Here is a 57,671-nt window from a genome sequence, read left to right on the forward strand (position 1 = left end):
GAGTATCTCATTCCCACTTTAGCATTTATCGCAGGACCCGGAGAAGTGAATTACTGGGGAGAGCTCAAACAGGCATTCGGTTTAATGGATTTTAAAATGCCGCCGGTTGTGCCGAGGCTGAATATTACGATAGTTGAGCGCCATATTGAGAAAAAGCTGTCTGAACGGAACATTTCTTTGAAAGAAGCGATTGAAGGCGGCACAAAGAGCCAAAAAGACGCTTACTTTGAGAGTCAGATACCAGAGCAGTTTACCGAGCTTATCAATAACGCGAAAGCGGAAATAGAAACCATCCATAAGAATATCAGACAGGAAGCGCTAAAGGTGGATTCGAGCATGGCGCCTTTACTGCAAAAGAACGCCGCTTTCATCCAAGACCAGCTCCGATTTTTGGAACGGACGGTCACCAAACGGATTGAAGAAAAAGAAGGCTATGTGCTGAGGGACTATGAAAAAATACAAAACAGCATCAAACCGCTTCTTGCTCCGCAAGAACGAATATGGAATATTATGTATTATTTAAACAGGTATGGTCCAAAATTCTTCACAACATTCAAACATCTGCCATTTTCTTTTCAAAACCAACATCAAGTTGTCAAACTTTGAAATAAAGTTTTAATAAACCCTGACTAGTTCAGGGTTTTTTTTTATACATAAACAGTGTAAAATAAATGTGTGGAGAGAAGTGGTGAATAGTGGTGAGTTAAGGGGAGAAAGTGGGGCTAGAGATCATGTTTATGGGTGAATACCTGCATACTATTGATGCAAAAGGCCGCATGATCGTACCTGCTAAATTCAGAGAAGGCTTAGGTGAGCAGTTTGTGCTTACCAGAGGGCTTGACCAATGCCTCTTCGGCTACCCTATGCACGAATGGAAGCTGATTGAAGAAAAGCTTAAAGCTCTTCCTCTTACAAAGAAAGACGCCCGCGCGTTTACCCGCTTCTTTTTTTCAGGCGCGACTGAATGCGAACTGGACAAGCAAGGCCGGGTAAATATTGCATCATCACTATTGAATTACGCCAAACTGGAAAAAGAATGTGTTGTCATCGGGGTTTCGAATCGAATTGAATTGTGGAGTAAGGTAATTTGGGAACAATACACAGAAGAGCAAGAAGATTCATTTGCTGAAATTGCTGAAAACATGATTGGGTTTGATATATAATGAATCTTCGTGCATAACACTCTAACACAATTTCAATTCATCCTGATAAAAGGTGGGACCAATACACTATGTTTCAACACAAGACAGTACTTCTTCGTGAAACCGTTGACGGTTTAGACATCAAACCGGACGGTACCTATGTAGACTGCACCCTTGGAGGAGCGGGGCACAGTACATATTTATTACAGCAGTTATCCGAAAAAGGGCGTTTAATCGCTTTTGACCAAGACGACACAGCATTACAGCATGCAAAAGAAAAACTGTCCGGATATAAGGGACAGCTCATACTTATTAAAAGCAACTTCCGTTATTTAAAAGACTGTTTGAACGAACAGGGGATTACAGAGATTGACGGTGTTTTATTTGATCTGGGGGTATCTTCCCCGCAGCTGGATACGCCAGAACGCGGCTTCAGCTATCATCATGACGCGCCATTGGACATGAGGATGGACCAGTCGGCCCCGCTTACGGCAAAAGAAGTCGTAAATGAGTGGCGCTATGAGGATCTTGTGCGGATTTTCTTCAGATACGGAGAAGAGAAATTCAGCAAACAGATAGCGAGAAAAATTGAAGAGGCAAGAAGCAAGTCGCCTATTCAAACAACGGGCCAACTGGTCGATCTAATAAAAGACGCAATTCCCGCTCCGGCCAGACGAAGCGGAGGGCATCCGGCGAAACGGGTGTTCCAGGCCATTAGAATTGCAGTAAACGATGAGCTGAAGGTTTTTGAAGAGGCGCTTCTTCAAGCAATTGAAGTGCTGAAGCCAGGGGGAAGGGTATCTGTTATTACCTTCCATTCTCTTGAAGACAGAATATGTAAAGCGACGTTTAAGGAAATGTCGTCGCTTCCGGAACTCCCGCCGGGACTGCCTGTCATACCGGAAGAATTTGAGCCTGAATTAAAGCTTATAACACGAAAACCGATTACAGCTTCAGAAGAAGAGCTTGAAGAAAACAACCGAGCTCGATCAGCCAAGCTTCGCATCGCGGAAAAACGAAAATAACGAACTGCGAACGCAAACTTAAAAGGAGGTCATCAGCCTATGAGTAATTTAGCTTACCAGCAAGAAAAACAGCAGCGGCATACGTTAAGCCCGGAAAAAAAGGTTATTGTCAAAAGAAGGGCTTCCATTACACTCGGAGAAAAAGTTTTGCTCGTCCTATTCGTTATCGCCGTACTCAGCGTTTCACTCTTTATTGTATCGAAAGCGTACGCGGCATATCAGACGAATATCGAGGTGCAAAAACTTGAAGAGAAAATTTCTTCTGAGAACAAGCGGATTGGTGACCTCGAAAAAAATGTTGCTGATTTAAGCACACCCGAACGCATTATGGACATAGCCGAAAAGAATGGCTTGAAGCTGAAAAACAAAAAAGTGAAAAACATACAGGAATGATTGAAATGCCAAAAAAGAATAAATTTATGAACAGAGGAGCAGCGATACTCAGTATTTGTTTCGCTCTCTTTTTCTTTGTTATTTTAGGGAGAATGGCATATTTACAAATAACAGGAAAAGCAAACGGAGAAGCACTGGCGACAAAAGCGACCGAGCAGCATGAAAAGAAACGGACCATTGAAGCAAGCCGCGGCTCTATATTAGACCGAAACGGCAAAGTCATCGCTGAAGATACGGCCACATATAAATTGGTTGCTGTCCTTGACAAGAAAATGACAACTGACATTAAACATCCGCAGCACGTCACTAATAAAGAAAAAACAGCGGAGGAACTTTCGAAAGTCATTGACATGGACAAGGGTGACATTCTTGATATTTTAAATAAGGGTGTGAAACAAGTCGAATTCGGATCTGCGGGCCGGGATATATCATTTTCGCAAAAAGAAAAAATCGAAAAGCTAAAGCTTCCGGGAATTTCATTTTTGCGTGACACGAAACGCTACTATCCAAACGGCGTATTTGCATCCAATTTAATAGGCTATGCCGAGGTCAATGAACAAACAAGCGAAATTCAAGGTGCTATGGGGCTTGAAAAGGTGCTGAACAAGTACTTAAAGGAGCAAGACGGATATGTGACTTACGAAAGTGACAAATCCGGCTGGAAACTCCCGAACAGCAAAGAGAATATCACTGCACCAAAAAATGGTGACAATGTATATTTAACCATTGATCAGAAAATTCAAACCTTTTTAGAAGACAGTATGACAAAAGTGGCGAAAAAATATAACCCGAAGAAAATCATGGCGGCAGCCGTTGACCCGAAAACGGGCAAAGTGCTTGCGATGGGACAGCGGCCGAGCTTTGACCCGAATACCCGGGATGTGACGAATTATTACAATGACTTAATTTCATATTCGTTTGAGCCCGGCTCTACGATGAAGATTTTTACGCTTGCAGCTGCTATGCAGGAAAATGTGTTTAATGCCAATGAAAAGTATAAATCTGGAACGTATGAAGTAGGGGGAGAACTTGTAAGAGACCATAACTATGGTGTAGGTTGGGGGAAAACAACATACCATGATGGCGTATTAAGGTCATCTAATGTTGCTTTTGCAAAACTGGCCAATGAAAAGTTAGGTTATTCACGGCTAAATGAATATCTCCATAAGTTCAATTTCTATCAAAAAACAGGCATTGACTTGCCAGGAGAAGCATCGAGTAAAATTAACTTCAAATATGAATTTGACAAAGCGTCAACTGCATATGGACAAGCTTCTGCCGTCACGCCGATTCAGCAGCTGGAGGCTGCAACAGCGATCGCCAATGACGGTAAAATGATGAAGCCTTACGTTATCGATCATATCGTTGATCCTGACACGAAGAAAACCGTTTATCAAAATAAGCCTGAATCAGCAGGAACTCCAATTTCAGCGAATACGGCTAAAAAGGTCCGCAATATATTAGGTGAGGTCGTTTCATCTGATATCGGGACTGGAAAACCTTATCAAATTGAAGGCTTTGATGTAGCGGTAAAAACAGGCACAGCGCAGATTGCCGGACAAAACGGTTATTTATCAGGGCGTGATAATTACATTTTCTCTGTAATGGGGATGGCGCCAAAAGATGACCCTGAACTGCTTATCTATGTTGCAGTGCAGCAGCCGCAATTAGAAAATGACGAAACTGGTTCCAATCCGGTATCCGAAATTTTTAATCCGACGATGAAGAACAGTCTGCACTACCTGAATATTGAACCGACTGAAACGTCTGATTCAGAACAGGAAAAAACAAAGGCTCAAACCATGCCTGATTTGACTGATCAAAGAGTGACGACCGCTCAGCAGAAAGCAAAAAGTGAAAATCTCACACCGGTGGTCATCGGCAGCGATGTTGCGGTGAAAGAGCAATACCCGAAAGCGGGCGAGGAAGTCCTGACAAATCAGAAGGTCTTTTTGAAAACAGACGGAAAGATGAAAATGCCTGATATGTCGGGCTGGTCGAGAAGAGAGGTTCTTCAATTCGGCAAGGCTTCCGGTATTCATATTGAGGTGAACGGGCAGGGATACGCCGTAAGCCAAAGTGTGAAAAAGAACAAAGAAATAAAAGAAAACACTGTGATCAAGGTGAAGTTCGAAAATCCAGAATAACTGAGAAAGAAAGCTTGCTAACGGCATTATCCGCTGTTGCAGGCTTTCTTTTTTTTATCCCTCTGTGAGAGCGCCGTTCTACCTGTCCAAGCTAAGGCATAAAATGAAACAAGCCTAAATAAGGAGTGAACGGTCTCTTGCGCGTCTCGAATGTAACGGTTAGAAAACGTTTATTATTTGTTTTGCTTTTTGGAGTGATCGTGTTTCTGATCATTGATACAAGGCTCGGCTATGTTCAGTTCGTTCTGGGCGACAAGCTGACCTCGCTGGCAAAGGATTCCTGGAGCCGAAATCTTCCGTTTGAACCTGAACGGGGAGAGATTCTAGACCGAAACGGCGTAAAGCTGGCCACGAATAAAAGCGCGCCGACCGTGTTTGTCGTGCCGCGCCAAGTTCAAAATCCGGTCAGCACAAGCAAACAGCTGGCGGCAGTCTTAAATATGTCCGAAGAAAAAGTATACAAGCATCTGACAAAGAAAGCCTCAATCGAAAAAATTACCCCTGAAGGCCGGAAAATTTCAAATAAAAAGGCAAAAGAAATCAAAGCGCTTGATTTAAAAGGCGTTTACGTGGCGGAAGACAGCATCAGGCATTATCCGTTCGGAAGCTTTTTATCTCATGTGCTCGGCTTTGCGGGCATAGATAACCAGGGGCTGCTCGGCCTTGAAGCTTATTATGATGATGATCTAAAAGGGGAAAAGGGCTCAGTAAAGTTTTATACCGATGCTAAAGGGAAAAAAATGCCTGATGAAGCAGATGACTATACCCCGCCAAAAGACGGGTTGGACATGAAGCTGACGGTGGATTCAAAGGTTCAGACCATTATGGAAAGAGAGCTTGATAATGCGGAGGCGAAATACAATCCCGACGGTATGATCGCTGTTGCCATGAATCCGAAAAACGGTGAAATCCTTGCGATGTCAAGCCGGCCTGATTTCGATCCGGCTGACTATCAATCGGTTGATTCGTCAGTGTATAACCGCAATTTGCCGGTATGGAGCACGTATGAGCCGGGTTCAACCTTTAAAATCATAACGCTCGCTGCCGCTCTTGAAGAGCAAAAGGTCAATTTAAAAAGAGATCAATATTATGATAAAGGCCACACTGAGGTTGACGGAGCCCGTCTCAGGTGCTGGAAAAAAGGCGGTCACGGCCTGCAGACCTTTCTTGAGGTTGTTCAAAATTCCTGCAACCCAGGTTTTGTCGAGCTAGGCGAGCGGCTTGGAAAGGAAAAGTTGTTTAAATATATCAAGAGCTTCGGCTTCGGCCAAAAAACCGGGATTGATTTACAAGGAGAAGGAACCGGGATTTTATTTCCTCTAGATAAAGTAGGTCCTGTTGAACAAGCTACAACAGCTTTCGGACAGGGGGTATCCGTTACGCCGATTCAGCAGGTAGCGGCTGTATCTGCCGCTGTAAACGGAGGTACGCTTTATACCCCTTATATTGCGAAAGAATGGATAGATCCGGTAACAAAGAAAACCGTAAAAAAACAATCGCCGGTGGCAAAGAAACAAGTTATTTCTGAGGAGACATCTAAACAAATCAGATATGCGTTAGAAAGCGTAGTAGCCGAAGGAACCGGGCGCAACGCCTTTGTTGAAGGCTATCGTGTCGGAGGAAAGACGGGAACGGCGCAAAAGGTAAAGGACGGAAAGTATCTTGAAAACAACCACATCGTTTCATTTATCGGTTTTGCGCCTGCTGATGATCCGAGTCTTGTCGTATATGTTGCAGTAGATAATCCGAAAGGCACCATTCAGTTCGGGGGTACCGTCGCTGCCCCAATTGTTGGGAATATCATGAGAGACAGTCTCCCTGAGATCGGCGTAAAGCCGAGAAAAAATCAAATTGAGAAAAAATATCAATGGTCCGACACAAAATCAATAGAAGTTCCGAATGTTGTAGGGATGTCTGTCTCGGATCTTGAATCGCTGCTTGTCAACTTGCAAATTGATTCCTCAGGTAAAGGAAGCAAAATTGTGAAACAATCACCGGCAGCCGGAACGAAAGTAAAAGAAGGCTCAAAGATTCGTGTTTATTTGAGTGAAGAATGAGTGAAATTCGAGGCAGCCGATTGAATCCGGCTGCCTTTTGGTTTGGATAAGAAAAAAAGCTTATAAGTTTCAAGATTAGCTGGATGTATCCTTTTTTTTACGCTAAAATATGAACTGTATGTTTAAAAGTATAAACATGGCTTTCATGATAGAAGAACGAATAGAATTTTGAGAGGTTTGATACGATGAAACTAACAAAGCTGCTTACATACTTAACAACCGAACCTTCTGTAAATGACTTTCATGACCCTGACATTACGTCAATTGAGATGGACTCCAGGGAAGTAAAGACAGGGAGTCTTTTTGTGTGTGTAAAAGGTTATACGGTGGACGGGCATGATTTTGCGCAAAAGGCTGTTGAAAACGGAGCGTCTGCCATTGTGGCTGAAAGAGAACTTGATGTCAGCGTTCCCGTGACCATTGTCCGGAACTCACAGCGCGCGCTCAGTGTATTGTCGGATGCGTTTTACGGCCAGCCGACGAAACAGCTTCAGCTGATTGGAATTACCGGGACAAACGGAAAAACATCTACGTCACATATGGTGGATGAAATTTTGAAAAAGGCGGGGAAACGCACAGGCCTGATCGGAACGATGTATATCAAGATCGACGAAGAAACGTTTCCCGTGAAAAACACAACACCGGAAAGTGTCACGCTGCAGAAGACATTTAAAAAAATGAATGATAACCATGTGGACACTGCGATTATGGAAGTATCCTCTCATGCTTTGTCCATGGGAAGAGTTCACGGCTGTGATTACGACATTGCGGTATTCACAAATTTAACGCAGGATCATCTGGACTATCATAAAACGATGGATGAGTACAGGCAGGCAAAGAGCCTTCTGTTTTCACAGCTGGGCGGCGCGTTTAACCATGAAAAGCCGAAGCGGGCCATCCTGAATGCTGACGATGAGGCAAGCGCGTATTATGAAAAGGTGACTGCAGCACACATCTCTACATACGGAATTAAAAATGACGCTGATGTAATGGCAAAACACATCAAAACAACCGCACAGGGCACGAGCTTTGAACTGGTTACAAACAAAGGCACAAAGCCCATCACGATTTCACTCGTCGGACAGTTCAACGTGTACAACGTGCTGGCTGCCGTTGCGACATGTATTGCCGCCGGTATCCCATTTGAAACGGTTGCTGAGGCTGTCGAAGAATTGCACGGCGTAAGAGGACGTTTTGAATTAGTCAATAAAAATCAGGAATTCCCTGTCATTGTTGATTACGCCCATACCCCTGACAGTCTTGAAAACGTTTTGAAGACGTGCAAAGACATGACAGAAGGTAAGGTCTTTGTTGTTGTAGGCTGCGGAGGAGACAGAGATAAAACGAAACGCCCGAAAATGGCAAAAATCGCTGTTCAGCTTGCGGATGAACCGATTTTTACATCAGATAATCCGAGAAGTGAAGACCCGCTCGCGATTTTAAGAGATATGGAGGCAGGGGTTGAGAACGAATACTATCACAGCATCGCAAACCGCGAGCAAGCGATCTTTTTTGCGATTGCCAATGCCAGAAAAGGCGATGTCGTACTGATTGCGGGAAAAGGGCATGAAACCTATCAGCAAATCGGTGCAGAGACCTTCGATTTTGATGACGCCGAAGTAGCAGCAAGAGCGATTGCCGAACTGAATAAAAATTAGATCAATCATAGGAAAGAGATGTTAATGAATGATGGAATTAAAAAGATTTTCACATATGGAAAAAAAACGTGAATATGATAACTACGTATGCCGTTTGAAAGAAACAGGAGGAGACAAGAACAATGCTTGAGCAAGTTATTCTATTTACAATTATAATGGGGTTTTTAATCAGCGTTCTTCTCTCTCCGATTCTTATCCCGTTTTTAAGAAGACTGAAATTCGGCCAGAGCATTAGGGAAGAAGGACCGAAATCACATCAAAAAAAATCAGGGACGCCGACGATGGGCGGTGTCATGATTATATTATCTATTATTGTTACTACGATTGTTATGACGCAAAAATTCTCAGAGATCAGCCCTGAGATGTTTCTTTTGCTGTTTGTTACACTCGGCTACGGGCTGCTCGGATTCTTAGATGACTATATTAAAGTTGTCATGAAACGCAACCTTGGCTTAACGTCAAAACAAAAGCTAATCGGGCAGATCATTATCGCCGTTGTGTTTTATGCAGTCTATCATTACTGCAATTTCTCAACAGACATTCGTCTTCCGGGAACAGATCTGTCATTTGATCCTGGCTGGGCTTACTTTATCCTTGTCCTCTTTATGCTTGTGGGAGGATCAAATGCGGTCAATCTGACTGACGGTCTTGACGGCCTGTTATCAGGGACAGCTGCCATTGCGTTTGGAGCTTTCGCTATTTTAGCGTGGAACCAATCACAATATGATGTTGCGATTTTCTCGGTTGCCGTTGTAGGAGCGGTATTAGGCTTCCTCGTATTTAACGCGCACCCTGCTAAAGTGTTTATGGGAGATACAGGCTCACTTGCATTAGGAGGGGCGATTGTCACTATTGCGATCTTAACGAAGCTTGAAATTCTGCTCGTTATTATCGGCGGCGTATTCGTCATTGAAACATTATCGGTTATTTTACAAGTCATCAGCTTCAAAACGACAGGAAAACGTATTTTTAAAATGAGTCCGCTTCACCACCATTATGAGCTTGTCGGGTGGTCTGAATGGAGAGTTGTTGTCACATTTTGGACTGCGGGACTTTTGCTTGCCGTTTTAGGAATTTACATCGAGGTGTGGTTATAAGTGGAAAAAGAACAAGTGTTACAGAATCAGCATTTTTTAGTCCTCGGACTGGCGAAAAGCGGATATGCGGCTGCTTCTATTCTTCATGAAAAAGGGGCTTACGTTGTTGTGAACGATCAAAAGCCATTTGAAGAAAACGAGCCCGCCCAGAAGCTTTCGAATAAAGGAATTGACGTGATTTGCGGCGAGCATCCGACGTCCCTTTTTGACCAGCACCATATTACGGTACTGATTAAAAACCCGGGCATTCCATATGAAAATGTCATGGTGCAGGAAGCGGAAAAAAGAGGTATTCCGGTCTGGACGGAAATAGAACTTGCCTATTATGTAACGGATGCAAAATTTATCGGAATCACAGGTTCGAACGGAAAAACAACAACAACAACGCTTATTTATGAAATGCTGAAGGCTGATTCTCAAAAAGCGCTGATCGCTGGAAATATCGGGACAGTCGCAAGCGAGGTCGCTTATCATGCTGACGGAGATGAATGGATCGTCACGGAGCTTTCTTCTTTTCAGCTTATGGGGACTCATGCGTTCAGACCGCACATCAGTCTTATTCTAAACGTATTTGACGCCCATCTTGATTATCACCATTCGAGAGAAAACTATGAAAAAGCGAAGCAGAACGTATATTTGCACCAGCTGGAATCAGACACGGCCGTTGTCAATCAAGATGATGAAACTGTTGTACGTCTGGCGGAAGCAGGAAAAGCAGCCTCTCTTGCGTTTTCAGCAACAAAGCCGCTTGAGCGAGGCGCATGCGTAAAAGACGGAATGATCTTGTTTGATAACGAAGCCATACTTTCTTTGGAAGATGTCGTACTGCCCGGCGCGCACAATCTTGAGAATATTTTGGCCGCCGTTGCGGTTGTAAAAACGGCGGGAGCGTCTAACGAAGCGATCAAAAAGGTCCTTACAAGCTTTACAGGTGTAAAGCACCGCCTTCAATACGTGACAACGATTCAGGACCGTAAATTTTATAACGACAGCAAAGCAACGAACGTATTAGCGACCAGCAAGGCGCTTTCCGCCTTTGAAAAACCGGTTCTTCTCCTTGCCGGCGGGCTTGACCGCGGTAACGGTTTTGACGAACTAAAACCTTTTATGCAAAATGTAAAAGCGATTCTTACTTTCGGCCAGACGGCTCCTAAACTCGAAAAACTCGGGGCTGAACTGGGAATACAACATGTCAAACGTGTCGATAATGTTGAACAAGCAGTATCGGCGGCGTTTGCGCTCTCAAATGAAGGGGATGTCATCCTGTTGTCACCGGCTTGCGCAAGCTGGGACCAGTTCAAAACATTTGAAGAACGCGGTGACATGTTTATAGACGCCGTGCATATGCTTAAATAAGGGCTTGTCTGGCAGGATACGGCAGCCCTAATGACTTTATGCTTGGGGTGTCGATCGCTTTGACAACAAAAAAAACAGCGCCTGATTTATTATTGGTCATCATTACGTTATTGCTATTAACAATAGGTTTAATTATGGTGTACAGTGCGAGTGCAGTGTGGGCGGATTATAAATTTGACGATTCATTTTTCTTTGCGAAACGGCAGCTGCTGTTTGCCGGAATCGGAGTTATCGCTATGTTTTTTATTATGAATGTTGATTATTGGACATGGCGGACTTGGTCTAAAATGTTAATGATTATCTGTTTTTTTCTGCTGCTGCTTGTGCTTATACCAGGCATAGGCATGGAGCGGAACGGATCGAGAAGCTGGATCGGCGTCGGCGCGTTCAGTATTCAGCCTTCTGAGTTTATGAAACTTGCGATGATTGCGTTTCTTGCTAAGTTTCTGTCAGAAAAACAAAAAAACATTACATCGTTCAGACGCGGGTTTGTGCCGGCGCTTGGAATTGTTTTTTCGGCATTTCTTATCATTATGTGCCAGCCTGACCTTGGAACGGGGACAGTAATGGTCGGGACTTGTATCGTTATGATTTTTGTCTCAGGAGCACGCATCGCCCACTTTGTCTTTCTCGGGCTGATCGGTCTCAGCGGATTTGCAGCGCTGGTTCTGTCGGCACCGTACCGGATTAAGCGGATTACCTCATATTTAAATCCTTGGGAAGATCCGCTTGGCAGCGGCTTTCAAATCATTCAGTCGCTATATGCTGTCGGACCTGGGGGATTGTTTGGAATGGGTCTCGGCCAAAGCAGGCAAAAGTTCTTTTACCTGCCGGAGCCGCAGACAGACTTTATCTTTGCGATACTGTCAGAAGAACTGGGCTTTATCGGAGGGTCACTCATTCTGTTATTGTTCAGCGTGCTTTTGTGGAGAGGAATCAGAATCGCACTCGGGGCGCCCGACTTGTACGGCAGCTTTGTTGCTGTCGGCATTATTTCCATGATCGCCATCCAAGTCATGATCAATATCGGCGTTGTCACCGGTCTTATTCCGGTAACCGGCATCACATTGCCATTTCTAAGCTATGGGGGCTCATCTTTGACTTTGATGCTGATGGCTGTAGGCGTGCTGCTGAATGTGAGCCGGTATTCGAGATATTAATAAAAATCTTTAACAAGCGCAAAAAATAATTATATAATCATGCTGTGAGTGAGAAAACAAAAAGCCAATAACCCTGTCCACAAAACAGGGTTATCGCTATGTTATAGAGAAATAGGGGGAAGAGGTTTATGCGTATTGCAGTTAGCGGAGGCGGCACAGGAGGACATATTTATCCTGCGCTTGCTTTTATTAAAGAGGTGCAGCGACGCCATCCTGATGTGGAATTTTTATATATCGGTACGGAGAACGGCCTTGAGAAAAAAATCGTTGAGCGGGAAAACATTCCGTTTCAATCAATTGAAATTACCGGCTTTAAACGGAAGCTTTCATTTGAAAATGTGAAAACTGTTATGCGCTTCTTCAAAGGTGTTAAAAAAAGCAAATCGTATTTAGCGGATTTTAAGCCCGACGCAGTGATCGGGACGGGCGGCTATGTGTGCGGACCTGTAGTATACGCCGCTTCTAAAATGGGGATTCCGACAATTATTCATGAGCAAAACAGCCTGCCGGGCATCACCAATAAGTTTCTTTCTAAATATGTTAATAAAGTAGCGATTTGTTTTGATGAAGCGAAATCGCATTTTCCAAGTGAGAAAGTTGTATTTACGGGAAACCCGAGAGCTTCTGAAGTCGTCTCAATAAAGACGGGCCGGTCATTAGCTGAATTCGGGCTTACAGAAGATAAAAAAACCGTTTTAATCTTCGGCGGAAGCAGAGGCGCCGCGGCGATTAACCGCGCGGTAGTTGAGATGCAGGAAGCGCTGAAAACGAGAGAATACCAAGTGCTGTATATTACGGGAGAGGTCCATTACGAGAAAGTCATGGGCGAGTTGCAAAGCGCGGGCGGCGCAGCAGGCAATATGGTGACAAAGCCATTTTTACATCAAATGCCTGAATACTTAAAGGCGATTGATGTGATTGTGGCAAGAGCCGGAGCAACGACGATTGCCGAAATTACGGCGCTCGGCATTCCGAGCGTGCTCATCCCGAGCCCGTACGTCACGGCGAATCATCAAGAGGTCAACGCACAAGCGCTCAGTCAGCATGATGCAGCCATTGTGCTGAAAGAAACAGAACTCAGCGGTGATAAGCTGATCAATGCGCTTGACCGGATTGTACTGGATGAGGACACCCTTAAGGATATGAGTGAGCGGACGAAATCACTCGGTGTACCGGATGCGGCTGCCCGTCTTTACAGCGTGTTGGAAGAACTAAAAAAATAAGAGAAGAGCAAACGGAAATGCGGAGGTTTACGATGGAGAAAGTGATACAAGAATTAAAAGACCGCGAAGTCGGCAAAGTTCTGGAAAACGAACCGCTCGCGAATCATACAACAATGAAAATAGGCGGACCTGCCGACATTTTGGTCATCCCGAATCGTGTGGAAGCCGTAAAAGACATTATGGACATTATTAAAAAGCACGACATAAAATGGACGGTCATCGGCAGAGGATCGAACCTTCTCGTTTTGGATGAAGGGATCAGAGGAGTCGTCATTAAACTGGGCGCAGGTCTTGACCATTTAGAACTGAATGAGGATCAGGTCACTGTCGGCGGGGGCTATTCAGTTGTCCGCCTTGCAACATCAATGAGTAAAAAAGGTTTGTCAGGACTGGAATTTGCGGCTGGCATTCCAGGGTCAATCGGCGGGGCTGTGTATATGAACGCCGGAGCGCACGGTTCTGATATGAGTGAGATTCTTGTGAAAGCCCATATTTTATTTGAGGATGGCACAATTAAGTGGCTGACCAAAGAAGAGATGGAGTTTAGCTACAGGACTTCTGTTTTGCAAAAGAAACGTCCCGGCGTTTGCCTTGAGGCGGTTCTGCAGCTTGAGCAAAAGGACCGTGAAGGCATCGTGCAGCAAATGCAAAACAATAAAGACTACAGAAAGAATACGCAGCCGTATTCAAGTCCTTGTGCCGGAAGCATCTTCAGAAATCCGCTTCCGAACCACGCCGGAAACCTTGTGGAAAAGGCGGGGCTAAAAGGGTATCAAATCGGCGGAGCAAAAATATCGGAAATGCACGGGAATTTCATTGTCAACGCCGGAGGTGCATCTGCAAAAGACGTGCTTGACCTTATTGACTATGTGAAGAAGACCATACGTGAACAATACGAGATTGATATGCATACAGAGGTTGAAATCGTCGGCGAAAATCGCTGACTCATTCTCTGACTCAAGCAGTTCATGTGATATACTTTAAGCAAATGACAAACGGCATCATAGTATGCCGTTTGTTTTGGATAAGACAGACTTAACAGCTGTTTCATTTGAATGAGGTGAACAGACAATGAGACCGGATCATGAAAGAGAAAAAATCGTAAATATTGAAGAACGGATTCCCAAAATAAAAGAGCAGCGAAAGCAGAAGGCAAATCGCCGCCTCATTTCGTTTATTCTGCTTTTTTTTGTCATGACACTTATTATTGTGTATTTGCAAACGCCTATCAGCAAAATCTCATCAGTCGCCATTTCCGGCAATGAAAATGTAACGAAACAGGAGATTCTCTCGCTATCGGATATTAAAAACGGTGATACTGAATTCTGGAGTTTGGACAAGAAAAAAACAGAAAAAAAGATCCAGCAAAATAAATTAATAAAAAAAGCGCAAATAAGCAAATCTCTTCCCAACAAAATCAACATCTCTATCGAAGAATATAAAGCAATTGCTTATTTACAAAAAGACAATGTATATTATGAAGTGCTGGAAAACGGCTCTGTACTGCCGAATGAAGTGACGCCGGACGATGCCGGCCCTATTTTGGTGAACTGGAAGAATACCAAAAAAAGAATTCAGATGGCTAAGCAGCTGGATGCTTTGTCAGAATCTCTTAAACAGTCGATTTCTGAAATTTACTATACGCCTACGAAAATGGATAATAATCGTATTAAGATGTTTATGAATGATGGATATGTGGTCACAGCGTCTCTTAAAACCTTTGCAGACCGTATGAAAACCTATCCTTCTATCATTTCTCAGCTGAAAGGCGATAAAAAAGGGATTATTCATTTAGAAGTTGCTACTTATTTTGAAGAATTTGGCAAAAACAACTCTGATGATAAAAAGGAAGATTAGAATTGAAAGGCAAATCAGCCGTCATCATATCTCTTGTCATGCTCATCGTAGGTTTTCTCATTTCTTTTTCATATCAGCTTACAAAAGATAATAAGAGTACGAATGCTGAGTCAGAAGAGTGGAAAAAAGAATACGCTTTGCGGGACGAGCTGTTAAAACAGGAGAAACAAAATAAAGAACTGAAAAAAGAGCTGTATGAAAAACAGTCAAAGGTCCGGCAGACAGAGAATAAGCTTAAAAAAGAAAAAACAGAATACTACAATGTGCTGGAAGATGTAGAAAAGTACAGAATGTACGTTGGTGAGGTCGGCGTGAAAGGGGAAGGGGTCCAAGTAACGCTGGAAGATGCCTCTTACATACCTGAAGGGGAAAATGTTAACAGCTACATCGTTCATGAGAGCCACATTTTCCAAGTGATGAATGAACTGTTTATCTCAGGAGCGTCAGCCGTTTCGATCAATGGACAGCGGCTGACGCATGATTCTTATATCAAATGCAACGGACCGGTCGTGACAGTCGACGGCGTGCAGCACCCGGCTCCATTTGTCATTTCCGCGATTGGAGATCCTGACGTGCTGATTCCTGCATTAAACATTGCCGGAGGGCTGATAGATCAGCTCAGCATGGACCATATCTCTGTAACGGCCGAGAAAGAAAAAGACATTCAAATGGAGGCACTTCTGAAAAACAAAGAGTGACCGAAAAAGCGGGTGAATATGCTTGAAAACAAAGCCCTCCTTCATAAGTATTACAGTGCTGATGGTGATATTCGGCTTAATGCTGTCAGTGCAGTTTAATTCATTGAAAAAACCCCAAGTACGTGACACAAGAGACATTTGGGAAATCAGGGAAGAACTTACGGCGGAGCAGAAAAAACAAGAAAGCCTTCTGGCGGAAATAAACAAATATGATAAGCTGCTGAATACGTATGACCAGCAGGAAGAAATGTCAAAAAAAACAGCGGTGAATAATACCCTTCAGAGCTTAAAAAAAACAGCGGGATTAACCGATATAACAGGTAGCGGAATTGCCATCAGCATCAGTCCGCTTTTTTCTGAAAGCCTGACAGGTGAGCCGGCCGGAAATCCGCCGCCGGATTTGCTGAAAAAGCTGATCAATGAACTGAATTCCTTTGGTGCTGAACATATTTCAATAAATGACAGAAGAGTCGTCAACAATACCGTGATTCGGGATATTAACGGCACAACAAAAATTGACGGATACAGCCTTGACCATTACCCTCTGACAGTGAAAGTGATCGGCACCGATGCTGACAAGCTGTACAGCAGGGTAAAGGCGTCTGCCCTTGAGGATATATTTGCCGGTGAAAATTTGGAATTGAAGACAGGCCGAGCAGAGCAAAACATAAAGGTGAAGGCCTATGACAGTGCGATTGAGGTGCAGCAGCTGAAACCGCTTAAAGATTAAAAAAGGAGGAGAGTCGTTATGTGGCTGCCGGTTCTTGGACTGTTGCTCGGAATTACAATCGGTCTGATGACAAATTTTACGATACCAAGTGAATACTCAAATTATCTGTCGCTCGCAGTGCTTGCAGCACTCGATACACTGGTAGGCGGAATAAGAGCTCATTTACAAGGTGTCTACGATGAATTGGTATTTGTTTCCGGTTTCTTCTTTAATATTATTCTGGCAATAAGTTTAGCTTTTCTAGGAGTCCATCTTGGTGTAGACTTGTATTTAGCAGGTATTTTCGCATTTGGGGTTAGATTATTTCAGAATATAGCCGTTATCAGAAGAAATCTACTAACAAAATGGACTGTTTCTAAAAAAAATAAAAAAAATGTGATATAAAAGAGGATATACATAGGATATAACGAATATTTTGAGTAAACATAAATGATGAAAAGTCAGATAGAAAGAATATTCGGATGTTATTTTTTGTTACACACTTGTAAAGCCACATTCATTGTATTGTTGTTCCGCAAATAATAGAATAGAAATGATCGAAATGTGAGGAGGTGCCATAGAATGAACAACAATGAACTTTACGTCAGTCTTGACATCGGTACGTCCAATATAAAAGTGATCGTCGGAGAAATGACAGATGATTCCCTTAACATTATCGGTGTGGGAAATGTACCGTCTGAAGGGATAAAAAAAGGCTCAATCGTTGATATAGATGAGACCGTTCATTCTATAAGAAAAGCGTTTGACCAAGCTGAAAGAATGGTAGGTTTTCCGCTTAGAAAAGCCATTGTCGGCGTTAATGGAAATTATATCAATATTCAAGATACGAACGGTGTTGTAGCAGTTTCAAGCGAAAATAAAGAGATCCATACAGAAGACGTTCGCCGCGTAATGGAAGCGGCTCAGGTTGTGTCGATACCGCATGAACAGCTGATTGTTGACGTTATTCCCAGACAGTTTATCGTTGACGGAAGAGATGAAATTACCGATCCGAAAAAAATGCTTGGTGTCCGCTTAGAAGTAGAAGGCACGTTGATTACCGGATCAAAAACCATTTTACATAATTTGCTCCGCTGTGTTGAACGCGCCGGTATTGAGATTACAGACATTTGTCTTCAGCCGCTTGCAGCAGGTTCGGCAGCCTTGTCAAAAGACGAGAAGAACCTTGGTGTCGCTCTTATTGATATAGGAGGGGGATCAACGACAGTTGCGGTGTTCGAGCAAGGGCATCTCACTGCCACCCATGTGATTCCTCTCGGGGGCGAAAACATCACAAAGGATGTCTCAATCGGTTTGAGAACATCTACTGAAGAAGCCGAAAGAGTAAAAAAACAATTTGGACATGCCTACTATGACGAAGCCTCTGAAGACGAAGTGTTCGAGGTCTCTGTCATCGGGACAAACCAAAAACAAACTTTTACTCAGATGGAAGTGGCAGATATCATTGAGGCGAGAGTCGAAGAGATCCTGCAGATCGTTTCCTCCGAGCTTCGCGGGATGGGAATTAACGATCTGCCCGGCGGCTTTGTACTCACAGGAGGCCAAAGCGGAATGCCGGGGGTTCTGTCACTGGCTCAGGACGTTCTGCAAAACAACGTCAGAGTGGCAAGCCCTAATTATATCGGTGTAAGAGACCCCCAATATATGACGGGAGTGGGCCTGATCCAATTCGCTTGCCGGAATGCTAGAATTCAGGGCAGAAGAGTCGGATTCAAAATGCCGGAAGAAGCTGTACAGGAAATCGCAGTCTCAACAGAGGAACAGCATCATCGAAAAGAAGTGCAGCAGCGGCCAAAAGGAAAACAAAAAACACAAGCCGAAAACAACAACAAACAGAGCAAAATGAAAAAATTATTAAGCATGTTTTGGGAATAGATTTATAGTCATTCGGCAGATTAGGAGGATTTAGCATGTTGGAGTTCGAAACAAACATAGACGGCTTAGCATCAATTAAAGTAATCGGAGTAGGAGGCGGCGGAAACAACGCGGTCAACCGAATGATTGAAAATGAAGTGCAAGGAGTAGAGTACATCGCGGTAAATACGGACGCACAAGCTCTTAACCTGTCAAAAGCAGAAGTGAAAATGCAAATCGGCGCAAAGCTGACTCGGGGACTTGGTGCGGGCGCCAATCCTGAAGTCGGAAAAAAAGCCGCAGAAGAAAGCAAGGAACAGATTGAAGAAGCGTTAAAAGGCGCTGACATGGTGTTCGTAACGGCCGGAATGGGCGGCGGAACCGGAACAGGAGCCGCACCGGTTATCGCTCAAATCGCGAAGGATTTAGGCGCGTTAACGGTTGGTGTTGTCACAAGACCGTTTACATTCGAAGGACGGAAAAGACAGCTGCAGGCAGCAGGCGGCATCACATCAATGAAAGAAGCAGTTGACACGCTGATTGTCATTCCTAATGACCGTATCTTAGAGATCGTCGACAAAAACACACCAATGCTGGAAGCGTTCCGTGAAGCGGATAATGTTCTCCGTCAAGGTGTCCAAGGTATATCTGATTTGATCGCCACTCCGGGATTGATCAACCTTGACTTCGCCGATGTGAAAACGATTATGTCCAACAAAGGTTCGGCCCTCATGGGAATCGGTATTGCTACAGGGGAAAGCCGTGCCGCAGAGGCAGCGAAAAAAGCGATTTCCAGCCCTCTTCTTGAAGCAGCAATTGACGGTGCTCAAGGTGTGCTTATGAACATTACAGGCGGAACAAATCTCAGTCTTTATGAAGTACAGGAAGCAGCGGACATTGTCGCTTCTGCATCTGATCAAGATGTAAACATGATTTTCGGTTCTGTTATTAATGAGAACCTAAAAGATGAAATTGTCGTTACGGTAATCGCAACTGGTTTTATTGAGCAAGAGAAGGACGTTACAAAACAGCAGCGCCCTTCATTAAACCAAAGTATAAAACCACAGAACCAAAGCGTTCCGAAACGCGAGCCGAAACGTGAAGAGCAGCAGCAGCAAAACACAGGCCGCCACACTTCACAGCCGGCAGATGATGCGCTTGATATTCCTACATTTTTAAGAAACCGCAATAAACGCGGATAAATCAAAAAGACAAAACCATTAGGTTTTGTCTTTTTTTTTGTACTTTTTTATTATCTCATTTGTAACACCTTCATTTGATCTCCATTTTTAAGGTCTTTATTATTACGTCTTCAGTTGCAATAAAACCAAACAGATCAATTTACCTACAGGTAATTTATGACAATATATTCATTTTCACTTATATGGAAATGCCGTGACAGAAAACGACAATATCTGTATATGGATTTGTCTACAGTTAACATACAGCAATGATTAGACAAGCTATCTCACATTTAAAGGAGGGTCGACATTTTTTTAGACAGGTATTGCAGAAGAAGGGGGATAAAATATTGAGGAAAAAAACGAAAAACAGGCTGGTTAGTACTGTCTTAAGCACTGTAGTAGTGAGTTCGCTTTTGTTTCCGGGGACAGCCGGAGCACAAGGCAGTAAAGAGGCAGCAACTGTAAAGCAAAAGGTCAATTCTGCTGAGTCGATCCAAAATAAAATCTCTAAATCGCTAAAAAGCAGCTTTAAAAAGGATGACAAAGTAACGTTTTTGATCAAACTCAAGGACAAAGCCGATACAAAAAAAGCCGCTAAGGCGGCTGAAAAAAATGCGAAATTAAAGGCGATGTCCAATGCAAAAACAGAGTATCAAAAACGCTCCGCCGTTGTATCTTCACTAAGAATGACAGCTGATGAATCCCAAGCAGATGTAAAGAAATACCTAGAAGAGCAAAAAAGCAAAGGAAACGCAGATGATATCCATTCTTACTATGTTGTAAATGGAATCGCTGTACATGCTTCAAAAGATGTCATGGAAAAAGTGGCGCAATTTCCTGAGGTGGAGAAAGTGCTGCCAAACGAAAAAAGACAGCTGTATAAGTCCTCTTCTGCCCCTTTCAACATGAAAAAAACACAAAAAGCAGTGAAAGCCAATGATGGTGTCGAATGGAACATAGATCAAATCGATGCGCCAAAAGCATGGGATCTTGGCTATGACGGCACGGGAACAGTCGTTGGGTCTATTGATACGGGCGTCGAATGGGATCATCCAGCCCTAAAAGAAAAATACCGAGGTTATAATCCAGAAAATCCTGATCAGCCTGATCATGAGATGAACTGGTTTGACGCTGTATCGGAAGAAGGGGCTCCTTTTGACGATCTTCAGCATGGAACCCATGTGACAGGCACGATGGTCGGTTCCGAACCGGATGGCTCAAATCAAATCGGTGTGGCGCCTGGCGCTAAATGGATAGCAGCGAAAGCATTTTCAGAAGATGGCGGAACAGACGCTGACATCTTGGAGGCGGGTGAATGGATGCTGGCTCCTAAAGATGCAGACGGTAATCCGCATCCGGAAATGGCTCCTGATGTCGTCAACAACTCCTGGGGAGGCGGTCCCGGTCTTGACGAGTGGTACAGGGACATGGTGAATGCATGGATAGCTGCTGATATTTTCCCGGAATTTTCAGCGGGAAATACAGATCTATTTAACCCGGGCGGTCCCGAATCAATCGCCAATCCTGCTAATTATCCGGAGGCCTTTGCGACAGGTGCGACCGATATTAATAAAAAGCTCGCTGAATTCTCGCTGCAAGGTCCTTCTCCTTATGATGAAGTCAAGCCGGAAATTTCAGCACCGGGAGTGAACATCCGATCTTCTGTGCCGGGCCAAACATATGAAGGCGGATGGAACGGTACATCAATGGCGGGACCGCACGTTTCAGCTGTAGTCGCCCTGTTAAGGCAGGCGGATGCTTCGATTTCAGTCGATGAAATAGAGGAAGTACTGACAAGCACGGCAGAAACGCTGACGGATTCCGCATTCCCTGACTCACCGAATAACGGCTACGGCCACGGGCTTGTGAATGCATTTGATGCCATCTCAGCCGTGACAGATGGATTAGGGAAAGCAGAAGGCCAAGTATCTGTTGAGGGAGACGATCAAGAGCCTCCCGCATTTCAGCATGAAGCAGCGGATGAAGCCTATGAAGGAGCCAATCTTCCTCTCTCTGTGACAGCGGAAGACAATGTGAGCGTGATATCTGTTAAGCTTTCCTACAAGTTTGATAAAGGAGAATGGACGACGCTTACTGCCAAACGCACCAGCGGAGACCATAAGAAAGGAACTTACCAAGCTGACATCCCAAAAATAAAAGGGTCATCTTTAAACTATAAATGGACAATTCAAGATTTCGGCGGAAATACCGTTGAATCAGATATATATGAAGTGGCTGTCAAACAAAGCATATCAGCTGGCTACAAGCAAGATTTTGAATCGAAGCCGGGCGGATGGTCAAGCTACGGAACCAATAACAACTGGGAATGGGGAGTGCCGGCATCAGGTCCTGATGCAGCAGCTTCCGGAGAAAACGTCTACGGTACCAATTTGGCCGGGAAATATGCAAATTCAGCTAATATGAATTTGACAATGCCGCCAATCCAAGTGCCGGACTCGGGAAAATTGTTTCTTCAATTTAAAAGCTGGCACAACATTGAAGAAGATTTTGATTACGGCTATGTGTTCGTTCTTCCTGAAGGGCAAACCGAATGGGTTCAGGCCGGAATATACAATGGACAAACATCAGGCTGGACCGATGAGCAAATTGACTTATCAGCTTACAGCGGACAAAACATCAAAGTAATGTTCAACCTTCAAAGCGATGAAAGCATCGCAAAGGACGGCTGGTACATTGATGATGTTCAGCTGGCAGATGCGTCTTCAGGCAAAACAGCTAAAAAGAATAAACTGGGCGTCCAAAAGCCGACAGAAAAACAAAAGAAAAAAGCGGTAGATCCTAAAAAAGCTGAGCCGGCGGCTAAAACAGCGGTGCAAAGCGGGAAAAAAAGAGATAAGTCGCCAAACCTTCTGCCGCTCAGAGCGCAAGTCAGTGTATTAGAAACCGGAAAATCTACTTACTCTAATGAAACAACAGGGCAATACACGCTTTCACATAAGGCTGGAGACTATACACTTAAGGCGGAAGCATACGGTTATCAATCAAAAACGCAAAACATTATCATCAAGGCAGACCAAACCGCGCAGGCAAACTTTACATTAGAAAAATTAAAAACGGGAACCTTAAAAGGCACTGTTGTTAATCATGCAACGGGAGAGCCGGTAAAAGGGGCATCTGTTTATGTTGTGGAGGATGCAGCCATTGAACCGGCTGTGACCAACGAACAAGGTGAATATTCATTAGAAGCTTATGAAGGCTCATATACGATAAAGATTGCGGCTAAGGGTTATTACAGCAATGAATTTTCTGTAGATTTGAAAGGGAATGTCACAAAGGAGACAGAGCTTAAACCGTTTGTCGGCTATCCTGGAGAAATCGGCTATGATGACGGAACGGCGGAAAACGCGAATGCCTTTTTAAATGCAGGTAATGGCTGGGCCGTTAAAATGACATTAGCCGATGGGAAAGAGAAAGGCATACTCACTGGCGGTTTATTCAAATTTTGGGATACGGAATGGCCTGATCCAGGAGGAACAGAATTTAAAGTAGAGGTATTTGATGCGAGCGGAAAAGATGGAGCGCCCGGAAAGAAAATTGCCGGACCGTTTAACGCTGATGCGCTTCGCAACGGAGAGTGGACAAAAGTTGACCTAAGTTCCAAAGGGATTATGGTAGATAAGGAATTCTACCTTGTCTATATCCAAGCAAAACAGAATCCTTATGTGCCGGGACTGGCGAGTGATGAGAACGGTCCGTATTCAGACCGGAACTGGGAGTATTCGGACGGCAGCTGGACAAAATCGACTAAGGAAGGTGGAAACTTTATGATCCGCGCCTTGGTTGATTACGAGCTTCAAGTGCCTGAAATCACATCTCCGGCTGATAAATCATTTACAAATAAAGAGAACGTAACTGTAAAGGGGAAGGCTTCACCCGGCACAACCGTTCATCTCTACAATGGAGACCAAGAAGCAGGAGAAACGAAAGCTGACACGGATGGTACATTCCAAGCAGACATTACTCTCCGAGAGGGAGCAAATACTTTAACCGCGACGGGATCAACGGACAGCGGAACGACAGAACCATCCAGTGCGGTAACAGTCACCCTTGATCAGCAAAAGCCTGAAGTAACAATTGATAATCCAAAGAACGGCGACAAAATCAATAAAGAAGCTTTGACTGTAAAAGGAAAGGCTGAAGATGACAATCTGGAATGGGTAAAAGTTAACGGCAAAAAAGCAACGATCTCAGACGGAACGTATTCAGCCCGCATTCTATTAGAAAATGGCAGCAACGAAGTGAAAGTCACCGCTTCTGATGCAGCAGGCAATAAAACAACCAAAAAAGTTGTTGTTGACGTGAACTATGATCAGCCGGTCATTACTGGCTTAGTGCCTGGGCAGGATAAAATGTTAAAAGCCGGTGAATCGGTGAAAATCGCATTTTCGAGTGCAAAGGATTTAGATGCGACATTTGTTATTAGAATGCCGCTGACGAATGCAAGAGCAAGTGTCCAAAACGCGACAGAACTGCCATTAAGAGAAATTTCTCCGGGGCAATATGAAGGATACTGGACGGCGACTTCTTCTATTAAAGCAAATGGCGCCAAAGTTGAAGTGATTGTAAGAGACGATTATGGCAATGAAACGAGACAAGTTGCCAAAGGTAAACTTTATATTAATGAAGAAAAATAATCATGAAACGCTGCCGTGATAGGCAGCGTTTTTTATTTGGATAGCTATCCTCCGCAATTAAACATTCCAATTCCGCATTCTCGACAAATTAAGCAGATATCCCTTAAAAATTGTATTTCTCTCTCAACATTAATTGACAGACTTTCCCACAGAGCTTGCTTTATACTTATGAAACAAGAGAAGAAAACAGCGTTGTGAAAGATAAGAGAAGAAAGGGGTCAGATGTGAAAATCTATTTAGATGTCATTTGGCTGTTGAACTTTTGTTTTGATTCTCTTTTGCTTTTGCTGACGGCGTTTATCTTAAAACGCCACGTAAAAAAAAGAAGAGTGATATTCGGGGCCTTTATCGGTTCCAGTATCGTGCTTTTCATGTTTACTCCAATTTCGCCGTTTGTAGAGCATCCTGCAGGTAAATTGGCTTTTTCGGTTGTGATTGTGCTTGTTACTTTTGGATTTAAACGATTTCGATTTTTCTTTCAGAATTTGTTTTCCTTTTATTTCGCGACATTTCTAATGGGAGGAGGAATTATCGGCGCCCACTCTTTATTACAGACAAGGTCGGTTATGCAGCACGGTGTTATGATTACAAATCAAACCGGTTTTGGCGATCCTGTCAGCTGGATGTTTATAGTGGCCGGATTTCCCGCGATATGGTTTTTTTCTAAGAAAAGAATCGAGGATATTGAGACAAAGACGATTCAATATGAGGAGCGTGTCAGACTTCAAGCGGATATAGGAGGACAGACGCTTCACGCTAAAGGGCTTGTTGATTCAGGAAACCAGCTGTACGATCCGCTGACGAAAACACCTGTCATGATTATTCATATTGATAAGCTGGAACCTATACTTGGAGAGAAAGAGACACATTTGATCCGAAGCTTCAGCCCGCTTGAAGTCATTGATCAGTTTGATGATTCATTCCGCTATTTAGATAAAATCAGGCTCATTCCTTATCGGGGCGTGGGGCAGGATAATCAATTTTTATTATGCCTGAAGCCTGATCATGTCACCATCTATACGAAAGATGAAATGATCGCTGCGGACAAATGCTTAATCGGCATCAGCACCGCCGCTCTGTCGGCTGAAGGAGAATTCGACGCGATCATTCATCCGAAAATGCTGTCCGGCAAAGCTGTTAAGCATGTGTCGTGATGTTCTTAAATGTCCGTTATTTATCATACTCAAAAAGCGAGGCATTTAGAAGGGAGAGGAAGATGAAAAAACTAAAATTAAGGTTGACGTATCTTTGGTATAAATGGCTGATGAAACTTGGTTTAAAAAGCGATGAAGTGTACTATATCGGAGGAAGTGAAGCACTGCCGCCGCCTTTGTCTAAGGATGAAGAACAAGTTCTTCTGCTGAAGCTGCCGAGCGGTGATCAGGCAGCTCGCGCAATTTTAATTGAACGCAATTTGCGTCTGGTGGTTTATATTGCCCGGAAATTTGAAAATACCGGAATCAATATTGAAGATTTGATCAGTATCGGAACCATTGGTTTAATCAAAGCCGTTAACACCTTTAATCCAGAAAAAAAGATCAAGCTGGCTACATATGCCTCAAGATGTATAGAAAATGAAATTTTAATGTATTTAAGAAGAAATAACAAAATCCGTTCAGAAGTGTCTTTTGATGAACCGCTTAACATTGATTGGGACGGCAATGAGCTTTTGCTTTCAGACGTACTCGGAACGGATGATGATATCATCACAAAGGATATTGAAGCGAATGTTGATAAGAAGCTTCTGAAAAAAGCGCTTGAACAGTTAAACGACAGAGAAAAACAAATTATGGAACTCCGTTTCGGCCTTGTCGGAGAGGAAGAAAAAACGCAAAAGGATGTAGCGGATATGATGGGAATATCCCAATCCTACATTTCGCGCTTAGAAAAAAGAATCATCAAAAGGCTGAGGAAAGAGTTTAACAAAATGGTGTAAAAAAATTTTAAAACGCAACCCTTGATTTTACAGGGTTTTCCTAATCGACTGTATTTTTCTGCCTGATCATCGTGCATATTTTTCCCACCCAAGGAGATACTTAACTTTGTACAGCAGCTCCTGTAGGGAGGGAAAAAAGTGTCGAGAAATAAAGTCGAAATCTGCGGGGTGGATACCTCCAAATTACCCGTACTCAAGAATGAAGAAATGAGAAAGCTGTTCAGGCAATTACAGGATGAGGGCGACGATTCAGCGAGAGAAAAGCTTGTTAACGGCAACCTGCGCCTTGTCTTAAGCGTCATTCAAAGATTTAACAACAGAGGAGAATATGTTGATGACTTATTTCAGGTCGGCTGCATCGGACTAATGAAATCCATTGATAATTTTGATCTAAGCCATAATGTTAAGTTTTCAACATATGCTGTACCGATGATTATCGGAGAAATCCGCAGGTATTTACGCGATAACAACCCGATACGCGTCTCTCGGTCGCTGCGGGATATCGCATACAAGGCGCTTCAGGTAAGAGAACGGTTGATCAGTGAGACAAGCAAGGAGCCGACAGCAGAGGATATCGCCAAAGTCCTTGAAGTACCGCATGAAGAAATTGTGTTTGCGCTGGATGCCATCCAAGATCCGGTTTCTCTCTTTGAACCGATATATAATGACGGCGGGGATCCTATTTATGTCATGGACCAAATCAGTGACGAGCGCAATAAAGATACACAATGGATTGAAGAACTCGCTTTAAAAGAAGGCATGAGAAGACTGAACGACAGGGAAAAAATGATTTTAAGAAAACGTTTCTTCCAAGGGAAAACACAAATGGAAGTGGCAGAAGAAATCGGCATTTCCCAAGCGCAGGTTTCGAGGCTTGAAAAGGCGGCAATCAAACAAATGAATAAGAACATTCATCAATAATGGGCATGATGAAGCCTTTAAAGCAAACCCTTGCTTTAAAGGCTTTTTATATTGGGGAGCGCAGGCAGTTTACGTTTCGGAAAAAGTAAGGTATCCTAGTTCGTACAAAGTTTTATGAAAATTGAAACAGTTCAGCGGATTTATGAAAAGGAGGGCCATAATGATTTTACAGCTTGACCGCGTGTCGTTAAAACGAAGCGGGAAATGGATTCTAAAAGATATAGACTGGAAAGTGCAGCAAAACGAAAATTGGGTGCTTTACGGCTTAAACGGCGCGGGGAAAACGGCGCTCTTAAATATGCTTTGTTCTTATTATTTTCCCACTTCTGGAGATATGCAGGTGCTAGGGCATGAGTTTGGGAAAACTGAGCTTGGTGATAAGCTCAGACGGAAAATCGGACTGGTGTCTGCCGGCCTTCAGCAAAAATTGTACCCTGCAGATTCAGCATTTGAAATTGCGCTTAGCGGGGCGTATGCTTCAATTGGCTTATATGAAACACCGAGTAAAGAAATCAGAGAAAAAGCTATCAATCTTTTAAAAGATTTGGGAGCCATCAGCTATGCGGACCGCCGTTACGAAACGCTCTCTCAAGGAGAAAAACAAAGGGCGCTGATCGCGAGAGCGCTCATGGCGGACCCTGAACTGTTAATATTGGACGAACCGGTTACAGGCCTTGATTTTATGGCGCGGGAAAACCTGTTAGACACGATTACATACATCGCAGGAAAAGAAAATGCTCCGTCGATTCTGTATGTGACTCATCATGCTGAAGAAATTTTGCCTGTATTCGATAAAGCCCTTCTATTAAAAGAAGGAGAGGTATTTGCAGCAGGCGATATAAAGGAAATGCTTTCTGACGATTTACTTTCATCATTTTTCGATATGCCGATCGACGTATTATGGAATAATGGCCGTCCGTTTTTAACAAGAGCCAAACAAACCACAAATGCCTGATAATTAAATATGTTCATCCTAGGGGTGCTTATCTTTGAGCTGAGAGAGACGTGTGTCTCAACCCTGATTGACCTGATCTGGATCATGCCAGCGGAGGGAAGCGGTGAAAAAAAGCGGAGTACGCAGCACGTCTGCGCTCCGCTGCTTTCATGAGCCGTTTCATATACAATGAAGCGGTTTTTTATATGACAAAAAAGGAGCGAATGACATTGAATAAACAAATAGATGCTTTATTGCAAAAGGCTGAGGAACAAAAGAATGAACTGATTAAGCTTGCGAAAACATTAATTTCTTTTCAAACACCGGCGCCGCCGGCCAGAAACACAGACAAAATTCAATCATGGATTGCCGGGTTCTTGAGAGAAATGGGCTTTTCAATTGACAAGTGGGAGGTTTATCCGGGAGACCCCAATGTAGTGGGAGTTTTAAAAGGAACAGATTCAGACAGCCATCAAAGCTTAATTATTAACGGGCATGTGGATGTGGCTGAGGTGGATGAAGAAGGCTGGGAGCATGACCCGTTTCATTTTGTTGAAAAAAACGGCTGTTTGATCGGCAGAGGTGCAGCTGATATGAAAGGCGGGATGGCGAGTGTGCTTTTCGCTTTGAAATTGATTCGTGAAGCGGGGATTGATCTGCCGGGAGATGTGATTTTACAATCTGTCATCGGTGAAGAAGTAGGAGAGGCCGGAACTCTGGAGTGCTGCAAACGAGGTTACCGCGCCGACTTTGCCGTTGTTGCTGATACAAGCGATCTGCATATTCAAGGACAAGGCGGCGTCATCACGGGCTGGATCGAATTGAAAAGCCGCCAGACCTTCCATGACGGCACAAGGCGGAACATGATTCATGCGGGCGGAGGAACCTTTGGGGCAAGCGCGATCGAAAAAATGGCTAAAATCATACACGGGCTTGGCGAGCTGGAGCGCCACTGGGCGATTATGAAAAGCTATCCCGGCTTTAAGGCCGGCACGAACACGATCAATCCGGCTGTAATAGAAGGCGGAAGACACGCTGCTTTTATCGCGGATGAATGCCGTTTATGGATTACCGTGCATTTTTATCCGAATGAAACACATGAGGAAGTAGCTGCGGAGATAGAGGATCATATTAATCGATTGAGTGATAGTGATGTGTGGCTGAGAGAAAATCGACCTGTCTTTACGTGGGGCGGCTCTTCTATGATAGAAGACAGAGGAGAAATTTTTCCCGCTCTTGAAGTTGACCCGCACCATCCTGCTGTTTCAGAGCTTACAGCTTCACACCGTCATATTAAACAAACAAATCCGGTTATAGATGTTTCCCAGTCAGTAACAGACGGCGGCTGGCTTTACAACGCAGGAATTCCGAGTGTCATTTACGGTCCCGGAGATTTGCACAATGCCCATGCCGTAAATGAAGAAGTCTCAATTGAGCAGCTCGTTGATTATACGAAGATTATGCTCAGCTTTATTATCAAATGGTGCAGCACCCGCAAAGAACAATGAAATTTACACATGCTTGACAAGGTTCAGCCATCCCGTTCATATAATAAGAAAAAGAACGGACAAAGGACGTGATGGAATGATCAGCATTTCTGAATTTCAAGTAAAGGATGTTGTGAATGTATCTAACGGCAAAAAATTAGGAAGCATCGGTGACATCGACATAAACGTCACCACTGGAAAAATTCAAGCCATCATTCTCGGCGGAAATGGAAAAGTTCTTGGTTTTTTCGGAAAAGAAGAGGAAATGATCATTCCTTGGCGAAATATAGTTAAAATCGGGGAAGATGTCATCCTGGTTCGTTTGAGTGAACCGAAAGACTGAACGCTTTTGCGGCGCTTTTTCTGTTAAATGCCGGAAAACCCGCTTCCTTCCGGCACATTTATTCATTAAATTTGAAAAACGCCGCTAAACGAATGCATAAAGATGTGGTAAAATAAGTGGGAAATTACACATTTCAATAATGTTTGTCGAAAGGTTGGATCATCATGAATACATACCACCCATTCAGTCTCACCACCCCCTCGACACTCATGATACAAGACTGGAATCAAACGAATCAAAAAAACGCAAAGATCATTGCCGGATTTACTACGAAAAACGGCGGTGTCAGCAAGCCGCCTTTTGAATCGTTAAATACAGGATTGCATGTTCATGACAAAGATGCAGATGTTGTTGAAAACCGAAAAAAAATCGCCGGGTTGTTTGATACTGATTTACAATCATGGGTATTTGCCGATCAGACACATGAACATCATGTCCGAAAAGTGACGCATGAAGACGGCGGAAAAGGGGCTCGCGAGTACTCATCCGCTTTTAAAGCAACGGACGGGCTCTATACATGCGAAAAGAATGTATTTATGGCCTTATGCTTTGCCGATTGTGTGCCTCTGTTTTTTTATGACCCGGTCAGATTGCTTGTCGGGATCGCCCATGCCGGGTGGAAAGGGACTGTGAAACAGATCGGCCGGGAAATGGTCAAACGCTGGACAGATGAGGAAGGCTCCCGGTTATCGGATATACAGGCTGTCATCGGCCCGTCTATCAGCGCCGGCTGTTATACGGTTGATGACCGTGTCATCACTGAAGTCAACGCGCTCCCTTTTTCCGCGGAACACGCCGTGAATGAGACGGGACCGGGGCAGTACCAACTCGATTTGAAGGAATTAAACAGACTGATTCTTATAGAAAGCGGCATCAGTAATGAAAATATTTCAGTGAGCGGGTTATGCACCGAAAAAGAACACCCGCTGTTCTTTTCTCACCGCCGGGATCAGGGAAAAACGGGACGGATGATGTCCTTTATCGGAATGAAGGAGGCATAAAAGATCTTGCGTGTAATCGACAATTTACGACATATAAACGAACGAATAAACGAAGCATGTAACAGATCGGGCCGCTGCTCCGATGAAGTTACAATTATCGCAGTCACTAAATATGTGTCAGCTGAAAGAGCGCAGGAAGCGGTGGATGCAGGCATTTCAAGCCTGGGCGAAAACCGTGATGCCGAACTGCTTCGCAAGCAGGATATTGTAAAAGGTAATCCGGATTGGCATTTTATCGGCAGCCTTCAGTCAAGGAAGGTGAAAGCTGTCGTCAATAACGTGTCACATATTCATTCCTTAGACAGACTGTCATTAGCTAATGAAATTGAAAAACGCGCAACAGGGCCTGTACGCTGTTTTGTGCAGGTCAATACGTCGCTTGAACCGTCCAAGCACGGAATGAAACAAGAAGAAGTCATCCCTCTGGTTCAGGAGCTGGCCGGCTTTGAACATATCATCGTGGACGGTTTGATGACAATGGCTCCGCTGACTGAGGATACAGAAAAGATTAGAAGCTGCTTTCGGGGGCTTCGCGAACTCCGCGACCAAGTTCAAAAGCTTAAACAGCCGAATGCTCCGTGTACGGAACTGTCGATGGGCATGTCAAATGATTTTGAAATTGCCATAGAAGAAGGCGCGACTTATATTAGAATCGGCTCATCGTTAGTCGGAAATGAAACAGGGGGTGTACAGCAATGAGCATGAAAAATAAATTTAAAAGCTTTTTCTCAATGGATGATGAAGAATACGAATATGAATATATTGATACAGAGCATGATACACATGAAGAACAAGACCAAAAAGAAAAGCCGGCTTATCCTAATAAGACTGCCGGCAAACAAAATGTGGTAAGCTTGCAAAGTGTCCAGAAATCCTCTAAAGTAGTGTTGAGTGAGCCCCGTGTCTACGCGGAGGCGCAGGAAATAGCTGATCATTTAAAAAACAGACGCGCAGTTGTCGTCAACCTGCAGCGAATTCAGCATGACCAGGCGAAAAGGATTGTTGATTTTTTAAGCGGGACGGTTTATGCCATCGGCGGCGATATTCAAAGAATCGGATCGGATATTTTCCTTTGCACGCCTGACAATGTAGATGTATCAGGGACGATTTCTGAGCTTATGTCTGAAGACGAACATCAGAGGTGGTAAAGCGCAGATGATCCTTTATCAAATTTTTTCAGTTTTAAGCTTATTAATATCTGTTTATTCATGGGCTCTGATCATTTATATTTTCATGTCCTGGGTTCCGAATGCGAGGGAATCTTCAATCGGACGATTTTTAGCGAATATTTGCGAGCCGTATCTTGAACCATTCAGAAAAATCATTCCCCCGATTGCTATGCTGGATATCTCTCCGATCGTGGCGATTATCGTGCTGCGATTTGCGACCGGCGGCTTATGGGGTCTTTACCGAATGATTGCAATGTATACGTAAGCGACAGTTTGATAGAGGCTTGGCAGCAGCCAAGCCTCTTTACATAGAAGGGAAAGACGATGAGCGATATTTATCAGCATTTCAGAAAAGAGGAGCAGCCTTTTATTGATCAGGCGCTTGAATGGAAAAGAATCGTCCAGGAGCAGTACAGGATGAAACTGACCGATTTTTTGGATCCGCGTGAGCAGGTAATCGCTGCCTCTGTTATAGGACAAGCAGATTCTGTAGGGCTCGCCTTGTTCGGCGGCTATGACGGAGCTGAACGGAAAAGGGCTCTTTTATACCCTGATTATGCCAATCCGGAGGAAGCGGATTTTGGCCTGCAAGCGTTTGAGGTCCACTATCCTGAGAAATTTGTCAGCATTGATCATAGATCCTTGCTGGGCTCTTTAATGGGAATTGGCTTAAAGCGGCAAAAGTTTGGGGATTTGGTGTTTGCAGAGTCGGCTGTGCAATTGATCGTCACGGCTGAAACGGCGGATTTTGTCGCAGGTCAGCTCACCCAGGCGGGCAAGGCCAAAGTCAATCTTGAGAAAATTAGTTTGTCAGACCTTCAAATCCCCGCTCGTGATGTCGAAATAAGGGATGACACAGTTTCTTCTTTAAGGCTCGATGCCGTTTGCGCTTCAATGAGCAGGCAGTCACGGCAAAAAGCGCTGGCACTTGTGAAAAACGGCCTGGTCAAGGTGAATTGGAAGGTAGTAGAAGACCCATCCTATCAGCTTGCGGAGGGAGATATGCTTTCCATCAGAGGATTCGGCCGATCCAGTTTAACCAAAATTGAAGGAAAAACGAAAAAAGACAAATGGAGAGTCACATTTGAAAAACAAAAATGAGTCGATTTTTCAGTTTTTTTCTCCATCTGTGCGAAATTTGCTTTATAATGTGAACTAGATAACTGTACTGAAATGTAAAAATGGAGGTGGCATTATGCCATTAACGCCAAATGATATCCACAACAAGACTTTTACAAAAAGCTTTCGCGGATATGACGAAGATGAAGTAAATGAATTCCTCATGCAAGTCAGAAAAGATTATGAAATTGTTCTCCGTAAAAAAACGGAACTTGAAGCAAAAGTAAACGAGCTTGATGAACGAATCGGGCACTTTGCGAATATTGAAGAAACGCTTAATAAATCAATCCTGGTTGCTCAAGAAGCTGCGGAAGATGTAAAGCGCAATTCACAAAAAGAAGCAAAGCTGATCGTTCGGGAAGCAGAAAAGAACGCAGATCGCATTATCAACGAATCTTTGTCAAAATCAAGAAAAATCGCTATGGAAATCGAAGAGCTGAAAAAGCAGTCTAAAGTGTTCAGAACACGTTTCCAAATGCTGATCGAAGCCCAGCTTGACCTTCTGAAGAACGATGATTGGGATCATCTTCTTGAATACGAAGTGGACGCGGTGTTTGAGGAAAAGGAATAATTCTCTGATTTTCTTGACATTTTCTCAGCTTGTCGAATATAATACGTTCATAAATTCAGATGAAAAGACGATTGAAAGGGACAGTCATGTTTCACTTTGGCTTTTGAAGCGACTCGGGGATGGTGTAAGCCTGAGACAGCCGGAGACATGTAGATCAGCCCTTAAGTTTCCTTTCTGAACTGACAGTAAGAAAGGACGTTCCATCACGTTACGATGCTCGAGAGGAAGAAGCGTGTGTTTCCCGTTTCTTCTAAAAGGGTGGTACCGCGAGATAAGCTTTCTCGTCCCTTATGGGATGAGAGGGCTTTTTTTTATTTTCTGAAAAAATTTGTTTGATGGAGGAATGGAAATGGATTACAAAGATACGCTCTTGATGCCAAAGACAGATTTCCCGATGAGAGGGAATTTGCCAAACCGCGAACCTGAGATGCAAAAACAATGGGAAGAACAGGACATTTACCGTCTTGTACAAGAACGGACAAAGGATCGCCCGAAATTTGTTCTGCATGACGGACCTCCGTACGCAAACGGCGATATTCATATGGGCCACGCCCTCAATAAAATCTTGAAAGATTTTATCGTCCGTTATAAATCAATGAGCGGCTACAATGCGCCTTACGTACCCGGGTGGGATACACACGGTCTGCCGATCGAAACGGCGTTAACGAAAAACAAAAAAGTAAAGCGTAAGGAAATGTCAGTTGCTGAATTCCGAAAGCTGTGTGAAGAATATGCTTGGCAGCAAATTGAAGGCCAGCGTGAGCAATTCAAACGTCTCGGTGTCCGCGGCGACTGGGAAAACCCATATGTAACGTTAAAACCGGAATACGAAGCACAGCAGATCCGTGTTTTTGGCGAGATGGCGAAACGCGGCTACATTTATAAAGGACTGAAACCGGTTAACTGGTCACCTTCAAGTGAATCGGCTTTGGCTGAAGCGGAGATCGAATATCAAGATAAACGCTCTGCATCCATTTACGTTGCTTTTGCTGTAAAAGACGGAAAAGGCGTGCTTGAAAACGGAGAACGCATCATCATTTGGACAACAACGCCTTGGACGATCCCGGCAAACCTTGGGATTTCGGTGCATCCTGATCTTGAATACAGCGTGATTTCAGTCGGTGGCGACCGTTTTGTCGCAGCAAGTGCGTTGGTTGAAAATGTAGCTTCAGCTTGCGGGTTTGAACAGTATGAAGTCTTAAAGACGTTGAAAGGTAAAGAACTCGAGAATATTGTTGCGGAACACCCGCTTTATGGCAGAGATTCTCTCGTTATGCTTGGCGACCACGTGACGACAGATGCCGGAACAGGCTGTGTTCATACAGCGCCGGGTCACGGGGAAGATGACTTTATCGTTGGCCAAAAATACGGCTTAGACGTGCTTTGCCCGGTTGATGAAAAAGGTGTTATGACAAGCGAAGCGCCTGGTTTTGAAGGTATGTTCTATGATGATGCAAACAAAGCAATCACTCAGCAGCTTGAAGAAAAAGGCGCGTTAATGAATCTTGAATTCATTACGCACTCTTATCCGCATGATTGGAGAACGAAAAAGCCGACAATCTTCAGAGCGACCGCGCAATGGTTTGCATCCATTAAAGATTTCAGAACAGACCTGCTTGACGCGATTAAAGAAACAAAATGGGTTCCTGAATGGGGCGAACAGCGCTTGCACAATATGGTGCGTGACCGCGGAGACTGGTGTATTTCCAGACAGCGCGCATGGGGCGTTCCGATCCCGGTATTCTATGCTGAAAATGGCGAGCCGATCATTACAGATGAAACAATCGAGCATGTATCCGCACTATTCAGAGAGCACGGTTCTAACATTTGGTTTGAAAAAGAAGCGAAAGATCTTCTTCCAGAAGGGTTTACACACGCTGGCAGCCCGAACGGCAAGTTTACCAAAGAACAGGATATTATGGATGTTTGGTTTGATTCAGGTTCCTCCCATCAGGCGGTGCTTGAAGAACGCGACGATCTTGTCCGTCCGGCTGACCTTTACCTTGAAGGCTCAGACCAATATCGCGGCTGGTTCAACTCATCGCTTTCAACCGCAGTTGCCGTAACAGGCCAAGCGCCTTACAAAGGTGTTTTAAGCCATGGATTTGCTCTTGACGGAGAAGGCCGCAAGATGAGTAAATCAATCGGAAACGTCGTAGTTCCTGCTAAAGTAATGAAGCAGCTTGGAGCCGATATTTTAAGATTATGGGTATCTTCTGTCGATTATCAGGCTGACGTTCGTGTATCTGACGCGATTTTAAAGCAAGTCGCCGAAGTATACAGAAAAATCCGCAACACGTTCCGTTTCCTGCATGGCAACCTGTTTGATTTTGACCCGAAAGCCAATGCCGTTGCTGTAGAAGATCTTCGTGAAGTGGATCAATATATCTTGGTGAAACTGAACAAACTGATTGATAAAGTGAAAAAAGCGTACGATGTATATGAATTTGCGGTTGTTTACCACAGTATCCATAATTTCTGTACCGTAGAATTAAGCTCATTCTACCTAGACTTTGCAAAAGATGTCGTGTACATTGAGCATGCAGATCATCCGGACAGACGGAGCATGCAGACGGTTTTCTATGAAACCCTTCTTGCATTAGCGAAGCTGACTGCGCCGATTTTGCCGCATACGACAGACGAATTATGGGCGCACCTCACATTTGTCGAGGAACAGAGCGTTCAGCTGACTGATATGCCGGAAGCTGTCGCAATTCCTAATGGTGAAGCGGTAGAAGAAAAATTTGACCGTTTTATGGAACTGCGAAATGATGTCTTAAAAGCGCTTGAAACAGCCCGGAATGAAAAGATCATCGGCAAGTCGATGGAAGCGAGTTTGACACTTTATCCGAATAAAGCTTCACAAGAACTATTGTCTGCGATCAAAGAGGATGTGAAACAGCTGTTTATCGTTTCTGAACTGACGATCAGTGGACAGGAAGCGCCGGCTGATGCTCAGAGCTTTGACTCAGGCAAAATCGTCGTAGAAAAAGCAGAGGGTGAAATGTGTGAACGGTCCCGCGTCATCTCAAAAGATGTGGGCGCCAATCCGAAATACCCAACATTATCGCTCCGCAATGCGGAAATTGTTGAAAAGTACTATCAGAAATAATCAGTCAAAACGTCCGGCGGATGCCGGGCGTTTTTTTGTATACCAGGGCTGACATGGATTAGAACGAAAGGAAAAATCTTATGTGCTTCATTTGCAGGCTCTCGGGCAACAATATAGGTATTACGTTATGAGCAGGAGTTGTGATGGATGAATGATCAGCTGACCGCAATTTATACGGAACTTCTTCTGATGAAAGAAGAATTACAGTCAAGATTATTTGAGTATTCTTGCTTTCAGGTTTCTGCAGCCGCCGAATCCCCAATCAATGATAATCAAAAAGCAACTCTGATCTACCACATTAAAGAAGAACTGCAAGACGTCCTTCTCGCCTTGTCAAAATTCGAGTCAGGAACGTTTGGCTGCTGTGAAGCGACAGGGGCGCCGATCCCGCTTTCTAAACTGGCTGTTCTTCCCACAGCCCGAACAGCAGACGACTTTCTTTATTCTGTCCAATTCGAAAAAAAAACGCTGCCGCTATGGAAAGCAAGTGATATAGAATATGATCAGGCGCTGTATGAATAACAGCGCCTAAAAAATCGCACAAATCTTACAACAATCAATTCAGCACGCTCACAGCGCCTGATGGCAAGCGGATATTCCTTTACTCCTGGGCTTTTTATTGATAAAATGCATAAAGGATTAAAGTAACCGGACAATGGAGGAACGTTTGTGCTGTATTACGTTATCGCACTTCTTATTATCTTAGCCGATCAATTGACAAAATGGCTTGTCGTGAAAAATATGGAACTCGGGCAGAGCGTCCCGGTGATTGATCATGTGTTCTATATTACATCCCACCGCAATACGGGGGCCGCTTGGGGCATTTTAGCCGGTCAGATGTGGTTTTTTTATTTAATCACGGTTGCAGTTATTATCGGGATTGTTTATTACATACAGCGCTATACAAAGGGGCAGAAGCTTCTCGGCATTTCTCTCGGATTAATGCTTGGGGGAGCAATCGGCAATTTTATTGACCGGGCCGTCAGACAAGAAGTCGTGGATTTCATTCATGTCATCGTCGTAAATTACAATTATCCTATTTTTAACATCGCAGATTCCTCTTTGTGTGTCGGCGTTGTGCTTTTATTTATACAAATGCTGTTAGACAGCGGGAAAAAGAAGAAGGAGCAATAGCATGGATCAATTTGAGATAACCGCTTTACCGGAACAAAAGAGTGAGCGGATTGATAAATTTCTGGCTTCTGCTGAGAAAGACTGGTCGAGAACCCAGGTTCAGCAATGGGTAAAGGATGGGCATATCGAAGTCAACGGCAGCCCGGTGAAAGCCAACTATAAAATGCAGCCTGGTGATCAGGTGAAGGTTACGGTGCCGGAGCCGGAAGCGCTTGATGTGCTTGCTGAGCCGATGGACCTGGACATTTATTATGAGGATCAGGATGTTTTGGTTGTAAACAAACCGAGGGGGATGGTCGTGCATCCGGCCCCGGGCCATGTAACAGGAACACTTGTAAATGGGCTGATGGCGCACTGTAAAGACCTTTCGGGAATTAACGGCGTGATGCGTCCGGGAATTGTTCACCGCATTGATAAGGACACCTCAGGTTTATTAATGGTTGCAAAAAACGATATGGCGCATGAATCACTTGTGAATCAGCTTGTTCATAAAACAGTTACCCGCAAGTATATGGCTGTTGTTCACGGAATTATATCGCATGATGACGGAACGATTGATGCACCTATCGGAAGAGACAAAAAGGACCGCCAAAGCATGACGGTTGTGCGGGAAGGCAAAAATGCCGTTACCCATTTTCATGTCCTTGAACGCTTTCAGGATTTTACCTTGGTGGAGTGTCAGCTTGAAACGGGCAGAACCCATCAAATTCGCGTTCATATGAAATATATCGGTTTTCCTTTAGCGGGAGATCCGAAATACGGACCGAGAAAAACAATTGACTTTAACGGTCAGGCTCTCCATGCGGGCATTTTAGGTTTCCAGCACCCAAGAACAGACAAATACATTGAATTTGAAGCGCCGCTTCCGGATGATATGACGAAACTTATCGAAAATTTAAGGAAAAGTCATTGACAGTTGAATTCTTTTCTGAAATAATAAACGAAGCTGAATAGATTCTTTAACACAGTCCAGAGAGGCTGAGAAGGATAACGGATAGGTCAGGATGCGTGTATCATCATCACGCAGCTTGCTCTTAAACCCCTCTCTGCCCTGGCAAGAGGGGTTTTTTAATGAATTGTGAGGTGTCTGCAAATGAATCAGAAAGCTGTTATTCTTGATGAACAGGCGATAAGACGAGCCTTGACAAGAATCGCCCATGAAATGATTGAACGCAATAAAGGAATGAATAACTGTATTCTTGTCGGCATTAAGACAAGAGGCATTTACTTAGCGAAGCGCCTCGCCGAACGAATCGAACAGATAGAAGGAAACGCTGTGACAGTCGGGGAAATTGATATTACGCTGTATCGCGATGACTTATCAAAAAAAACGAGCAATGAAGAGCCGCTTGTCAAAGGGGCCGACATACCGATTGATATTACGGATCAAAAAGTGATCGTAGTCGATGATGTGCTGTATACAGGAAGAACCGTCAGAGCAGCGATGGACGCGCTTGTTGATGTAGGCCGGCCGTCTTCCGTCCAGCTCGCCGTACTGGTAGACAGAGGGCATAGAGAGCTGCCGATCCGGGCTGATTATATCGGCAAAAATATTCCTACCTCAAAGGCTGAAAAAGTTATGGTTCAGCTCCATGAAGTGGACGAAACAGACCTTGTAGCCATTTATGAAAATGAATAGCATACCTTTTTAAATGCAATCCAGTGAGTTTGCAAAGAGGTTTAAACAAAGCCGAACGACGAATGCGGCCGGCTTTGTATACCTCTTTGCGCAAAAAAAGCAAAGAGGTTTTTTAATATAAAGAATTTGAGTCATCCTACAACGAAGGCTTCTATCAGGAGGAAATTGTCATGAGTAAGAAAAAAGTAAACTTAGGCGTTAGGGATGTACCAAAACCTTTTTCATGGCTGACATTCAGCCTGCAGCACTTGTTTGCGATGTTCGGCTCCACTATACTTGTGCCGAAGCTTGTCGGTATGAGCCCGGCAGTCGCGCTGGTGACAAGCGGAATCGGAACGCTTGCATATCTGCTGATTACGAAGGGACAAATACCGGCTTATCTCGGTTCATCCTTCGCCTTTATTTCACCGATTATACTGGTGAAAGCAACGGGAGGACCGGGCGCAGCAATGGTCGGCGCCTTCTTGGCGGGAATTGTGTACGGACTGATTGCCTTGATGATCCGGCAGCTCGGAACCGGCTGGCTTATGAAGCTTCTCCCTCCTGTCGTCGTCGGACCTGTCATCATCGTCATTGGGCTTGGCCTTGCCGGCACGGCGGTAAACATGGCAATGTATGCTGATCCGAACGCAAGTGAACTTCAATACAGCTTAAAGCATTTCAGTGTAGCCGGCGTTACCTTGGGAATCACCATCATATGCGCCATCTACCTAAGGGGATTCCTTAGCCTGATTCCTGTGCTGATCGGAATTATCGGCGGATATCTGTTTGCGCTGACTCAAGGCATTGTCAACTTTCAGCCGGTCATTGACGCAAAATGGTTCGCTGTGCCGGAATTTATCATTCCATTCAAGGACTTTACGCCGTCTGTCACGCTCGGAATCATCGCGGCTATGGTGCCGGTGGCCTTTGTTACCATGTCTGAGCATATCGGGCATCAAATGGTGCTGAGCAAGGTTGTCGGACAAGATTTTATTAAAAAGCCGGGACTGCACCGCTCTATCATGGGCGACAGCGCGGCGACAATCATTGCCTCCTTGATAGGCGGCCCGCCAACAACGACATACGGAGAAAACATCGGCGTCCTGGCGATTACCCGAGTATTCAGTGTCTTTGTTATCGGCGGCGCGGCAGTCATTGCGCTCTGCTTCGGATTTATCGGAAAAATTTCTGCGCTGATCAGTTCGGTTCCCTCAGCTGTCATGGGAGGCGTGTCCTTCCTGCTGTTTGGCATCATTGCTTCTAGCGGTCTGAGAATGCTGATCGACAACAAAATTGATTATGAGAACAACCGAAATCTTATTATCACATCCGTCATTTTGGTTATCGGTGTAGGCGGAGCATTCATTCAAGTGTCTGAGGGAGGATTTCAGGTGTCAGGCATGGCGCTGGCGGCTATCGTCGGAGTCATCTTAAATCTCATCCTTCCGGACGCAAAAGAAGAACAGGCGGACACCGCCGACCAAAATCATTGATAAGAAAACCTTTTAATGAAAGTCCAGAGAGGCTTGGAAGGGTTATGAAGAGAAGAAAGCTGCGCGCTTCCTCCTCTATTTAACCGCACCCCGAGTCTGTTAACAGACCGGGGTTTTTTTACGGCCTTAAAGTTGAAACGAAAGGGGAAAGAAAATGAATCATTTAACGACAATGAGTGAATTAAGCCCTGCGGAGATTGAAAACCTGATTTATGAAGCCAAAGCGCTCAAAAATGGAAAAACAGACACCCACCTTGCAGGGAAATTCATTGCTAATTTGTTTTTTGAACCAAGTACAAGAACACGATTCAGCTTTGAGGTAGCGGAAAAGAAACTGGGGATGAACGTGCTGAACCTTGACGGAACGAGCACAAGCGTACAAAAAGGCGAAACACTTTATGACACGATCAGAACGCTTGAATCCATCGGAGTAGACGCATGTGTGATCAGACATAGCGAAGACGAGTATTATAAGGAGCTCATCGGCCGGGTGAATATACCGATTTTAAATGCGGGGGACGGCTGCGGTCAGCATCCGACCCAATCATTGCTTGATTTAATGACCATCAATGAAGAGTTCAATTGTTTTAAAGACTTGACTGTTTCCATCCACGGCGATATTAAGCACAGCAGAGTCGCAAGATCGAATGCGGAAGTATTAACAAGGCTCGGTGCGCGCGTTCTTTTCTCTGGTCCGGCTGAATGGCAGGATGAACAAAATCCATTCGGCACGTATGTTTCAACTGACGAAGCGATAAAGTCTTCAGACGTTGTCATGCTGCTCCGCATTCAAAATGAAAGACATCAGTCCGCTGTCAGTCAAGAGGACTACTTGAAAAGGTTCGGTTTGACGATGGAGAGGACGAAAAACATGCAGCAGCATGCGATCATCATGCATCCCGCCCCCGTCAACAGGGGAGTGGAGATAGATCCTGAATTAGTAGAATCAAAAAAATCAAGAATCTTCAGGCAAATGGAAAATGGCGTGTTTATCAGAATGGCAGTTTTAAAAAGAGCGCTTGAAACAAATGTGAGAAGGGGAGAAGCAAATTATGTCATATCTCATTAAAAACGGCTGGGTACTAGGTGGAAATGGTGAAAAAAGAGAACAGGATATTCGGGTAACGGGAGAAAAAATTTCAGAAATCGGAAAGCTGGAAGTAAAAGAAGGCGAAACAGTCATTGACGCAAATGGTTTATTCGTATCACCGGGACTAGTGGATCTTCACGTTCACTTCAGAGAGCCGGGCGGAGAGAAAAAAGAAACCATTGAAACAGGAGCAAAAGCAGCAGCGCGCGGCGGCTTTACAACAGTAGCGGCGATGCCGAATACACGACCGGTCCCTGATACGAAGGAGCAAATGGAATGGGTGCAAAACCGCATTCAAGAGACGTCTTCTGTCAGAGTTCTTCCTTACGCTTCTATTACGATCAGACAAATCGGCGATGAAATGACAAACTTTGAAGAGTTGAAAGAAGCCGGTGCATTTGCCTTTACAGATGACGGCGTCGGTATACAGACAGCAGGAATGATGTATGAAGCGATGAAACGTGCAGCTGCCATTGACAAAGCGATTGTCGCGCATTGCGAGGATAACTCCTTAATTTACGGAGGCAGCGTCCATGAGGGCTCCTTCTCGAAAGCAAACGGGCTAAACGGCATTCCTTCTGTGTGTGAATCGGTTCATATCGCCCGCGACATTCTCTTAGCAGAAGCGGCGAATTGCCACTACCATGTATGCCATATCAGTACAAAAGAATCCGTCCGAGTCGTGCGTGACGCGAAAAAAGCGGGCATTCGCGTAACGGCGGAGGTTACGCCTCACCACTTGCTGCTCTGTGATGAAGACATTCCCGGGCTGGACACAAACTATAAAATGAACCCGCCGCTGCGCGGTGCGGAAGATAGAGAAGCACTGATCGAAGGACTTTTAGACGGAACGATCGACTTTATAGCAACCGACCATGCGCCGCATACAGAAGAAGAGAAAAACACGGAAATGAAGCTTGCTCCATTCGGTATTGTCGGCTTGGAAACAGCGTTCCCGCTTCTTTATACACACTTTGTCAAAAACGGGCAATGGTCGCTGAAGCAGCTTGTTGATTATATGACGATAAAGCCTTGCGAAGCATTTAAACTGCCATACGGAACACTTCAAGTCGGCCAAACTGCAGATATCACAGTAATTGATTTAGAAAAAGAAGCAAGTATTGATAAAGAGACATTCCTGTCAAAAGGAAAAAATACACCATTCAACGGTATCAGCTGCTACGGCTGGCCGGTCGCAACGATCGCAGCCGGAAAGCTTGCTTATGAAGAAGGGAGACTTGTCAAATGATCAGAAGATTAGTACTTGAAAACGGAGCGGTGTTCGAAGGTAAAGCATTTGGGAGCTTAGAACACAACATGGGGGAAGTCGTTTTTAACACAGGAATGACAGGCTATCAGGAAATCCTGTCAGACCCTTCTTACTGCGGGCAAATCGTCACATTAACCTATCCTCTCATCGGCAATTACGGCATTAATCGAGACGACTTTGAATCGATTACGCCGTTTGTAAAAGGATTGATTATAAAAGAATTATGTGAACTGCCTTCAAACTGGCGGTCAGCTTACACACTTCATGAATATTTAAAAATGAAAAACATTCCGGGATTACAAGGAATTGATACGAGAAAGCTCACGCGAATGATTCGCACAGCAGGCGCTTTAAAAGGAACCTTCGCTTCAGTGGATGAGTCGGTTGAAGAGGTGAAAAAAAGACTGAAAGAAACTGAGCTTCCGAGAAATCAAGTAGCACAAGTATCCGCGAAAACGGCATATCCAAGTCCTGGGCGCGGCAAACGGATTGTTCTTGTGGATTTTGGAATGAAACACGGCATATTAAGAGAATTAAACAAACGAAAATGCGATGTCATCGTCGTGCCTTATAACATAACAGCAGAAGAAGTGCTACAGCTGAAGCCGGACGGAATTATGCTTTCCAACGGACCGGGAGATCCGAAAGACGTTCCGGAAGCGATTGAAATGATTAAAGGCGTTCTCGGTAAAGTTCCGCTGTTCGGTATCTGCCTTGGCCATCAATTATTCGCATTGGCATGCGGAGCGAATACAGAAAAAATGAAATTCGGCCACAGAGGATCAAACCATCCGGTGAAAGAACTTGCAACCGGAAGAGTAGCCTTGACGGCGCAAAATCACGGCTATACGGTATCTTCCATTCTACAGACAGAACTTGAAGTAACACACATCGCCATCAACGACGACACGATTGAAGGGTTAAAGCATAAGACAAAACCTGCATTTACGGTGCAATACCATCCGGAAGCTTCACCGGGACCGGAGGATGCGAATCATTTATTTGACAGATTTATCGACATGATCGAAACAACAGAGAAAGAAGGGGAAGCGGTATGCCAAAACGCGTAGACATTAATAAAATATTAGTAATCGGATCAGGCCCGATCATCATCGGCCAAGCAGCAGAATTTGACTATGCGGGTACGCAGGCTTGTCTTGCTTTAAAAGAAGAAGGCTATGAGGTCATTCTTGTCAATTCAAATCCTGCCACCATCATGACGGACACGGAAATGGCTGATCGGGTTTACATTGAACCGCTCACACCTGAATTTCTGACGAGGATCATCAGAAAAGAACGCCCTGATGCCATTCTTCCTACTCTCGGAGGACAGACCGGATTAAACCTGGCTGTCGAACTATCTGAACAAGGCGTCTTGCAAGAGTGTGGCGTAGAAGTGCTCGGCACCAAACTTTCTGCGATCCAGCAGGCGGAGGACCGCGACTTGTTCAGAACGTTAATGAATGATCTGAATGAACCAGTTCCTGAAAGTGACATCATTCACTCATTAGAAGAAGCAGAAAATTTCGTGAGCAAAATCGGATTCCCAGTCATTGTACGCCCCGCATATACATTAGGCGGCACAGGAGGAGGTATCTGCTCCAATGAAATCGAGCTGAAAGAAATTGTAGAAAACGGCTTGAAGTTAAGTCCTGTTCACCAATGCTTGCTTGAAAAAAGCATTGCCGGCTATAAAGAAATTGAATATGAAGTGATGAGAGACAGTCAGGATCACGCCATTGTCGTTTGTAATATGGAAAACATTGATCCGGTCGGAATCCATACCGGAGACAGTATAGTAGTCGCGCCGAGCCAAACACTCAGCGACCGCGAATATCAGCTTCTGCGAAATGTATCATTAAAACTGATCCGCGCGCTCGGTATTGAAGGCGGATGTAACGTGCAGCTTGCTTTAGATCCTGACAGCTTCCAATACTACATCATTGAAGTGAACCCGAGGGTCAGCCGTTCGTCAGCGCTGGCATCAAAAGCAACCGGCTATCCGATCGCAAAGCTTGCAGCTAAAATCGCAGTCGGCCTTTCCTTGGATGAAATGATGAACCCTGTTACAGGAAAAACATATGCGGCATTCGAACCCGCTCTTGATTATGTCGTCTCTAAGATTCCGCGCTGGCCTTTTGACAAGTTTGAATCGGCAAACAGAAGACTCGGCACACAAATGAAGGCGACAGGAGAAGTGATGGCGATCGGCCGCACACTTGAGGAATCGTTACTGAAAGCCGTCCGATCACTTGAAGCTGATGTCCACCACCTTGAATTGAAGGATGCGGCAGACATTTCGAACGAGCTGCTGGAAAAACGGATTAAAAAGGCGGGAGATGAACGTTTATTCTATCTTGCCGAAGCATACAGAAGAGGCTACACAGTCGAACAGCTTCATGAATTCTCTGCCATCGACGTGTTTTACTTGCATAAGCTCTTCGGTATTGTCAAGTTTGAAAAAGAGTTGAAAGCAAATGCCGGCAGCCTGGATGTATTAAAAACAGCAAAAGAGCTTGGTTTTTCCGACCAGTATATCAGCCGTGAATGGAATATGCCGGAAGCAGAGCTTTACAGCTTAAGAAAACAAGGCGCAATCACACCGGTTTTCAAAATGGTTGACACATGTGCGGCTGAGTTTGAATCTGAAACGCCTTACTTCTACAGCACATACGAGGAAGAGAATGAATCAGTCGTGACACCGAAGAAAAGTGTTGTTGTTCTTGGGTCTGGGCCGATTCGCATCGGACAAGGCGTGGAATTCGATTATGCGACCGTGCATTCTGTCTGGGCAATCAAGCAGGCGGGCTATGAAGCGATTATCGTGAATAATAATCCGGAAACCGTATCAACGGATTTCAGTATTTCGGATAAGCTCTATTTTGAGCCGCTGACTGTAGAAGATGTCATGCATATCATTGATCTCGAGCAGCCGCTGGGAGTTGTAGTGCAATTCGGCGGGCAAACAGCGATCAACCTTGCTGATGAGCTATCAAACCGCGGGGTGAAAATTCTCGGAACATCACTGGAAGACTTGGATCGTGCGGAAGACCGGGATAAATTCGAACAGGCGCTGGAAACATTGCAAGTGCCGCAGCCGCTGGGCAAAACAGCGACATCAGTTGAACAAGCGGTGAAAATCGCAAGCGATATCGGTTATCCGGTTCTCGTCCGCCCTTCTTACGTGCTTGGCGGCCGGGCAATGGAAATTGTCTACCACGAAGAAGAGCTTCTTCATTACATGAAAAATGCAGTAAAAATCAATCCGCAGCACCCTGTATTAATAGATAGATATTTGACGGGCAAAGAAATTGAAGTGGATGCGGTATCTGACGGCAAAACGGTTGTGATTCCGGGAATCATGGAGCACATCGAGCGCGCAGGGGTCCATTCGGGCGATTCGATTGCTGTTTATCCTCCGCAATCTCTGACGGAAGACATTAAGAAAAAAATCGAACAATATACCATCGCATTGGCTAAAGGACTCAATATTGTCGGGCTTCTCAATATTCAATTCGTTCTTTCAAAAGGCGAAGTATATGTTCTCGAAGTCAATCCGAGATCAAGCAGAACTGTTCCGTTTTTGAGCAAAATCACCGGAATTCCGATGGCGAATCTTGCAACAAAAGTTATTCTCGGACAAAAACTGGATGAGTTTGGCTACAAAGAGGGGCTCCAGCCGGAACAGCAAGGCGTATATGTAAAAGTGCCGGTGTTCTCCTTCGCGAAGCTGAGAAGAGTCGACATTACACTCGGCCCTGAAATGAAGTCAACAGGTGAGGTCATGGGCAAAGATTCTACAGTGGAAAAGGCGCTGTACAAAGGTCTGATCGCCTCGGGCATCCAAATTCCTAACTATGGTTCCGTTCTCTTAACCGTAGCGGATAAAGACAAAGAAGAAGGGCTTGCCATCGCGAAGCGCTTCCATGCGATCGGCTACAACATTTTGGCGACGGAAGGAACGGCAGGATATTTAAAAGATGCGTCCATCCCTTCGAAGGTTGTAGGGAAAATTGGTCAGGACGGGCCGAATCTTCTTGATGTCATAAGAAGCGGAGAAGCGCAATTTGTCATCAATACGCTAACAAAAGGAAAGCAGCCGGCAAGAGACGGATTCAGAATCAGACGTGAATCAGTGGAAAACGGCGTTGCCTGCCTGACATCTTTAGACACGGCAGAAGCCATCTTGCGAGTATTAGAAAGCATGACGTTTCGGGCGGATCATATGCCGGCGGTCAACACTAACCAGGAGGCGGCAATCTCGATATGAAAAAAGCGTATTTAACCGTTCGTTCCAATGAAGAAGTTGCAGACCGAATCTATCAAATGGTGCTGAAAGGGGATCTTGTCCAGACGTTTACAACGCCCGGGCAATTCCTGCACCTTAAAGTGAGCGAAGCGGTGACTCCGCTTTTAAGAAGACCTATCAGTATTGCTGATGTTGATAAAGAGAGAAATGAAGTAACGATTATTTACCGAAAAGACGGAGAAGGGACGGGGCTTTTGTCTCTAAAGCAGCAAGGAGACCGTGTAGATGTCCTCGGCCCTTTAGGCAACGGATTTCCCGTTAACGAAATCGAAGCCGGAAAAACAGCTTTATTAGTAGGGGGAGGCGTCGGAGTCCCGCCTCTCCAAGAGCTGTCAAAACGCTTGAAACAAAAAGGCGTAAAGGTGGTTCACGTTTTGGGCTTCCAGTCAGCTAAGGATGTATTTTATGAAGAGGAATGCCGACGATACGGAGACACGTATATAGCGACAGCCGACGGGACTCATGGAACAAAAGGTTATGTGACCGATGTAATCAGGGAGCAAAATCTCGAATTTGACGTGCTTCTCAGCTGCGGTCCCACACCAATGCTGAAGGCATTACAGCAAGAATACGCCCATAAAGAGGTTTATCTTTCAATGGAAGAACGGATGGGCTGCGGAATTGGGGCGTGCTTTGCCTGCGTGTGCCATACAAACGAGAGCGAGACATCATATGTGAAGGTCTGTCTTGACGGTCCGGTATTCAAAGCTCAGGAGGTGGCGCTGTAATGTTAAAGGTGGAATTGCCGGGGCTTCAATTAAAAAATCCCATCATACCGGCTTCAGGCTGTTTTGGTTTTGGTAAAGAATTCGCCCGATTTTATGATTTATCTTGTCTCGGAGCGATTATGATCAAAGCAACGACAAAGGAGCCGCGTTTCGGAAATCCTACTCCTAGGGTTGCCGAAACAGGCGCTGGCATGCTTAATGCGATTGGTCTGCAAAACCCGGGTCTCGAAAGCGTATTGTACAACGAGCTGACCTGGCTTGAACAATTTGATACACCTATCATTGCAAATGTGGCCGGTTCTCAAGTTGAAGATTATGTTGAAGTGGCGGAGCAAATCAGCAAAGCGCCTAATGTAAATGCGCTTGAACTGAATATTTCCTGTCCGAACGTAAAAACCGGCGGAATCGCCTTTGGAACAAACCCGGCAATGGCCGCGGAATTGACAAAGGCGGTAAAAAAAGTTTCCAAAGTGCCTGTCTATGTGAAACTTTCCCCAAATGTCGCCAACATCGCAGAAATTGCGGTTGCGATTGAAGAGGCTGGGGCTGACGGTCTTACTATGATTAACACCTTAATCGGTATGAGGCTCGATTTAAAAACAGGCCAGCCGATTTTAGCCAATAAAACGGGAGGGCTTTCAGGTCCTGCGGTAAAACCTGTAGCGATTCGGATGGTATATGAGGTCAGTCAGGCCGTCAATATTCCGATTATTGGAATGGGAGGCGTTCAGACAGCTGAAGATGCGTTTGAATTCCTTCTGGCAGGAGCCAGCGCTGTCGCTGTCGGAACTGCCAACTTTGTAAATCCTTTTGCATGTCCAGAAATCATCGGACAGCTCCCTGATGTTTTACAGAAATACGGATATCAATCAGTGGAAGAATGTATTGGAAGGAGCTGGAATAATGAACAGAAACCTGCCTATCATCGCGCTTGATTTCGCCACAGCAGAAGAAACATTGGCCTTTTTACAGCCCTTTCACAATGAACAGCTGTTTGTGAAGGTGGGAATGGAGCTTTTTTATCAAGAAGGACCGCGTATTATTAAGCTTCTGAAAGAACGCAATTGCGAGCTGTTTTTAGATTTAAAGCTCCACGACATTCCGACTACTGTAAATAAAGCAATGAAACGGCTGGCCGGTCTTGGGGTAGATCTCGTCAATGTTCACGCGGCCGGCGGCAAAAAGATGATGGAAGCCGCAGTTGAGGGATTGGAAGAAGGAACGGCATCAGGCAAAAAACGCCCGTCACTTATCGCGGTTACCCAGCTGACAAGCACATCAGAACATATGTTGAAAGAAGAACTTTGGATTAAAAATCCTCTTTTAGAAACAGTTGTGCATTACAGCAAGCAGGCCGAAGAGAGCGGATTGGACGGCGTGGTATGTTCGGTTCACGAAGCAGGAGCGATTTATGAACAAGTATCGCCGTCATTTCTCACCGTGACACCGGGCATTCGGTTGTCTGAAGATGCCGCAAATGACCAGGTCCGCGTGGCAACGCCCGCTGTTGCAAGAGAAAAAGGATCGTCCGCCATTGTGGTCGGGCGGTCTATTACAAAAGCGGTCAACCCGGTAAAAGCTTATGAAACAATCAGACTCGAATGGGAGGGTATCAGTAAATGAAACAAGTCATCGCCAAACATCTGCTAGATATTGAAGCTGTATTTTTACGCCCGAATGAGCCTTTTACATGGGCAAGCGGCATTTTATCTCCTATTTATTGTGACAACCGTCTCACTCTGTCATTTCCTGAGGTGAGAAATGATGTGGCCCAAGGCCTTACACAGCTTGTCCGGCAGCAGTTTCCTGAAGCTGAGATGATCGCGGGGACAGCAACTGCCGGCATTCCCCATGCCGCCTTGGCCGCCGATCGCCTGAAGCTGCCAATGTGTTATGTGAGAAGCAAGCCGAAAGCCCACGGCAAAGGAAACCAAATTGAAGGAGCCGTAGAAAAAGGCCAAAAAACGGTAGTTATTGAGGACTTAATTTCTACAGGAGGCAGCGTGCTTGAAGCAACAGCTGCTTTACAGGCAGCGGGATGTGACGTGCTTGGCGTGGTATCTATTTTTACATATGGTCTTCCTAAAGCAAGTGAAGCCTTTGAAAAAGCAAAGATACCGTACTATTCACTGACAGACTATGACACGCTGACAGAAGTAGCCCTTCAAAATAGAAAAATTCACTCAGCAGATTTAAAAAAGTTGCAAACATGGAAATTGAATCCCGAGTCAAAAGATTGGATTAAGCAATAAAAAACATATCATTTCAAAAAAACATGAGTAAATCACAGGTAAAACAGGCCCTTTGGCCTGTTTTTTTATTTTCATTAATCCTATAAAAAAACTCGGGTTGACTTTTGTTAGAATTGTGCTAAAATTTAATACAAATCTAAAAAACTTATCAAGAGCGGCTGAGGGACTGGACCTATGAAGCCCGGCAACCTGCATAAAATGTAAGGTGCTACTTCCAGCAAAATGTATTCCATTTTGGAAGATAAGGGCGCATGCAGTTCCTTTCTTTCTTTCCGCTGGATTGAAAGTTTTTTATTTTAAGAGAGGCAAGGAGGGACTGCCAAGTGGGGGTTGGCAACAGCCGGAAATAGCACCTTTCTGGAAAAGGTGTTATAAAACAAACCATACTTACTCTTTATCCTGATGTTTAAAATCACTATTGGTAAAGACAACCGGCAGAAAAACGACTGTTTGTTTGTCTCCGAAAGGAGGAAGAAAAATGTTTACGTATGAAACTTGGGAAGAGCCGACTATTACATTTCAAGAAGATGATTCTTATAAAGGTGCGCTGTCAGTATTAAAATGGGCGTACGGCCATTACGGCGATCAGCTTGTTTACGCATGCAGCTTCGGTATTGAAGGAATCGTCCTCATTGACTTAATTTATAAAGTGAAAAAAGATGCGGAAATCGTATTTCTTGATACAGGGCTGCATTTCAAAGAAACGTACGAAACGATTGAGCGTGTCAAAGAACGTTATCCGGGCCTGAATATCATTTTGAAAAAACCGGATCTGACTGTAGAAGAGCAAGCGGAGGCCCACGGAGATAAGCTGTGGGAACGGGAGCCCAACAAGTGCTGCCATATCAGAAAAGTTGTTCCGTTAAGAGAAGCGCTGTCAGGTCATCCGGCATGGCTGTCTGGATTGCGCCGGGATCAAGGACCAAGCCGCGCCAATACAAACTTCTTAAATAAAGATGAAAAATTCAAATCAATTAAAGTATGCCCGCTTATCCATTGGACATGGAAAGACATTTGGAGATATACCTCCAAGAATGAATTAGACTACAACCCATTGCACGATCAAGGATATCCGAGCATAGGCTGTGAGCCTTGCACCTCACCGGCGTTTACTGCGGAAGACCTGCGTGCCGGCAGATGGAACGGTTCGGCGAAAACGGAATGCGGATTGCATGAGTAAGGAGCTGCGCAATGGAACTAGCCGCTATTTTATTTAGCTTGTTTTTCGCAATCAATATCGGAGCGAGCGGCGCTGCGGCTTCAATGGGAGTTGCTTACGGATCAGGAGCTGTCAGAAAGAAACTGTACGCTTTGCTCATATGTGCGGCCGGGGTGTTATCGGGTGCCGTCATCGGCGGCGGCGAGGTAGTGAAAACAATCAGCTCTGGCATTATACCGGAACAATCTATTACATTGACAATCGTTTGTATTATTATCGGCGCTGCGGCATTATCGCTCTTTACGGCTAATATACTGGGGATTCCTTTATCAACAAGTGAAGTAACGGTCGGAGCAGTTGTCGGCGTAGGAGTGGCATATAAAGTATTGTTTCTGAACAATTTACTCATGATCGTTGTATTTTGGATTCTCGTTCCGTTTGTTGCATTTTGTTTCACATTTTTCGTTTCAAAGCTGTTTCAATTGTTTAAGATTGAAGTGAAATCTTCCAGAAAGCAAAAAACACTTGGGATTATCCTGTTGTTTGCCGGATTTTTCGAAGCCTTTTCGGCGGGAATGAACAACGTCGCCAACGCTGTAGGCCCGTTGGTTGCCGCAGGTGTCTTAGATGTAACAAAAGGTACACTGTACGGAGGAATATTTGTAGCGCTTGGAGCGCTGTTATTAGGCGGGCGTGTATTAGAAACCAACGGCAAGAAAATAACGAAATTTTCAAAAGGGGAAGGCATTCTGCTATCCGGAACAGGAGCCGGACTGGTCATCATCAGCTCTGTATTCGGTCTGCCGGTGCCGCTCGCACAAGTCACGTCTTCGTCTATTATCGGAATTGGAATGGCGAAAAACGGGCCCAATGTATTTCATAAACAAGTGGTAAGAACCATGCTGAAAGTCTGGGTTGTCTCGCCGTTTTTATCATTATCCATATCATATCTGCTTGTATCCCTGTTCCTGAAAGGGGATTATTATTCAGTCTTTATGATGGCCAGCGTGCTTTTAGCAGCCGGCGGCGCAGTCAGTCTGATGAAAGCTATCCGAAAAGAGAGCCGCTCGGTTCATGAGCAGGGCGGAGGAATTTAATTATTAATCTGAGTTTATTTATCTGTTAACTAGGAGGAAATATAAATTATGAGTTTAGCACCGCACGGAGGAACATTAGTTAATCGTGTAAATGAGATGTATAATGTGAAAGAGATTCATAAAGAAATAGAGCTTGATTTAATTTCATTTGCTGATTTAGAACTTATTGGGATAGGCGCATACAGCCCGATTGAAGGCTTCTTCACTGAAAAAGACTACGTGTCAGTTGTTGAAAACATGCGTTTGTCATCTGGTGTTGTCTGGTCTCTTCCAATTACGCTGCCGGTTGATTCGCAAAAAGCGGCAGAACTTGAAATCGGTGAAACTGTAAAGTTAATGTATGAAGGAGAAACATACGGCGTCGTTCAGATTGAAGACTTGTACGTGCCTGATAAACAAAAAGAAGCTGTGAATGTTTATAAAACAAATGATCGTGAGCATCCGGGTGTGAAAAAACTTTTCAGCCGCGGCGATACGTATGTCGGTGGGCCGATTACGCTGATTAAGAAAGCTTCAAAGCAATTCCCAGAATTCACGTTTGAACCGCAGGAGACGAGACGCCAGTTTGCTGAAAACGGCTGGAAAACGATTGTTGGATTCCAAACGAGGAATCCGGTTCACAGAGCGCATGAATATATTCAAAAGACAGCGCTGGAAACAGTAGACGGTTTGTTTTTGAACCCGCTTGTCGGAGAGACAAAATCAGACGACATTCCGGCTGATGTGCGTATGGAAAGCTATCAGGTGCTGCTCGAAAACTATTATCCGAAAGATCGTGTGTTCCTTGGCGTATTTTTAGCTGCGATGCGTTATGCAGGTCCAAGAGAAGCCATCTTCCACGCACTCGTAAGAAAAAATTATGGCTGCACCCATTTCATCGTCGGCCGCGACCACGCCGGCGTCGGCGACTACTACGGTACTTACGAGGCTCAAGAGCTTTTCGAACAGTTCACACCGGAAGAACTCGGCATTACGCCAATGAAGTTTGAACACAGCTTTTTCTGCGAAAAATGCGGAAACATGGCGACTGCGAAAACATGCCCGCACGGCAGGGAGCATCATGTCATTTTATCCGGCACAAAAGTGAGGGAAATGCTGAGAGACGGTATCATGCCGCCCGCAGAATTCAGCCGGTCTCACGTTGTTGAAGTATTGATCAAAGGATTAAAGAAAAAAGAAGAAGCAGGCGTGTCCTAAGGAGGAGCAACATTGACGAATCGTGATATCGTATGGCATGAAGCCTCAATTACAAAAGAAGAATATCAGCAAAAAAATAAACATCAAAGCTCTATTCTCTGGCTGACAGGGCTGAGCGGTTCCGGCAAATCAACAATCGCAAATGCGGCAGCCCGAGAACTGTTTGAACAGGGCTATCAAGTGGTTGTGCTCGACGGGGATAATATCCGCCACGGCTTAAACAATGACTTGGGCTTTTCTGACGAAGACCGAAAAGAAAATATCCGCAGAATCGGAGAAGTTGCAAAGCTTTTCGTTCAGCAGGGCACTATTGTGATTACAGCTTTTATCTCGCCGTTCCGTGAAGACCGGGAGCAGGTTCGCCAGCTGGTTGATGAGGGCGAATTTCATGAAATCTACATTAAATGCGACCTTGATATTTGTGAACAAAGAGATCCGAAAGGCCTTTATAAAAAAGCGCGAAACGGTGAAATTCCGTTTTTTACAGGCATTGATTCACCGTACGAGGAGCCGAAAGCGCCGGAGCTCGTTCTGGATTCAGGACAAAATGAGCGCGAAGAGTGCAAAAATCAGCTGATCGAATTTGTGAAAAAGAACCTGAACTAAAAGGATAGGACAGAATCAATTTTATTTGTGAGATGTCAAGTTTACAAACAGGAAAGACAATTTCATCTTTGCCAGCTTTATGGAGCTCGTGCCGCTGCGAATGAAATTGAATGAAGACGATCTGACTGAAATCTGTCTGGCTGAAAAGAATAACAAACGGAACGATATAAGTTCTGGAAGATTTCGAACTGATCGGGGGGAGTTGTGATGGGGAAAGTATATATCGTTGGAGCAGGTCCCGGAGACCCTGATTTACTGACGATCAAAGCACTGAAAGCCATTCAAAAAGCTGATGTGATCTTATACGACAGATTAGTAAACAAAGATATTTTACAATATGCTAAAGAACAAGCCGACCTGATCTACTGCGGAAAGCTTCCGGATCTTCATACCATGAAGCAGGAAACCATCAATCGTTTTCTGGTGAAGTATGCTAAAAAGGGAAAAACTGTTGTAAGGCTGAAAGGCGGAGACCCTTTTGTGTTCGGCAGAGGGGGAGAAGAAGCGGAAAGCCTTGCCGAACACGGGATTCCTTTTGAGATTGTGCCGGGCATTACCTCAGGCATCGCAGCACCGGCTTACGCCGGCATTCCCGTCACTCACAGGGATGCAAGCTCAAACGTGGCGTTTGTGACAGGGCACTATCAAAAAGAAGAAAACTTTGAGGAAAAATGGAAAGCGCTGGCGACAGGTATTGATACCCTTGTCATCTATATGGGAATCAAAAATGTCAGGCAGATTGAAAGGCTTCTTCTAGAAAACGGGCGTGACGGTGCGACACCGGCAGCCTTTATCCATTGGGGCACAACGGATAAACAAAAATCTGTCATCTGTACATTGGATACTCTTTCAGAAACAGTGATAAATAAAGACATCAAGAATCCGAGTTTAATCGTTATTGGTGATGTTGTGAATTTTCATTATAAGCTTGAATGGTTTGAATCAGATGTAAAAAAACAAGATTTGAGCGAGGCGCTGTAATATGAAACAAGCAGTATTATACGTTGGTCATGGAAGCCGGCTGAAACAGGCGCAAAAAGAAGCGGCAGCATTTTTACAAGGATGCAAGGCGCATGTCTCCGCGCCAATTCAGGAAGTCAGTTTTTTAGAATTGCAGGAGCCGTCAATTAAGACGGGCTTTGAAGCATGTATAAAGCAAGGCGCCACTCACATAGCGGTGGTGCCTCTGCTTCTTTTAACGGCAGCTCATGCAAAAAAAGATATTCCCGAAGAAGTTGCGCGCGCTGCCGCCCGTTATCCTGCAGTCAACATCACATACGGTAAGCCGATCGGGGTAGACGATGAAGTGGTTAAAGCAGTGTGCAATCGTTTAGAAGAAACAGGCGCTCCTTATGAAAACGCACGAGTCGTGCTGATTGGCAGAGGGAGTTCAGATCCCGCCGTGAAAAAAGATGTCACAGAAATCGCCGAGCGCCTTCAACGGATGGCGCCTGTCAAAGAAGTAATGCCCTGTTTTTTAACCGCGTGCAAACCGAATTATCGGGACGTTTTTTCACAACTGAAACAAGGTGACGGCACTCCGGTCTTTGTTGTGCCGTACTTGCTGTTCACCGGTATGCTGATGAGTGAGATTGAGAAAGAAGTGAAAAAGCTTCGAGACGTTAATCCGCATATCTATCTCGCCGCATATCTCGGTTTTCATCCTCATGTAAAAAACGCCTTTTTACATCGTGTGAATGAAACCATAGAAAATCAAAACGGTCAGTTTTATTTTGACAGAGGTTTATATGCTGCCGCTTCACATTAGCCTGCGTGACAGGAAGGTCGTAATAGCGGGCGGCGGAAAGATTGCCCTGCGCAGGGTGAAAACGGTGCTTACCGAAGGGGCGGATATCACCCTGATCAGTCCGCGCGCGCTGCCTGAAATCAAGGTGATGGCAGAGGAACATCAGATCCGTTGGATACCACGGAAAATTGACCAAGAAGACCTCCGCGAGGCATTTCTGATTATTGCCGCTACAGATGACGCAGGCGTCAATGAGCAGATCGCAAAGAACGCCTCTCCTTCTCAGCTTGTCAATTGTGTGAGTGCCGCAGAGCTTGGCAACGTGTATATGCCGAAAATCGTCCAAAAAGGGCATATTAAGGTTTCAGTTTCCACAAATGGAGCCAGCCCGAAGCACACAAAGCTGCTTGCAGAAAAAATTGCTCAGCTTGTTGACGAGGAATGTATTCTTGAGGTTGAGAGACTATATAAAAAAAGAAGAAATACATAAAGAACTGCCGCATACACGGCAGTTCTTTGTCGTTGATCAAATTACGAAGCAGCAGAGCGGGAGAACGCTATGCTGTCAGCCCTTATACCTACAAAACATCAGCTTTTTTTCAGCTGGATCACGACATCAGCATCTGGTGTTACAAACACGGTATGCTGGCTGTCATAAGTGACAAAACCGGGCTTTGCGCCGTTTGGCTTTTTCACATGTCTGATCTTTGTATAATCCACCGGAACAGAACCGGATTCTTTTGCTTTAGAAAAATAGGCTGCGATCGTAGCTGCTTCAAGGATGGACTGCTCATCCGGATCACTGTTTCGGATCACTACGTGAGAACCAGGGATATCTTTGGTATGCAGCCAAATATCGTCTCTTGCAGCGGCTTTTGTTGTTAAATACTCATTTTGTTTATTGTTTTTCCCAACTAAAATCGTAAGTCCTGTTGAGGATTCATATGTTTCTAGAACAGGCGTGTGCTGCTTTTGTTTTTTCTGTCCTCTTTGCTGCTTAGGCCGCAAATATTTTCCTTCCACAAGCTCATCCCGTATTTCACTTATGTCTCTTGGAGAGGCGGAGGACAGCTGCTGAATGAGCTGATCAAAGTATTCAATCTCTTTTTCTGCAAGGCTGATCTGTTCTTTTACGACAG

General features: G+C 44.6%; 53 protein-coding genes, 2 riboswitches and 1 other annotated feature (2 of these 56 cut by a window edge). Of the genes, 52 read left to right on the top strand and 1 reads right to left on the bottom strand.

Annotated features, from left to right (window positions below; genetic code table 11):
* The 52 genes from bshC to AAHT65_RS15245 all read left to right on the top strand — a co-directional run.
* Window positions 1–606 carry the end of a bacillithiol biosynthesis cysteine-adding enzyme BshC gene (gene bshC / locus AAHT65_RS14990; RefSeq protein WP_343310449.1) on the top strand. Its footprint begins 1,014 nt before the window's first position, so only the last 606 of its 1,620 coding nucleotides appear in the window; the start codon falls outside the window, past its left edge; its stop codon occupies window positions 604–606.
* Between the two features lie 125 nt (window positions 607–731).
* A complete protein-coding gene (mraZ, locus tag AAHT65_RS14995; protein ID WP_343310450.1) occupies window positions 732–1,163 on the top strand; it encodes a division/cell wall cluster transcriptional repressor MraZ in 432 nt (143 codons plus the stop codon).
* 68 nt (window positions 1,164–1,231) lie between these two features.
* A complete protein-coding gene (rsmH, locus tag AAHT65_RS15000; RefSeq protein ID WP_010788527.1) occupies window positions 1,232–2,167 on the top strand; it encodes a 16S rRNA (cytosine(1402)-N(4))-methyltransferase RsmH in 936 nt (311 codons plus the stop codon).
* Between the two features lie 39 nt (window positions 2,168–2,206).
* Window positions 2,207–2,560, top strand: a complete 354-nt coding sequence (gene ftsL / locus AAHT65_RS15005; protein ID WP_003329063.1) for a cell division protein FtsL — start codon at window positions 2,207–2,209, stop codon at window positions 2,558–2,560.
* The gene (gene pbpB, locus AAHT65_RS15010; RefSeq protein WP_106271620.1) at window positions 2,557–4,707 is read left to right on the top strand and encodes a penicillin-binding protein 2B; all 2,151 of its coding nucleotides are present in this window, start codon (window positions 2,557–2,559) and stop codon (window positions 4,705–4,707) included. The genes ftsL and pbpB overlap by 4 nt, the downstream gene beginning before the upstream one ends.
* Before the next feature lie 137 nt (window positions 4,708–4,844).
* Window positions 4,845–6,764, top strand: a complete 1,920-nt coding sequence (locus tag AAHT65_RS15015) for a stage V sporulation protein D (RefSeq protein ID WP_013390506.1) — start codon at window positions 4,845–4,847, stop codon at window positions 6,762–6,764.
* Window positions 6,765–6,949: 185 nt separating this feature from the next.
* Window positions 6,950–8,422 (top strand): UDP-N-acetylmuramoyl-L-alanyl-D-glutamate--2,6-diaminopimelate ligase, encoded by a 1,473-nt coding sequence (locus AAHT65_RS15020; RefSeq protein WP_094231980.1) that lies wholly within the window; start codon window positions 6,950–6,952, stop codon window positions 8,420–8,422.
* Window positions 8,423–8,544: 122 nt separating this feature from the next.
* Window positions 8,545–9,519 (top strand): phospho-N-acetylmuramoyl-pentapeptide-transferase, encoded by a 975-nt coding sequence (mraY, locus tag AAHT65_RS15025; RefSeq protein WP_094231981.1) that lies wholly within the window; start codon window positions 8,545–8,547, stop codon window positions 9,517–9,519.
* Window positions 9,520–10,875: a UDP-N-acetylmuramoyl-L-alanine--D-glutamate ligase gene (gene murD / locus AAHT65_RS15030; RefSeq protein WP_094231982.1), complete on the top strand. Its 1,356-nt coding sequence runs from the start codon at window positions 9,520–9,522 to the stop codon at window positions 10,873–10,875.
* 59 nt (window positions 10,876–10,934) lie between these two features.
* Entirely contained in the window at window positions 10,935–12,035 is a 1,101-nt protein-coding gene (gene spoVE / locus AAHT65_RS15035; protein WP_003329052.1) for a stage V sporulation protein E, read from the top strand.
* A 128-nt stretch (window positions 12,036–12,163) separates the two neighbouring features.
* Window positions 12,164–13,258 carry an undecaprenyldiphospho-muramoylpentapeptide beta-N-acetylglucosaminyltransferase gene (murG, locus tag AAHT65_RS15040; RefSeq protein ID WP_088117119.1) on the top strand — a complete coding sequence of 365 codons (1,095 nt, stop codon included), beginning with the start codon at window positions 12,164–12,166 and terminating at the stop codon, window positions 13,256–13,258.
* Between the two features lie 32 nt (window positions 13,259–13,290).
* Window positions 13,291–14,202 (top strand): UDP-N-acetylmuramate dehydrogenase, encoded by a 912-nt coding sequence (gene murB, locus AAHT65_RS15045; RefSeq protein WP_010788534.1) that lies wholly within the window; start codon window positions 13,291–13,293, stop codon window positions 14,200–14,202.
* Between the two features lie 127 nt (window positions 14,203–14,329).
* Window positions 14,330–15,115, top strand: a complete 786-nt coding sequence (locus AAHT65_RS15050; RefSeq protein ID WP_343310451.1) for a cell division protein FtsQ/DivIB — start codon at window positions 14,330–14,332, stop codon at window positions 15,113–15,115.
* A 2-nt stretch (window positions 15,116–15,117) separates the two neighbouring features.
* Window positions 15,118–15,813 (top strand): DUF881 domain-containing protein, encoded by a 696-nt coding sequence (locus AAHT65_RS15055; RefSeq protein ID WP_003329048.1) that lies wholly within the window; start codon window positions 15,118–15,120, stop codon window positions 15,811–15,813.
* Between the two features lie 22 nt (window positions 15,814–15,835).
* Window positions 15,836–16,543 carry a DUF881 domain-containing protein gene (locus AAHT65_RS15060; protein WP_010788536.1) on the top strand — a complete coding sequence of 236 codons (708 nt, stop codon included), beginning with the start codon at window positions 15,836–15,838 and terminating at the stop codon, window positions 16,541–16,543.
* An 18-nt stretch (window positions 16,544–16,561) separates the two neighbouring features.
* A complete protein-coding gene (locus tag AAHT65_RS15065; RefSeq protein ID WP_003329046.1) occupies window positions 16,562–16,927 on the top strand; it encodes a small basic family protein in 366 nt (121 codons plus the stop codon).
* A gap of 177 nt (window positions 16,928–17,104) precedes the next feature.
* On the top strand, window positions 17,105–18,418 hold the full coding sequence (ftsA, locus tag AAHT65_RS15070) for a cell division protein FtsA (protein WP_003329045.1): 1,314 nt from the start codon (window positions 17,105–17,107) through the stop codon (window positions 18,416–18,418).
* Between the two features lie 35 nt (window positions 18,419–18,453).
* Window positions 18,454–19,599: a cell division protein FtsZ gene (gene ftsZ, locus AAHT65_RS15075; protein ID WP_003329044.1), complete on the top strand. Its 1,146-nt coding sequence runs from the start codon at window positions 18,454–18,456 to the stop codon at window positions 19,597–19,599.
* 329 nt (window positions 19,600–19,928) lie between these two features.
* Window positions 19,929–24,236: a S8 family serine peptidase gene (locus AAHT65_RS15080; protein WP_343310452.1), complete on the top strand. Its 4,308-nt coding sequence runs from the start codon at window positions 19,929–19,931 to the stop codon at window positions 24,234–24,236.
* Between the two features lie 224 nt (window positions 24,237–24,460).
* Complete coding sequence (gene spoIIGA / locus AAHT65_RS15085; protein ID WP_003329042.1) at window positions 24,461–25,390, top strand: sigma-E processing peptidase SpoIIGA; 930 nt, start codon at window positions 24,461–24,463, stop codon at window positions 25,388–25,390.
* 62 nt (window positions 25,391–25,452) lie between these two features.
* Window positions 25,453–26,172 (top strand): RNA polymerase sporulation sigma factor SigE, encoded by a 720-nt coding sequence (gene sigE, locus AAHT65_RS15090; RefSeq protein ID WP_088117121.1) that lies wholly within the window; start codon window positions 25,453–25,455, stop codon window positions 26,170–26,172.
* A 138-nt stretch (window positions 26,173–26,310) separates the two neighbouring features.
* Window positions 26,311–27,093 (top strand): RNA polymerase sporulation sigma factor SigG, encoded by a 783-nt coding sequence (gene sigG, locus AAHT65_RS15095; RefSeq protein WP_003329040.1) that lies wholly within the window; start codon window positions 26,311–26,313, stop codon window positions 27,091–27,093.
* A gap of 160 nt (window positions 27,094–27,253) precedes the next feature.
* Window positions 27,254–28,048, top strand: coding sequence for an ABC transporter ATP-binding protein (locus AAHT65_RS15100; RefSeq protein WP_106359630.1), 795 nt, complete (start codon window positions 27,254–27,256; stop codon window positions 28,046–28,048).
* A gap of 10 nt (window positions 28,049–28,058) precedes the next feature.
* Window positions 28,059–28,164, top strand: a riboswitch (TPP riboswitch).
* An 87-nt stretch (window positions 28,165–28,251) separates the two neighbouring features.
* A complete protein-coding gene (locus AAHT65_RS15105) occupies window positions 28,252–29,535 on the top strand; it encodes an acetylornithine deacetylase (RefSeq protein ID WP_425524828.1) in 1,284 nt (427 codons plus the stop codon).
* Window positions 29,536–29,611: 76 nt separating this feature from the next.
* Window positions 29,612–29,857, top strand: coding sequence for a YlmC/YmxH family sporulation protein (locus tag AAHT65_RS15110; protein WP_010788542.1), 246 nt, complete (start codon window positions 29,612–29,614; stop codon window positions 29,855–29,857).
* A gap of 164 nt (window positions 29,858–30,021) precedes the next feature.
* Window positions 30,022–30,858 carry a peptidoglycan editing factor PgeF gene (pgeF, locus tag AAHT65_RS15115; protein WP_315916876.1) on the top strand — a complete coding sequence of 279 codons (837 nt, stop codon included), beginning with the start codon at window positions 30,022–30,024 and terminating at the stop codon, window positions 30,856–30,858.
* Between the two features lie 6 nt (window positions 30,859–30,864).
* On the top strand, window positions 30,865–31,557 hold the full coding sequence (locus tag AAHT65_RS15120; RefSeq protein WP_010788544.1) for a YggS family pyridoxal phosphate-dependent enzyme: 693 nt from the start codon (window positions 30,865–30,867) through the stop codon (window positions 31,555–31,557).
* On the top strand, window positions 31,554–32,006 hold the full coding sequence (gene sepF / locus AAHT65_RS15125; protein ID WP_010788545.1) for a cell division protein SepF: 453 nt from the start codon (window positions 31,554–31,556) through the stop codon (window positions 32,004–32,006). Before AAHT65_RS15120 ends, sepF begins: the two co-directional genes overlap by 4 nt.
* Before the next feature lie 7 nt (window positions 32,007–32,013).
* On the top strand, window positions 32,014–32,292 hold the full coding sequence (locus AAHT65_RS15130) for a YggT family protein (RefSeq protein WP_003329033.1): 279 nt from the start codon (window positions 32,014–32,016) through the stop codon (window positions 32,290–32,292).
* Window positions 32,293–32,351: 59 nt separating this feature from the next.
* Entirely contained in the window at window positions 32,352–33,128 is a 777-nt protein-coding gene (locus tag AAHT65_RS15135; protein ID WP_106359627.1) for an RNA-binding protein, read from the top strand.
* Window positions 33,129–33,222: 94 nt separating this feature from the next.
* Window positions 33,223–33,717: a septum site-determining protein DivIVA gene (divIVA, locus tag AAHT65_RS15140; protein ID WP_003329030.1), complete on the top strand. Its 495-nt coding sequence runs from the start codon at window positions 33,223–33,225 to the stop codon at window positions 33,715–33,717.
* Window positions 33,718–33,778: 61 nt separating this feature from the next.
* Window positions 33,779–34,009, top strand: a binding site (T-box leader).
* A gap of 57 nt (window positions 34,010–34,066) precedes the next feature.
* Window positions 34,067–36,829 (top strand): isoleucine--tRNA ligase, encoded by a 2,763-nt coding sequence (ileS, locus tag AAHT65_RS15145; RefSeq protein WP_343310454.1) that lies wholly within the window; start codon window positions 34,067–34,069, stop codon window positions 36,827–36,829.
* Between the two features lie 147 nt (window positions 36,830–36,976).
* Window positions 36,977–37,351 (top strand): TraR/DksA family transcriptional regulator, encoded by a 375-nt coding sequence (locus AAHT65_RS15150; RefSeq protein ID WP_010788549.1) that lies wholly within the window; start codon window positions 36,977–36,979, stop codon window positions 37,349–37,351.
* A gap of 147 nt (window positions 37,352–37,498) precedes the next feature.
* Window positions 37,499–37,963 (top strand): signal peptidase II, encoded by a 465-nt coding sequence (gene lspA, locus AAHT65_RS15155; RefSeq protein ID WP_106271606.1) that lies wholly within the window; start codon window positions 37,499–37,501, stop codon window positions 37,961–37,963.
* Window position 37,964: 1 nt separating this feature from the next.
* Window positions 37,965–38,876, top strand: coding sequence for an RluA family pseudouridine synthase (locus AAHT65_RS15160; protein WP_010788550.1), 912 nt, complete (start codon window positions 37,965–37,967; stop codon window positions 38,874–38,876).
* A 180-nt stretch (window positions 38,877–39,056) separates the two neighbouring features.
* Window positions 39,057–39,602 carry a bifunctional pyrimidine operon transcriptional regulator/uracil phosphoribosyltransferase gene (gene pyrR, locus AAHT65_RS15165; RefSeq protein WP_003329025.1) on the top strand — a complete coding sequence of 182 codons (546 nt, stop codon included), beginning with the start codon at window positions 39,057–39,059 and terminating at the stop codon, window positions 39,600–39,602.
* A 170-nt stretch (window positions 39,603–39,772) separates the two neighbouring features.
* Window positions 39,773–41,077 carry a uracil permease PyrP gene (gene pyrP, locus AAHT65_RS15170; protein WP_003329024.1) on the top strand — a complete coding sequence of 435 codons (1,305 nt, stop codon included), beginning with the start codon at window positions 39,773–39,775 and terminating at the stop codon, window positions 41,075–41,077.
* 154 nt (window positions 41,078–41,231) lie between these two features.
* Complete coding sequence (locus AAHT65_RS15175) at window positions 41,232–42,146, top strand: aspartate carbamoyltransferase catalytic subunit (RefSeq protein ID WP_343310455.1); 915 nt, start codon at window positions 41,232–41,234, stop codon at window positions 42,144–42,146.
* Complete coding sequence (locus AAHT65_RS15180; RefSeq protein WP_343310456.1) at window positions 42,130–43,416, top strand: dihydroorotase; 1,287 nt, start codon at window positions 42,130–42,132, stop codon at window positions 43,414–43,416. Before AAHT65_RS15175 ends, AAHT65_RS15180 begins: the two co-directional genes overlap by 17 nt.
* Window positions 43,413–44,507, top strand: coding sequence for a carbamoyl phosphate synthase small subunit (locus tag AAHT65_RS15185; RefSeq protein ID WP_010788554.1), 1,095 nt, complete (start codon window positions 43,413–43,415; stop codon window positions 44,505–44,507). Before AAHT65_RS15180 ends, AAHT65_RS15185 begins: the two co-directional genes overlap by 4 nt.
* Window positions 44,492–47,707 (top strand): carbamoyl-phosphate synthase (glutamine-hydrolyzing) large subunit, encoded by a 3,216-nt coding sequence (gene carB / locus AAHT65_RS15190; RefSeq protein WP_088117128.1) that lies wholly within the window; start codon window positions 44,492–44,494, stop codon window positions 47,705–47,707. The genes AAHT65_RS15185 and carB overlap by 16 nt, the downstream gene beginning before the upstream one ends.
* Window positions 47,704–48,474: a dihydroorotate dehydrogenase electron transfer subunit gene (locus tag AAHT65_RS15195; RefSeq protein WP_216414148.1), complete on the top strand. Its 771-nt coding sequence runs from the start codon at window positions 47,704–47,706 to the stop codon at window positions 48,472–48,474. The genes carB and AAHT65_RS15195 overlap by 4 nt, the downstream gene beginning before the upstream one ends.
* On the top strand, window positions 48,474–49,409 hold the full coding sequence (locus AAHT65_RS15200; RefSeq protein WP_327854000.1) for a dihydroorotate dehydrogenase: 936 nt from the start codon (window positions 48,474–48,476) through the stop codon (window positions 49,407–49,409). Before AAHT65_RS15195 ends, AAHT65_RS15200 begins: the two co-directional genes overlap by 1 nt.
* On the top strand, window positions 49,378–50,097 hold the full coding sequence (pyrF, locus tag AAHT65_RS15205; RefSeq protein ID WP_343310458.1) for an orotidine-5'-phosphate decarboxylase: 720 nt from the start codon (window positions 49,378–49,380) through the stop codon (window positions 50,095–50,097). Before AAHT65_RS15200 ends, pyrF begins: the two co-directional genes overlap by 32 nt.
* Window positions 50,094–50,726 (top strand): orotate phosphoribosyltransferase, encoded by a 633-nt coding sequence (gene pyrE / locus AAHT65_RS15210; RefSeq protein ID WP_343310459.1) that lies wholly within the window; start codon window positions 50,094–50,096, stop codon window positions 50,724–50,726. Before pyrF ends, pyrE begins: the two co-directional genes overlap by 4 nt.
* A gap of 142 nt (window positions 50,727–50,868) precedes the next feature.
* A riboswitch (SAM riboswitch) is annotated at window positions 50,869–50,974 on the top strand.
* Window positions 50,975–51,204: 230 nt separating this feature from the next.
* Complete coding sequence (locus AAHT65_RS15215; protein WP_010788561.1) at window positions 51,205–51,906, top strand: phosphoadenylyl-sulfate reductase; 702 nt, start codon at window positions 51,205–51,207, stop codon at window positions 51,904–51,906.
* A gap of 11 nt (window positions 51,907–51,917) precedes the next feature.
* On the top strand, window positions 51,918–52,982 hold the full coding sequence (locus tag AAHT65_RS15220) for an inorganic phosphate transporter (RefSeq protein ID WP_277714697.1): 1,065 nt from the start codon (window positions 51,918–51,920) through the stop codon (window positions 52,980–52,982).
* A 48-nt stretch (window positions 52,983–53,030) separates the two neighbouring features.
* Window positions 53,031–54,179 (top strand): sulfate adenylyltransferase, encoded by a 1,149-nt coding sequence (sat, locus tag AAHT65_RS15225; protein ID WP_327853998.1) that lies wholly within the window; start codon window positions 53,031–53,033, stop codon window positions 54,177–54,179.
* 12 nt (window positions 54,180–54,191) lie between these two features.
* Complete coding sequence (gene cysC / locus AAHT65_RS15230) at window positions 54,192–54,785, top strand: adenylyl-sulfate kinase (protein ID WP_010788563.1); 594 nt, start codon at window positions 54,192–54,194, stop codon at window positions 54,783–54,785.
* A 207-nt stretch (window positions 54,786–54,992) separates the two neighbouring features.
* Window positions 54,993–55,766 carry a uroporphyrinogen-III C-methyltransferase gene (cobA, locus tag AAHT65_RS15235; RefSeq protein WP_061670749.1) on the top strand — a complete coding sequence of 258 codons (774 nt, stop codon included), beginning with the start codon at window positions 54,993–54,995 and terminating at the stop codon, window positions 55,764–55,766.
* Between the two features lies 1 nt (window position 55,767).
* The gene (locus AAHT65_RS15240) at window positions 55,768–56,553 is read left to right on the top strand and encodes a sirohydrochlorin chelatase (protein WP_106271594.1); all 786 of its coding nucleotides are present in this window, start codon (window positions 55,768–55,770) and stop codon (window positions 56,551–56,553) included.
* On the top strand, window positions 56,534–57,022 hold the full coding sequence (locus AAHT65_RS15245) for a precorrin-2 dehydrogenase/sirohydrochlorin ferrochelatase family protein (protein WP_094232000.1): 489 nt from the start codon (window positions 56,534–56,536) through the stop codon (window positions 57,020–57,022). Before AAHT65_RS15240 ends, AAHT65_RS15245 begins: the two co-directional genes overlap by 20 nt.
* Before the next feature lie 98 nt (window positions 57,023–57,120).
* On the opposite strand, the gene AAHT65_RS15250 is transcribed toward AAHT65_RS15245, so the two are convergent.
* Window positions 57,121–57,671, bottom strand: partial view of an Rqc2 family fibronectin-binding protein gene (locus AAHT65_RS15250; protein WP_326084104.1) — the end only. 1,162 nt of this gene lie beyond the right edge of the window; 551 of the gene's 1,713 nt are visible here — the last part of the coding sequence; its start codon lies off the right edge, out of view; the stop codon is at window positions 57,121–57,123.

Source organism: Bacillus atrophaeus (genome assembly GCF_039519175.1).
Taxonomy (GTDB): domain Bacteria; phylum Bacillota; class Bacilli; order Bacillales; family Bacillaceae; genus Bacillus; species Bacillus atrophaeus.

Coding starts and splice junctions, on each gene's coding strand:
- mraZ (WP_343310450.1), top strand. CDS start 732: ATGTTTATGGGTGAATACCTGCATACTATTGATGCAAAAGGCCGCATG.
- rsmH (WP_010788527.1), top strand. CDS start 1,232: ATGTTTCAACACAAGACAGTACTTCTTCGTGAAACCGTTGACGGTTTA.
- ftsL (WP_003329063.1), top strand. CDS start 2,207: ATGAGTAATTTAGCTTACCAGCAAGAAAAACAGCAGCGGCATACGTTA.
- pbpB (WP_106271620.1), top strand. CDS start 2,557: ATGATTGAAATGCCAAAAAAGAATAAATTTATGAACAGAGGAGCAGCG.
- AAHT65_RS15020 (WP_094231980.1), top strand. CDS start 6,950: ATGAAACTAACAAAGCTGCTTACATACTTAACAACCGAACCTTCTGTA.
- mraY (WP_094231981.1), top strand. CDS start 8,545: ATGCTTGAGCAAGTTATTCTATTTACAATTATAATGGGGTTTTTAATC.
- murG (WP_088117119.1), top strand. CDS start 12,164: ATGCGTATTGCAGTTAGCGGAGGCGGCACAGGAGGACATATTTATCCT.
- murB (WP_010788534.1), top strand. CDS start 13,291: ATGGAGAAAGTGATACAAGAATTAAAAGACCGCGAAGTCGGCAAAGTT.
- AAHT65_RS15050 (WP_343310451.1), top strand. CDS start 14,330: ATGAGACCGGATCATGAAAGAGAAAAAATCGTAAATATTGAAGAACGG.
- AAHT65_RS15065 (WP_003329046.1), top strand. CDS start 16,562: ATGTGGCTGCCGGTTCTTGGACTGTTGCTCGGAATTACAATCGGTCTG.
- ftsA (WP_003329045.1), top strand. CDS start 17,105: ATGAACAACAATGAACTTTACGTCAGTCTTGACATCGGTACGTCCAAT.
- ftsZ (WP_003329044.1), top strand. CDS start 18,454: ATGTTGGAGTTCGAAACAAACATAGACGGCTTAGCATCAATTAAAGTA.
- sigE (WP_088117121.1), top strand. CDS start 25,453: ATGAAAAAACTAAAATTAAGGTTGACGTATCTTTGGTATAAATGGCTG.
- AAHT65_RS15100 (WP_106359630.1), top strand. CDS start 27,254: ATGATTTTACAGCTTGACCGCGTGTCGTTAAAACGAAGCGGGAAATGG.
- AAHT65_RS15105 (WP_425524828.1), top strand. CDS start 28,252: ATGACATTGAATAAACAAATAGATGCTTTATTGCAAAAGGCTGAGGAA.
- AAHT65_RS15110 (WP_010788542.1), top strand. CDS start 29,612: ATGATCAGCATTTCTGAATTTCAAGTAAAGGATGTTGTGAATGTATCT.
- pgeF (WP_315916876.1), top strand. CDS start 30,022: ATGAATACATACCACCCATTCAGTCTCACCACCCCCTCGACACTCATG.
- sepF (WP_010788545.1), top strand. CDS start 31,554: ATGAGCATGAAAAATAAATTTAAAAGCTTTTTCTCAATGGATGATGAA.
- AAHT65_RS15130 (WP_003329033.1), top strand. CDS start 32,014: ATGATCCTTTATCAAATTTTTTCAGTTTTAAGCTTATTAATATCTGTT.
- AAHT65_RS15135 (WP_106359627.1), top strand. CDS start 32,352: ATGAGCGATATTTATCAGCATTTCAGAAAAGAGGAGCAGCCTTTTATT.
- divIVA (WP_003329030.1), top strand. CDS start 33,223: ATGCCATTAACGCCAAATGATATCCACAACAAGACTTTTACAAAAAGC.
- ileS (WP_343310454.1), top strand. CDS start 34,067: ATGGATTACAAAGATACGCTCTTGATGCCAAAGACAGATTTCCCGATG.
- AAHT65_RS15150 (WP_010788549.1), top strand. CDS start 36,977: ATGAATGATCAGCTGACCGCAATTTATACGGAACTTCTTCTGATGAAA.
- AAHT65_RS15160 (WP_010788550.1), top strand. CDS start 37,965: ATGGATCAATTTGAGATAACCGCTTTACCGGAACAAAAGAGTGAGCGG.
- pyrR (WP_003329025.1), top strand. CDS start 39,057: ATGAATCAGAAAGCTGTTATTCTTGATGAACAGGCGATAAGACGAGCC.
- pyrP (WP_003329024.1), top strand. CDS start 39,773: ATGAGTAAGAAAAAAGTAAACTTAGGCGTTAGGGATGTACCAAAACCT.
- AAHT65_RS15175 (WP_343310455.1), top strand. CDS start 41,232: ATGAATCATTTAACGACAATGAGTGAATTAAGCCCTGCGGAGATTGAA.
- AAHT65_RS15180 (WP_343310456.1), top strand. CDS start 42,130: ATGTCATATCTCATTAAAAACGGCTGGGTACTAGGTGGAAATGGTGAA.
- AAHT65_RS15185 (WP_010788554.1), top strand. CDS start 43,413: ATGATCAGAAGATTAGTACTTGAAAACGGAGCGGTGTTCGAAGGTAAA.
- carB (WP_088117128.1), top strand. CDS start 44,492: ATGCCAAAACGCGTAGACATTAATAAAATATTAGTAATCGGATCAGGC.
- AAHT65_RS15195 (WP_216414148.1), top strand. CDS start 47,704: ATGAAAAAAGCGTATTTAACCGTTCGTTCCAATGAAGAAGTTGCAGAC.
- AAHT65_RS15200 (WP_327854000.1), top strand. CDS start 48,474: ATGTTAAAGGTGGAATTGCCGGGGCTTCAATTAAAAAATCCCATCATA.
- pyrF (WP_343310458.1), top strand. CDS start 49,378: ATGAACAGAAACCTGCCTATCATCGCGCTTGATTTCGCCACAGCAGAA.
- pyrE (WP_343310459.1), top strand. CDS start 50,094: ATGAAACAAGTCATCGCCAAACATCTGCTAGATATTGAAGCTGTATTT.
- AAHT65_RS15215 (WP_010788561.1), top strand. CDS start 51,205: ATGTTTACGTATGAAACTTGGGAAGAGCCGACTATTACATTTCAAGAA.
- AAHT65_RS15220 (WP_277714697.1), top strand. CDS start 51,918: ATGGAACTAGCCGCTATTTTATTTAGCTTGTTTTTCGCAATCAATATC.
- sat (WP_327853998.1), top strand. CDS start 53,031: ATGAGTTTAGCACCGCACGGAGGAACATTAGTTAATCGTGTAAATGAG.
- cobA (WP_061670749.1), top strand. CDS start 54,993: ATGGGGAAAGTATATATCGTTGGAGCAGGTCCCGGAGACCCTGATTTA.
- AAHT65_RS15240 (WP_106271594.1), top strand. CDS start 55,768: ATGAAACAAGCAGTATTATACGTTGGTCATGGAAGCCGGCTGAAACAG.
- AAHT65_RS15245 (WP_094232000.1), top strand. CDS start 56,534: ATGCTGCCGCTTCACATTAGCCTGCGTGACAGGAAGGTCGTAATAGCG.